At 52.5% G+C, this 56,397-nt stretch carries 53 protein-coding genes and 4 pseudogenes (2 of these 57 running past the window's edge); 26 read left to right on the forward strand and 31 right to left on the reverse strand.

All coding sequences use genetic code 11. The features are described from left to right. Together ACXUPB_RS04350 and ACXUPB_RS04355 are read left to right on the forward strand one after the other, a co-directional pair. Positions 1-2,172, forward strand: partial view of a TonB-dependent siderophore receptor gene (locus ACXUPB_RS04350; RefSeq protein ID WP_472955567.1) — the 3' portion only. It extends 237 nt beyond the left edge of the window; the window shows 2,172 of its 2,409 coding nt (coding positions 238-2,409); its start codon lies beyond the left edge, outside the window; the stop codon is at positions 2,170-2,172. A gap of 121 nt (positions 2,173-2,293) precedes the next feature. Further along, positions 2,294-3,076: an alpha/beta hydrolase gene (locus ACXUPB_RS04355; RefSeq protein ID WP_472955568.1), complete on the forward strand. Its 783-nt coding sequence runs from the start codon at positions 2,294-2,296 to the stop codon at positions 3,074-3,076. A 9-nt stretch (positions 3,077-3,085) separates the two neighbouring features. Here ACXUPB_RS04355 and ACXUPB_RS04360 read toward each other — a convergent pair whose 3' ends face one another. Continuing rightward, on the reverse strand, positions 3,086-3,988 hold the full coding sequence (locus tag ACXUPB_RS04360; RefSeq protein ID WP_472955569.1) for a LysR substrate-binding domain-containing protein: 903 nt from the start codon (positions 3,986-3,988) through the stop codon (positions 3,086-3,088). A 186-nt stretch (positions 3,989-4,174) separates the two neighbouring features. On the opposite strand from ACXUPB_RS04360, the gene ACXUPB_RS04365 reads away from it, so the two are divergent. Next, positions 4,175-4,753 (forward strand): NAD(P)H-dependent oxidoreductase, encoded by a 579-nt coding sequence (locus ACXUPB_RS04365; protein WP_472955571.1) that lies wholly within the window; start codon positions 4,175-4,177, stop codon positions 4,751-4,753. A 73-nt stretch (positions 4,754-4,826) separates the two neighbouring features. Here the strand turns inward: ACXUPB_RS04365 and ACXUPB_RS04370 are convergent, their stop codons facing one another. The 6 genes from ACXUPB_RS04370 to ACXUPB_RS04395 all read right to left on the reverse strand — a co-directional run bounded on the left by ACXUPB_RS04370 (position 4,827) and on the right by ACXUPB_RS04395 (position 10,968). Next, the gene (locus ACXUPB_RS04370) at positions 4,827-6,602 is read right to left on the reverse strand and encodes a S8/S53 family peptidase (protein ID WP_472955572.1); all 1,776 of its coding nucleotides are present in this window, start codon (positions 6,600-6,602) and stop codon (positions 4,827-4,829) included. A gap of 101 nt (positions 6,603-6,703) precedes the next feature. Further along, complete coding sequence (gene msrQ / locus ACXUPB_RS04375; protein ID WP_472955573.1) at positions 6,704-7,321, reverse strand: protein-methionine-sulfoxide reductase heme-binding subunit MsrQ; 618 nt, start codon at positions 7,319-7,321, stop codon at positions 6,704-6,706. After that, entirely contained in the window at positions 7,321-8,337 is a 1,017-nt protein-coding gene (msrP, locus tag ACXUPB_RS04380; protein ID WP_472955576.1) for a protein-methionine-sulfoxide reductase catalytic subunit MsrP, read from the reverse strand. Before msrP ends, msrQ begins: the two co-directional genes overlap by 1 nt. Positions 8,338-8,441: 104 nt before the next feature. Continuing rightward, positions 8,442-9,938 (reverse strand): HAMP domain-containing sensor histidine kinase, encoded by a 1,497-nt coding sequence (locus ACXUPB_RS04385; protein ID WP_472955578.1) that lies wholly within the window; start codon positions 9,936-9,938, stop codon positions 8,442-8,444. Positions 9,939-9,955: 17 nt separating this feature from the next. Then, entirely contained in the window at positions 9,956-10,657 is a 702-nt protein-coding gene (locus ACXUPB_RS04390; RefSeq protein ID WP_472955580.1) for a winged helix-turn-helix domain-containing protein, read from the reverse strand. A 47-nt stretch (positions 10,658-10,704) separates the two neighbouring features. Continuing rightward, positions 10,705-10,968 (reverse strand): hypothetical protein, encoded by a 264-nt coding sequence (locus tag ACXUPB_RS04395; protein WP_472955582.1) that lies wholly within the window; start codon positions 10,966-10,968, stop codon positions 10,705-10,707. Positions 10,969-11,198: 230 nt separating this feature from the next. On the opposite strand from ACXUPB_RS04395, the gene ACXUPB_RS04400 reads away from it, so the two are divergent. The 7 genes from ACXUPB_RS04400 to ACXUPB_RS04430 all read left to right on the forward strand — a co-directional run bounded on the left by ACXUPB_RS04400 (position 11,199) and on the right by ACXUPB_RS04430 (position 17,843). Beyond that, positions 11,199-12,170: a DUF2157 domain-containing protein gene (locus ACXUPB_RS04400; RefSeq protein WP_472955584.1), complete on the forward strand. Its 972-nt coding sequence runs from the start codon at positions 11,199-11,201 to the stop codon at positions 12,168-12,170. Beyond that, complete coding sequence (locus ACXUPB_RS04405) at positions 12,167-13,252, forward strand: DUF4401 domain-containing protein (protein WP_336274792.1); 1,086 nt, start codon at positions 12,167-12,169, stop codon at positions 13,250-13,252. The genes ACXUPB_RS04400 and ACXUPB_RS04405 overlap by 4 nt, the downstream gene beginning before the upstream one ends. Then, positions 13,242-13,775 carry a GDYXXLXY domain-containing protein gene (locus ACXUPB_RS04410; protein WP_472955586.1) on the forward strand — a complete coding sequence of 178 codons (534 nt, stop codon included), beginning with the start codon at positions 13,242-13,244 and terminating at the stop codon, positions 13,773-13,775. The genes ACXUPB_RS04405 and ACXUPB_RS04410 overlap by 11 nt, the downstream gene beginning before the upstream one ends. 189 nt (positions 13,776-13,964) lie before the next feature. After that, the gene (locus ACXUPB_RS04415; RefSeq protein ID WP_472955587.1) at positions 13,965-15,692 is read left to right on the forward strand and encodes a mechanosensitive ion channel family protein; all 1,728 of its coding nucleotides are present in this window, start codon (positions 13,965-13,967) and stop codon (positions 15,690-15,692) included. A 190-nt stretch (positions 15,693-15,882) separates the two neighbouring features. Continuing rightward, a complete protein-coding gene (locus tag ACXUPB_RS04420) occupies positions 15,883-16,254 on the forward strand; it encodes an antitoxin Xre-like helix-turn-helix domain-containing protein (protein WP_022519610.1) in 372 nt (123 codons plus the stop codon). After that, entirely contained in the window at positions 16,251-17,000 is a 750-nt protein-coding gene (locus ACXUPB_RS04425) for an RES family NAD+ phosphorylase (protein WP_472955591.1), read from the forward strand. Before ACXUPB_RS04420 ends, ACXUPB_RS04425 begins: the two co-directional genes overlap by 4 nt. A gap of 78 nt (positions 17,001-17,078) precedes the next feature. Further along, on the forward strand, positions 17,079-17,843 hold the full coding sequence (locus ACXUPB_RS04430; protein WP_472955593.1) for an alpha/beta hydrolase family protein: 765 nt from the start codon (positions 17,079-17,081) through the stop codon (positions 17,841-17,843). Positions 17,844-17,899: 56 nt separating this feature from the next. Here ACXUPB_RS04430 and ACXUPB_RS04435 read toward each other — a convergent pair whose 3' ends face one another. The 4 genes from ACXUPB_RS04435 to ACXUPB_RS04450 form a co-directional block, all read right to left on the reverse strand. Then, positions 17,900-18,391 (reverse strand): RidA family protein, encoded by a 492-nt coding sequence (locus ACXUPB_RS04435; protein WP_290841760.1) that lies wholly within the window; start codon positions 18,389-18,391, stop codon positions 17,900-17,902. A gap of 100 nt (positions 18,392-18,491) precedes the next feature. Then, positions 18,492-18,893, reverse strand: coding sequence for a c-type cytochrome (locus ACXUPB_RS04440; RefSeq protein ID WP_290841761.1), 402 nt, complete (start codon positions 18,891-18,893; stop codon positions 18,492-18,494). Between the two features lie 12 nt (positions 18,894-18,905). Beyond that, entirely contained in the window at positions 18,906-20,492 is a 1,587-nt protein-coding gene (locus ACXUPB_RS04445) for a flavin monoamine oxidase family protein (protein ID WP_290841762.1), read from the reverse strand. 343 nt (positions 20,493-20,835) lie between these two features. Beyond that, entirely contained in the window at positions 20,836-21,216 is a 381-nt protein-coding gene (locus ACXUPB_RS04450) for a DUF952 domain-containing protein (protein WP_472955595.1), read from the reverse strand. Between the two features lie 283 nt (positions 21,217-21,499). On the opposite strand from ACXUPB_RS04450, the gene ACXUPB_RS04455 reads away from it, so the two are divergent. The 7 genes from ACXUPB_RS04455 to ACXUPB_RS04485 all read left to right on the forward strand — a co-directional run bounded on the left by ACXUPB_RS04455 (position 21,500) and on the right by ACXUPB_RS04485 (position 27,140). Beyond that, on the forward strand, positions 21,500-23,002 hold the full coding sequence (locus ACXUPB_RS04455) for an amino acid adenylation domain-containing protein (RefSeq protein ID WP_290841764.1): 1,503 nt from the start codon (positions 21,500-21,502) through the stop codon (positions 23,000-23,002). Continuing rightward, on the forward strand, positions 22,999-23,232 hold the full coding sequence (locus ACXUPB_RS04460; RefSeq protein WP_472955596.1) for a phosphopantetheine-binding protein: 234 nt from the start codon (positions 22,999-23,001) through the stop codon (positions 23,230-23,232). Before ACXUPB_RS04455 ends, ACXUPB_RS04460 begins: the two co-directional genes overlap by 4 nt. Before the next feature lie 15 nt (positions 23,233-23,247). Further along, a complete protein-coding gene (locus tag ACXUPB_RS04465; RefSeq protein ID WP_290841766.1) occupies positions 23,248-24,201 on the forward strand; it encodes a chlorinating enzyme in 954 nt (317 codons plus the stop codon). 65 nt (positions 24,202-24,266) lie between these two features. After that, positions 24,267-24,920, forward strand: a complete 654-nt coding sequence (locus ACXUPB_RS04470) for an alanyl-tRNA editing protein (RefSeq protein WP_290841767.1) — start codon at positions 24,267-24,269, stop codon at positions 24,918-24,920. Positions 24,921-24,935: 15 nt separating this feature from the next. Continuing rightward, the gene (locus ACXUPB_RS04475; RefSeq protein ID WP_290841768.1) at positions 24,936-25,841 is read left to right on the forward strand and encodes a DMT family transporter; all 906 of its coding nucleotides are present in this window, start codon (positions 24,936-24,938) and stop codon (positions 25,839-25,841) included. Between the two features lies 1 nt (position 25,842). Continuing rightward, positions 25,843-26,556 (forward strand): thioesterase II family protein, encoded by a 714-nt coding sequence (locus ACXUPB_RS04480; RefSeq protein ID WP_290834890.1) that lies wholly within the window; start codon positions 25,843-25,845, stop codon positions 26,554-26,556. Between the two features lie 32 nt (positions 26,557-26,588). Further along, entirely contained in the window at positions 26,589-27,140 is a 552-nt protein-coding gene (locus tag ACXUPB_RS04485; RefSeq protein WP_290834888.1) for a helix-turn-helix domain-containing protein, read from the forward strand. Positions 27,141-27,382: 242 nt separating this feature from the next. Here ACXUPB_RS04485 and ACXUPB_RS04490 read toward each other — a convergent pair whose 3' ends face one another. From ACXUPB_RS04490 to ACXUPB_RS04505, 4 genes are all read right to left on the reverse strand, one after another. Then, positions 27,383-28,063: a 4'-phosphopantetheinyl transferase family protein gene (locus ACXUPB_RS04490; protein WP_290834886.1), complete on the reverse strand. Its 681-nt coding sequence runs from the start codon at positions 28,061-28,063 to the stop codon at positions 27,383-27,385. A gap of 603 nt (positions 28,064-28,666) precedes the next feature. Beyond that, positions 28,667-29,434, reverse strand: a complete 768-nt coding sequence (locus ACXUPB_RS04495; RefSeq protein ID WP_472955600.1) for an AMP-binding protein — start codon at positions 29,432-29,434, stop codon at positions 28,667-28,669. A gap of 76 nt (positions 29,435-29,510) precedes the next feature. After that, a complete protein-coding gene (locus ACXUPB_RS04500; RefSeq protein WP_035565815.1) occupies positions 29,511-30,716 on the reverse strand; it encodes an IS256 family transposase in 1,206 nt (401 codons plus the stop codon). A gap of 23 nt (positions 30,717-30,739) precedes the next feature. Then, complete coding sequence (locus ACXUPB_RS04505; RefSeq protein WP_472955602.1) at positions 30,740-33,442, reverse strand: MFS transporter; 2,703 nt, start codon at positions 33,440-33,442, stop codon at positions 30,740-30,742. A gap of 160 nt (positions 33,443-33,602) precedes the next feature. Between ACXUPB_RS04505 and ACXUPB_RS04510 the strand changes: the two genes are divergently transcribed. Further along, on the forward strand, positions 33,603-34,340 hold the full coding sequence (locus ACXUPB_RS04510; protein WP_179917062.1) for a helix-turn-helix transcriptional regulator: 738 nt from the start codon (positions 33,603-33,605) through the stop codon (positions 34,338-34,340). A 39-nt stretch (positions 34,341-34,379) separates the two neighbouring features. Here ACXUPB_RS04510 and ACXUPB_RS04515 read toward each other — a convergent pair whose 3' ends face one another. Beyond that, a complete protein-coding gene (locus ACXUPB_RS04515) occupies positions 34,380-35,315 on the reverse strand; it encodes a LysR substrate-binding domain-containing protein (protein WP_179917073.1) in 936 nt (311 codons plus the stop codon). A gap of 97 nt (positions 35,316-35,412) precedes the next feature. Between ACXUPB_RS04515 and ACXUPB_RS04520 the strand changes: the two genes are divergently transcribed. Together ACXUPB_RS04520 and ACXUPB_RS04525 are read left to right on the forward strand one after the other, a co-directional pair. After that, positions 35,413-36,342 carry a DMT family transporter gene (locus ACXUPB_RS04520; protein WP_052475520.1) on the forward strand — a complete coding sequence of 310 codons (930 nt, stop codon included), beginning with the start codon at positions 35,413-35,415 and terminating at the stop codon, positions 36,340-36,342. A gap of 36 nt (positions 36,343-36,378) precedes the next feature. Next, complete coding sequence (locus ACXUPB_RS04525) at positions 36,379-37,245, forward strand: putative RNA methyltransferase (protein WP_179917061.1); 867 nt, start codon at positions 36,379-36,381, stop codon at positions 37,243-37,245. Between the two features lie 806 nt (positions 37,246-38,051). Here ACXUPB_RS04525 and ACXUPB_RS04530 read toward each other — a convergent pair. From ACXUPB_RS04530 to ACXUPB_RS04555, 6 genes and pseudogenes are all read right to left on the reverse strand, one after another. Continuing rightward, the gene (locus ACXUPB_RS04530; RefSeq protein WP_472955090.1) at positions 38,052-39,044 is read right to left on the reverse strand and encodes an IS30 family transposase; all 993 of its coding nucleotides are present in this window, start codon (positions 39,042-39,044) and stop codon (positions 38,052-38,054) included. Positions 39,045-39,133: 89 nt separating this feature from the next. Next, positions 39,134-39,286 (reverse strand): hypothetical protein, encoded by a 153-nt coding sequence (locus tag ACXUPB_RS04535; protein ID WP_472955606.1) that lies wholly within the window; start codon positions 39,284-39,286, stop codon positions 39,134-39,136. A 73-nt stretch (positions 39,287-39,359) separates the two neighbouring features. Next, positions 39,360-39,680: a hypothetical protein gene (locus tag ACXUPB_RS04540; RefSeq protein WP_472955608.1), complete on the reverse strand. Its 321-nt coding sequence runs from the start codon at positions 39,678-39,680 to the stop codon at positions 39,360-39,362. A gap of 96 nt (positions 39,681-39,776) precedes the next feature. After that, on the reverse strand, positions 39,777-40,712 hold the full coding sequence (locus ACXUPB_RS04545) for a DEAD/DEAH box helicase (RefSeq protein WP_472955610.1): 936 nt from the start codon (positions 40,710-40,712) through the stop codon (positions 39,777-39,779). Between the two features lie 29 nt (positions 40,713-40,741). Next, positions 40,742-41,002, reverse strand: coding sequence for a hypothetical protein (locus tag ACXUPB_RS04550; RefSeq protein WP_179917059.1), 261 nt, complete (start codon positions 41,000-41,002; stop codon positions 40,742-40,744). Between the two features lie 12 nt (positions 41,003-41,014). Continuing rightward, positions 41,015-41,709 (reverse strand): annotated as a pseudogene (locus ACXUPB_RS04555) (IS1595 family transposase). 117 nt (positions 41,710-41,826) lie between these two features. Here ACXUPB_RS04555 and ACXUPB_RS04560 point away from each other — a divergent pair. Beyond that, a complete protein-coding gene (locus ACXUPB_RS04560) occupies positions 41,827-42,024 on the forward strand; it encodes a CsbD family protein (RefSeq protein ID WP_472955613.1) in 198 nt (65 codons plus the stop codon). A 432-nt stretch (positions 42,025-42,456) separates the two neighbouring features. Here ACXUPB_RS04560 and ACXUPB_RS04565 read toward each other — a convergent pair whose 3' ends face one another. Both ACXUPB_RS04565 and ACXUPB_RS04570 read right to left on the reverse strand, forming a co-directional pair. Continuing rightward, positions 42,457-44,490 (reverse strand): CocE/NonD family hydrolase, encoded by a 2,034-nt coding sequence (locus tag ACXUPB_RS04565; protein WP_179917057.1) that lies wholly within the window; start codon positions 44,488-44,490, stop codon positions 42,457-42,459. Between the two features lie 2 nt (positions 44,491-44,492). Then, the gene (locus ACXUPB_RS04570; protein ID WP_179917056.1) at positions 44,493-45,812 is read right to left on the reverse strand and encodes an ATP-grasp domain-containing protein; all 1,320 of its coding nucleotides are present in this window, start codon (positions 45,810-45,812) and stop codon (positions 44,493-44,495) included. Between the two features lie 269 nt (positions 45,813-46,081). On the opposite strand from ACXUPB_RS04570, the pseudogene ACXUPB_RS04575 reads away from it, so the two are divergent. After that, positions 46,082-46,306: pseudogene (locus ACXUPB_RS04575) on the forward strand (transposase); the annotation flags it as partial. A gap of 32 nt (positions 46,307-46,338) precedes the next feature. Here the strand turns inward: ACXUPB_RS04575 and ACXUPB_RS04580 are convergent. The 3 genes and pseudogenes from ACXUPB_RS04580 to ACXUPB_RS04590 all read right to left on the reverse strand — a co-directional run. Then, positions 46,339-49,038 (reverse strand): cation-translocating P-type ATPase, encoded by a 2,700-nt coding sequence (locus tag ACXUPB_RS04580; protein ID WP_179917055.1) that lies wholly within the window; start codon positions 49,036-49,038, stop codon positions 46,339-46,341. Further along, on the reverse strand, positions 48,927-49,691 hold the full coding sequence (gene pgk, locus ACXUPB_RS04585) for a phosphoglycerate kinase (protein ID WP_374730589.1): 765 nt from the start codon (positions 49,689-49,691) through the stop codon (positions 48,927-48,929). The genes ACXUPB_RS04580 and pgk overlap by 112 nt, the downstream gene beginning before the upstream one ends. After that, a pseudogene (locus ACXUPB_RS04590) lies at positions 49,678-49,986 on the reverse strand (IS66 family transposase); the annotation flags it as partial. The pseudogene ACXUPB_RS04590 and the gene pgk, both read right to left, overlap by 14 nt. Before the next feature lie 111 nt (positions 49,987-50,097). On the opposite strand from ACXUPB_RS04590, the pseudogene ACXUPB_RS04595 reads away from it, so the two are divergent. Beyond that, positions 50,098-51,214: pseudogene (locus ACXUPB_RS04595) on the forward strand (IS3 family transposase). 125 nt (positions 51,215-51,339) lie between these two features. On the opposite strand, the gene ACXUPB_RS04600 reads toward ACXUPB_RS04595, so the two are convergent. The 3 genes from ACXUPB_RS04600 to ACXUPB_RS04610 all read right to left on the reverse strand — a co-directional run bounded on the left by ACXUPB_RS04600 (position 51,340) and on the right by ACXUPB_RS04610 (position 52,571). After that, positions 51,340-51,546 (reverse strand): cold-shock protein, encoded by a 207-nt coding sequence (locus ACXUPB_RS04600; RefSeq protein WP_007111402.1) that lies wholly within the window; start codon positions 51,544-51,546, stop codon positions 51,340-51,342. Positions 51,547-51,801: 255 nt separating this feature from the next. Beyond that, entirely contained in the window at positions 51,802-52,017 is a 216-nt protein-coding gene (locus ACXUPB_RS04605; RefSeq protein WP_035563866.1) for a TIGR02450 family Trp-rich protein, read from the reverse strand. A 65-nt stretch (positions 52,018-52,082) separates the two neighbouring features. Further along, positions 52,083-52,571 (reverse strand): DUF6438 domain-containing protein, encoded by a 489-nt coding sequence (locus ACXUPB_RS04610; protein ID WP_472955617.1) that lies wholly within the window; start codon positions 52,569-52,571, stop codon positions 52,083-52,085. Between the two features lie 340 nt (positions 52,572-52,911). Between ACXUPB_RS04610 and ACXUPB_RS04615 the strand changes: the two genes are divergently transcribed. Together ACXUPB_RS04615 and ACXUPB_RS04620 are read left to right on the forward strand one after the other, a co-directional pair. Further along, entirely contained in the window at positions 52,912-54,174 is a 1,263-nt protein-coding gene (locus tag ACXUPB_RS04615) for a dicarboxylate/amino acid:cation symporter (protein ID WP_472955620.1), read from the forward strand. A 49-nt stretch (positions 54,175-54,223) separates the two neighbouring features. Beyond that, complete coding sequence (locus ACXUPB_RS04620) at positions 54,224-54,727, forward strand: nucleoside deaminase (RefSeq protein ID WP_179917051.1); 504 nt, start codon at positions 54,224-54,226, stop codon at positions 54,725-54,727. 40 nt (positions 54,728-54,767) lie between these two features. Here ACXUPB_RS04620 and ACXUPB_RS04625 read toward each other — a convergent pair whose 3' ends face one another. Further along, positions 54,768-54,941 carry a YqaE/Pmp3 family membrane protein gene (locus ACXUPB_RS04625; RefSeq protein WP_035538925.1) on the reverse strand — a complete coding sequence of 58 codons (174 nt, stop codon included), beginning with the start codon at positions 54,939-54,941 and terminating at the stop codon, positions 54,768-54,770. A gap of 153 nt (positions 54,942-55,094) precedes the next feature. On the opposite strand from ACXUPB_RS04625, the gene ACXUPB_RS04630 reads away from it, so the two are divergent. Next, positions 55,095-56,397: the 5' portion of a TonB-dependent receptor family protein gene (locus tag ACXUPB_RS04630; protein WP_472955622.1), read on the forward strand. It continues 764 nt past the right edge of the window; only the first 1,303 of its 2,067 coding nucleotides appear in the window; its start codon is at positions 55,095-55,097; the stop codon falls past the right edge of the window.

A 56,397-nucleotide genomic window follows, 5' to 3' on the forward strand; every position in this document is an offset into this window, starting at 1 on the left:
AGCCATGCGGGCATTGTGTTGTCCTTCCCCGCCAATCTCACTGATGACCTGCAAAGCGCTGGATTGAATGGGCGTTATAGCGTGGAAGAGGGGTTTGCCCAGTTGCTTCAGGGCAGCGGTTTGAAAGTGGTCAAGCGGGGGCCTGCGGACTATGTAATGGAAAAAGCAGGTACTGCAGAAAACATGGTGTTGGATACCGTAGCAGTGGTGGGCAGCCGAATCAGTAGTGATGGCTATTTGGCCTTTAGCACCTCGGCGGGTAGCAAAACCGATACACCGCTGATAGAGCTTGCGCAAAGTATCAGCGTGGTCACCGAAGAGCAGCTTCGTGACCGCCAGTCGTCATCAGTAGAGCAGGCAGTGGCTTATACGGCTGGGGTTCGAGTTGAAGCAGCGGGGATGGACCCGCGCTTTGACTTGATCTCGGTGAGGGGTTATCCGACGGTATATCATGGCGATTTCCTGGATAGTTTGCGCCAACCCAATAGTGGCTGGCTCTCCTACTACTCCACCGTGCCCTATAACCTGGAACGCATTGAGGTAGTCAAAGGCCCCGATTCGATGCGCTATGGTCAGCTTTCCCCTGGTGGGCTGGTGAACCGCGTCAGCAAACGCCCTCGGGCAGATGCGCCCCAGGAAGTGCAACTGCAAGTGGGCAGCCATAACCATCTGCAAGGCCAGTTCGATGTCGGCGGGGAAATGGGCAGTGATGTGCAGTACCGTTTGGTGGGCGTTATGCGCGATGCGCAAACGGATATTGAACAGGTCGATAATGACGTCACCCTGCTGGCGCCAACCCTTCATTGGCAGATGAGCGAGCGTACTGACATTACCTTTATTACGCAGTATCAGGAGCGCCAGACCTCTGCATCACCGCGCCCTTATCAGGACGGTGATAACCTGACCCATTTTTGGTCTGGCGATGAAGACTTCGATAAGCTGGATCAAGAGCAGTGGGCACTGGGCTATGAATTTAATCACCGTTGGAGTGACCAGCTACAGCTGCAGCAAAATGTACGCTACGGCCAGGTGGATACCACCAACCAGTACCTCTCAGCAGGCACCTTATCCGGTACAACGCTGAGCCGGAGCAGTGTCGGTCTTTACGAAGAGATGGAGTCTCTTAGTACTGATACTAGGCTGATGGCGACTTTTGATCAGGGCAAGGTGGAACACCAAGTAATGTTAGGCGCTGACTACGCTTATCTTGAGAACGATGTTATTTATGCGGGTGGTAGCGCACCGTCGATCGATATCGACAATCCGGATTACAGTCAGCCTGTAGCCCAGCCGAATAACGTTTGGACAAACGACAGTGGGGAAACCCACCGCAGAGGCCTTTACTTACAGGATCAGGTCAAACTCGATAACTGGCGTTTGACCGCAGGCATACGTCGCGACTGGGCGCGCGACGAGACTCGCAACAACCTCACCGGTACTGTCAGCGAAAGCCGGGATGAGAAAAATACTTGGCGCTTGGGCGCACTCTACGCATTTGATTCGGGGCTGTCGCCGTACTTCAGCTATGCGCAATCGTTCCTGCCTGAGAGCGGTACCGATGTGAGCGGTAATGACTTCGATCCTACCGAAGGTGAGCAGTTTGAGCTGGGGCTGAAATACCAGCCAGCGGGCAGTGAGACGATGCTGACGGCGTCGATCTATCAGATCGATGAAACCAATCGTAAAACCACCGATATCGAGAACCCGCTATTTCAAGTACAAACCGGAGAAGTGCGCACCCGTGGGCTGGAGCTTGAGGCCGTTGGAAATGTCACCGACGACCTACGCATGACCGCAAGCTACAACTACAACCGCAGCGAAATCACCGCGGATAATGATGGCAACGAAGGGAGCGACCTGGCGAATACCCCGCGCCATCTGGCGTCTCTTTGGGTGGATTATCGCGTTCCTGCGTTGGAACAACTGCATCTTGCCGGTGGAGTGCGCTATATCGGTAGTGAGTACATTGATAATGCCAACAGCAATAAAAACAGTGCATACAGCCTGATTGATATGGCGGCTCACTATGATTTCGCGGGCTCTTTGCAGGGGGTTCGTGCCAGCCTCAATGCCACTAACGTGACGGACGAAGAGCATATCTCCTGTGAGGGCATCTATTGCTATCGTGGTGCCGGCCGCAGCCTGATTGGCAGTATCGCTTACCAGTGGTGATGAGATGCCAGTATCGTGGAGGCAACGATTTTTGAGACTGTTCGTTAATAATTTAGTGTTTGTTGGGCTGGTCTTGTTGGCTGTATCAGTATCCAAATCGCAGGCTCAGGCGTTGCCAGTCATGGACGAGCGTCAAGTGACGCTGGATCAGACGCTGGAGTGGAAGATGCAAAACGAGCAAGGCGCCACCTATCGTATCCTGATCAGCAAACCGGAAGGCGAGGTGCCCGACAGCGGCGGGTACCCGGTGATCTATGTGTTGGATGGCAACGCTTATTTTGCTTCCTTACATGAGGCCAAGCGGGCACAGGAACAGTTCCGCCAAGCCATTATCGTTGGTATTGCTTATCCGGGTGAAGCGCCGCATAACTTCTTGCGCCGCTCTTACGACTTATCACCGCCGGTGGCGGAGGAACAAAACGAACCCCCTCAGGGTGGGCAGGATGAGTTGCTGGATTTTATCGAGCACAGCGTGATGCCTGCTATTGCCGAGCGCTTTCCTGTAGATGCTAATCACCAGAGTCTTTATGGTCACTCTTTTGGCGGTATGTTTGCGATTTATGCCTTATTTACCCGGCCCGATCTGTTTAACCACATTGTCGCCGCCAGCCCCAGCCTTTGGTGGAACAATAGCTACCTGTTGAAGCATGAACGCGACTTCAGGCAGCAGGTCGAGGCCGAAGAGGTCAATGTCATCCATCACAGCTTGTCACTGGCCGTGGCCGACAACGACTCACTCCAGAACCAGCAGGATGCCAGCCAGCTTTATCAGCGGCTTGAGGATCTGTCGACATATGGTTTGCGTAGCAGTTTTCACAAAGTGAAGGGCGAAGATCATATGTCCGTTCCCTTTGTGCTGGAGTCACGTGTTCTCAAACAGCTTCTGGGCACTCGGGGCGGCTGACTTCATGATTTAAGCGATCAAATACTTACCTGGTAGTCGTTCTGCCAGAAACTCCATAAATAGCCGGGTACGTTGAGAAAGCGTGGCTTGTCGGTAGTAAACGGCGTTGACGGCTTGGGTTTGTAGCGTGGTGCAGTCGGGTAATACATCTACCAGCACGCCATTCTGGCGGGGTGCGATGGTCATGAAGTCGGCCAGGCAAACAATTCCTTCCCCCGCTATAGCGAGCTCTATTAAGGTGCTGCCGCTGGAGGCGGATAGCGTGGGCGTGATGTGTAAACGTTTGCCGTCTGCGAGGATGAGCGGCCATTGATTAAGGTGATCGAGCTGGCTGAAACCCAGCAGGCTGTGAGCTTGGAGGTCTTCAATGCTTTGCGGTACGCCAGCGCGTTCGAGATACGCGGGGCTGGCCAGAAGGCGCAAGGGGCTGTAGCCAAGTAGCCGGGCGTGTAGTGATGAATCCTCCAGTTCGCCGATGCGAATGGCTAGATCGACCCGCTGTTCTAAAAGGTCGACAAAGCGGTCATGGGTATCTAATTCTAGTGTGACGCCTGGATAGCTGGCGCGGAACTCGCCAATCAATGGCACAATCACGAACTGCATAAAGCTGGGGGCGGCGTTAATACGCAGCCGACCTTGAGGCTGATTGTGGCGATCTAGCATCGCCTCTTCGGCTTCTTCCACGGCGGCCAGGATACGGCGGCAGTGCTCAAGGAGTGTTTTGCCCTCTTCGGTAAGCTCCAAGCGGCGTGTGGTTCTGCGCAGCAGGGTGGCGCCCAGTTTTTGCTCTAGCCGGTTCAGCGCGCGGCTTACGCCAGAAACGCTAATGCCCAGCCGTTCAGCGGCACTGGTGATCGAGCCACTATCCACGACGGTGACAAAGGCTTGTTGCTCTTCAAGGGTACTTTTCATTGAAGGCTTTCCATAAAGAAGCGAATATTGACGTACTCTACGCTGAGTATTGTTGATTTTAAATCAAAAGTGTCTTGCCTCAGCATCGCTTCTTTTTTCTCATCGTAACTCCCACAATATGCGCCAAGAACGTCACGTCTACTTCTGTTAGCGCTGATGATCAACCTCTTGGGGAGAAAGTGTTAGATGAAGATTCTGCTAATTAACGGTGGTAAGGCCTTTGCGCACTCTGGCGGTGAACTCAATAATACGCTACACGGCGTGGCGGTGAGTACGCTCAAGGAGATGGGCTACGAGATTCGTGAGACGGTCATTGATCAAGGCTACGATCTTGAAACCGAGGTGCAAAACTACCTATGGGCAGACACGATTGTGTACCAGATGCCTGGCTGGTGGATGGGTGCGCCCTGGATCGTGAAGCGCTACATCGATGAAGTGTTCACCGAAGGCCACGGTTCTCTGTATGCCAGTGATGGCCGTAGCCGCCAAGACCCAACCAAACAGTACGGCAGCGGTGGTTTGCTGCAAGGCCGTCGCTATATGCTGTCGCTGACCTGGAATGCACCTTTGGAAGCCTTCGATGAGCCGGGTAACTTCTTTGAAGGGCGTGGGGTGGAGGGTGTTTATTTCCCGTTCCATAAGTCGCAGGAGTTTATTGGCCTTGAGGCACTGCCAACGTTCATCGCCAACGATGTGATGAAAGTGCCACAGGTCGATCGTAACAAAGCCGATTACCGTGACCATTTGCGTAAAGTCTTAGGCTAATGTCATTAGCTTAAGTCTCTGTTCGAAAAGCGCCCACCTGGCAGGTGGGCGTTTTCGTTTGCTGGTGGTGAGCTTAGCGTTCCCGGTTTAGGCTTTGTACGGTTAGGTCCAGTGCCTTGTACATGTTGAGCCGGGCTGAGAGGCCGATATCCGGGTGGTTAAGCTCATTGGCGCGTTCGGAGGGCAGTATCGGGGCTGTCAGGTCATCAGCGTCCGTTGGTTCGAAATCGTACTCTTCACCGATGGTCATGGCGCTACGGCGCAGCAGCATGCGTAGCTGCGCGGGAGTAAGCTCGGGCTCGATCGACATCATGGCTGCTAACAGGCCAGCTACCAGCGGCGTCGCGTAGGAAGTGCCGCAGTGCGCCTCGCCTTGCTCACCTTCTAGTAGTGAAGAGCCTCGCACACAGGCGGCGGCGGTGATATCCACACGCATATCGATATTCGAAGCGTTGCGTTTGATCACGTAGCGGGGATCCTCGACCTGGACATCCTCATCGCTGCGCTGATGGCCACCCACCACGAACAGCTGATCGGTCACGAAAGAGGAGGGCAGACGATACTCGTCTCTTCCCGAATAGGAGGACGCGTTGCCCGCTGAATTGACGACCACGACATCGGGGTGCGCCTCGCGTAGCCACAGGAAGAACTCTTCAAGCAGCTCTTCATAACCGCTCATGGCGATGCCCGAACGCACCAGTGAATCGATTTCCTTGCCGTTGATGTCGATGGCCCCAACGCGATGAATACCCCAGCTCCAGTTGAGCACGCGTGCCCCGTCCTCGACCAGATTGACCGAGGCGGCGACATTGGCGGTGATGCCCGCATCCGAGTTGCGGTCCACAATCACATCGAAGCCAGGGCCTACCTCATCCAGCCCACGCAGAAAGCCGCTGTTGCCGCCTTCATTCCAGGCCGCGGCCAATACGCCGGTGACGGTCGTACCATGCCCGTCGGGTTTGGCGGCATCGCGGGCATAAACGCAGGTTCTTGTCGCTTCGGCGCGGCACTCCCCCAGGTAATCCGCAAAATCGGGAGCGTCGAAATCGACCTCGCGTTCGATAACGCCAATGCGGATTGGCTGTGTCTCAATATCACCGTCCAGCCCCTCAAGCGATAGTCGGCGCTGGTAAAAGTTAACGGCGTCCAGAAAACGATTCGACGCCCACTCCTGGTCATCCGCATCGGGCGGGCTGCTTGTCTCGCTCTCGATGCTTTCCTCTGCCCCTGACTCCTCGGTCACTACGGCATCCACACTGACTTCGTTACCCAGCCTGAGTACCAGTGCGTCGCGTTCATCCAGATCGCTGACAGGCAAGCGCAACTGATAGGTGTTGAGGGGTGGAATCATGCCGACCACTTCGGCACCGTACTTGTCTGCTAAACGCTGGGCTTCTTGGGCACCATCGTGGCTCTCTTCAATAATCAGGCTGACCAAGTCCACATAGGTAGTGATGCCATCCATGTTCTTCGCCACCTCTTGCTCGGTGGCTGCTACCACATTGCTGCCCTTGAGGCTGACCCAGACTGGATTGCTGGCCTGCTCGTGCTGTGAAAGCCACAGCGGGCCGCTTTGCGCATCAGCGCTATTGAGGCGGATACGAAGCCGGTCGCTATCATGGTCGATCGCCTCTGCTGGGAGGGGCGTGCCGTTCAGCGTTACCTGAAATTCGCCCTCATCAAGCCCACTGGCCTGAAGGCAAAATTCTTGAATATCCATCTGCAGCAGGCCGCCGCAGCGCTGCAGTTGTTCGATGCGCAAAGGTTGTTCGGCCACTGCGCCTGTGGTTATCCACATCAATGCCAGCGCTGTTGCCAAGCGACCGACGCCCCCATAGGTGACCGCCATGCGTTTACTCCAAACGGTAGTTGGTTAATGGTGCGTAGCATAACCGCATTGGCTGAACGGAACATGAACCCGATTTTGATGAGTAGGAAAGTTTTCCTTCCTTAACGGCTAAACCGATAGCGCAGTTTAGGCAGCGTGCGAGCGACTGGCGGTAGGCGAGTGCTCATGATCAGCGCCGCAATAGCGGCATACATGGCCCATTCCTGCATATCCGCGCGCACCACCCAAAAGAAGTGCAGCAGCACCAAACCCAAAATAGCGTAGGAAAATTTGTGCAGCGGCTTCCAGCGTTTGCCTAAGCGTTTCATCGCCCAGCGGTTGGACGTGGCGCCCAGTACGGCAAGGCCGATCAGTGCGATCATGCCAACGATGATGTAGGGCCGCTTGACGATCTCGCTACCCAGCAGGGCCCAGTTAAGCCCCAGGATAAACAGCGCATAACAGAGCATATGCAGGGTGGCGTAAGCGAGCGTCCAGAGACCCAGCTGCCGCCGGATCAGGGCAAAGCCCTTCCAGCGGGTAAGCTTGGTGAGTGGGGTAAGGCTTAGGGTAAGTAACAGCATCCACAGCGCGCCAATGCCGATGTTCAGCAGCAGGTAATTTCCTGGCTCGGGGCCAGCGGCATTAATCGCCACCTGCCAGCTCCAGAACAGCAGCGGGGCTAGCGCGGCCAGAAACACGCCCACGCGCCATGCTAACCATATACGTGGGCTGGCCATTAGTAATTTTCCTTCAAATCCATACCCGCATAGAGATCGGCGACTTCATCGGCGTAGCCGTTGAACATCAGAGTGTCGATGGTGTTGGGGTTAAAAAGCGTATTGGGTAGACGCCGCTCGGTGGCTTGGCTCCAGCGCGGGTGATCGACCTCTGGGTTGACGTTGGCATAGAAGCCGTACTCGTTGGCAGCAATTTCCTGCCAGGAGTTAACCGGCTGCTCTTCCACCAGCGAGATACGCACAATCGATTTGATGCTCTTAAAACCGTACTTCCAGGGCACCACTAGCCGGAGGGGGGCGCCGTTTTGGTTGGGCAGCTCGCGGCCGTACATGCCCATGGCCAATATCGTCAGCGGGTGCATGGCTTCGTCTAAGCGCAGGCCTTCCACGTAGGGCCAGTCAATGACCGAGAACGAGGAGCGCTGACCGCGCATTTGCTCTGGGTCGACCAGGGTTTCAAAACGTACATACTTGGCTTTGCTGGTGGGGTCGGCGCGTTTGATGATGTCCGCCAGCGGAATACCCAGCCAGGGAATCACCATTGACCAAGCCTCTACACAGCGCAGGCGGTAAATGCGCTCTTCAAACTGCGATGGCTTGGCGAAGTCCTCCAGGGCAAATCGCCCGCCGTTATTGACTTCGCCATCGACCACCACGCTCCAGGGCTCGGTTTGCAGACTGCCAGCATGGCGGGCGGGGTCGCGCTTATCGGTGCCAAACTCGAAAAAGTTGTTGTAGCCACTGGCGTCGTCAAAGGGGGCGATTTTGTCCTTATCAGGGTTACTAGGAGTGATGGCGCGCCACTCGGTCTCGCTGATTTTCTCCTTTAGCCACGCTGGCGCATCGCCTTCCGGTACATCAGAGTAGTCTTCACTGGCGCGGACGTGGCCGGATAGCGCGAGCCCTGCGCCTAGACCTGCCATGCCGCCCATAAAGCGCCGCCGGGAGAGGTAGATGGATTCTGGCGTGACATCGGATTCGTGTAAGTCACTGGGTTTGGCAATCTTAATGAGCATTGGGTGCCTCCATTCGCGATGGATAAGGTGTTATAGCTGTGACCATCTTGTACAAGATTTATCACAGAAAATTCGCAAAGTTATTACGTTTTTTAAACGTCGCTTTAGAAGGACGTGTATATCGGCAAGCGTATACAGAAGGACGCTCCCCCAGCGGCGCGGTTTTCTACACGGATATCGCCCCCCTGAAGGGTCATGATTCTGCGTGCAATGGCCAGCCCTAGCCCTGCATGGCCAGCGCCGTCAGTCGCTTCACCACGATAGAAGGGATCAAAAATATGCGGTAGATCCTGTTCGGCTATGCCGGGGCCGCTATCCTGCACGTAAACCTCGGGTTTACCCTCCGCCTGGCCGACAATAACGTCAATACGACTGCCCGGAGGGCTGTAGGCAATAGCGTTGCTGATCAGGTTGTCCAACACCCGTTCGGTCATGGCCAGGTCGGCGTAGGCGGTGGGCAATGCCGGATCGCCGCTTAGGCTGAGCGTTAGCTGGCTTTCCTGTGCGGATTGGCTGTGTTTCTGCACTACATCGTGAACCAGCTCGGCCAGCGGGAAGGGCTCCGGCACCGGCTGTTTTTCCTGCGCCTCAAGGGCGGCTAGCTCGAAGAGCTCATCCACCAAGCGACTTAGGCGGCGGCCCTCTTTGAGGGCGATATCGAGAAAGCGATCCTGCTCCTGGGGGCTGAGGCGGTCACGTCTTAATTTCAGACTTTCGATATAGCCCTGTATGGAAGCCAGCGGCGTGCGCAGATCATGGGATACCTGGGCCACCAAGCGGCGACGCTGGGCGTCCTTTTCCTTCAATTGTTCAATTTGAGAGACAATCCGGCTGGCCATGTCGTCGAAGGAAGCCCCTAGATAGTCGATCTCGTCGCGCACCACGGGCCGTCTGTCGCGCCATTTTGTCGTGTGAAAACCAGCGCTGGGCGAACTCTGGCTCATATCGCTGTTTTCAAACTCTGCTACCAGTCGCGTTAATGACCTCAATCGGCGGGTCAGTAGGTGGAAAATAGTCAGCCCCGCGACCATCGCCACTGCCAAGCTAACCAGCAACGCCCAGGCGCTCATCTCCAGAATACGGCCACCACGGGCCATGGTCTCCGCCGCGTCATACTCTTCCCCCCGCAGCACCACATAAAGATACCCTTCCGGGGTGTCTGCGGAGGGCACCGGGGTAACGGAAAAGACTTTCTGCCGGTCATGGCTGCGGGGGTCATCGCCGAGCAGCGGGTAAAGGCTCATGTCATCCATTAGCTTGCGTATGGGCCCCAGAGAAACCTGGTTGCGTTTGATCTTTGCTGGGTCTGCCGAATAGGAGAGGATAGTGCCATCGAGATCCAGCAGGTAGATCTCGATACTGGGGTTAATGGCCATGTAGAGGGCGAAAAGTTCTTCCATGGCGCTACGGTCAAGTTCACCGTCGCGGACTAGGTTCCTGTCAGATACTAAGTTCTGGGCCAGATCCTGATGCAGTGCCTGATTGACTGACGCACTGTATTCACGCAGCGAATATAGGCTAATAAAGGTGTACAGCAGGCCGACGGCCAGCAACAGCAAAAACAGGCCGAGGGCGAGCCGGGTGTAGAGTGTTTTCAGCATGGTGTTTTCAGCATGGTTTATTCGCGGAAGCGATAGCCCACCCCCCAAACCGTCTGGATAAAGGCCGGGTGAGCGGGATCCGTTTCGATCTTGCCGCGCAGCCGGTTGATATGGGTGTTGACGGTATGTTCGTAGCCTTCGTGGCTGTAGCCCCATACAGCGTCGAGTAGTTGAACACGGCTAAATACCCGCCCTGGGTGGCTGGCAAAGTGCCAGAGCAGGTCAAACTCTCGGGCGGTGAGTTCGACGGCTTGTTCGTGGATAAAAACACGCCGGCGAGCGGGGTCAATACGCAACCCATCGGCGGTTAACGCTTCATTGTTGGTTTCTACGGCAGGCGCCGACGCCATGGCATCCACGCGTCGAAATAAAGCCTTCACCCGGGCAGAGAGTTCGGCCACGCTGAAGGGTTTGGTGAGGTAATCATCCGCTCCGATTTCCAGGCCTAGCACTCGATCCAGTTCGGTACTTTTCGCCGTGAGCATCAGCACCGGAACGTAGCCCGAACCAGCGCGGATTTCCCGGCATACGGAAAGACCATCCATGCCAGGCAACATCAGGTCGAGAATCACCAAATCGATTCCCCCTTCACGAAAACGCGCAAGCCCGGTATCCCCCCGCTCACAAAGAACGGGGGTCATGCCGAGTTCGGCCACGTGTATACGGACGAGCTCACCAATACCCGGGTTGTCCTCAATAATCAGTACGTTTCGTGTCATAGCTGCCTGGCTTTTCAATGCTCGCGATAAGTTTGTGTGTCTAAGACTTACATGCCCTCGCTTTCCATGTCCTCTTCCATTTCCATATCGCCTTCGGACATGCTGTCATCTTGCATACCACTGTCCATTGAATCGTCCATGGTGTCATCCATAGAGTCGGACATATCGTCCATCTTCATGTCATCATTCTCCATGGACTCATGCATGTCGTCTTCCATCATGCCCTCTTCGGACATTTTCTCATCGGCATGGCTGGCCGCCGCCATCAGGCTGAGCAGACAGATGGCAGTGAAGGTAGTGAACTTTTTCATAGTGATTTCCCCTGGATGTTAAGTCTGCCGGGTTGACAGGCTTAACAACATCCTAGGTACTCACAATCACAGTAGCATCACGCGGTGTTAAAGAGTGTATCGCGCAAATCTCACAAAAGTGTCACAGGTGGACGAATGACAGTGCGATGTCAACGGTATCAACTCCCATATTTTAAAAAGTTAGTTTTAAAAATTTAGATTCAACAAGTTAGTTTCAACAAGGAACCCCCATGGCATCTACCCGCCGTGAACTGATATCACTGATTGAGCAGGGCGTGATACCGCCTGAACAGGTGACGCGCGCAGTGCAAGCTTCTGGCCTGCACCCTTCGCCTCGCGCTTGGGCGCTGTTTATTGATCGCCTGCTACTGTGGCTGGGCGGGCTGGCGCTGGCCTTCGCGGTGCTGTTTTTCGTCGCTTATAACTGGGCCGAGATGGGCCGCTGGCTACGCTTTGGCGTGGTGCAGGTAGCGACGGTGCTGGCGGTGGGTATCGCCGTTTGGTCCAAGGCCAGCCCGATGGTTCAGCGTGTGGCGCTAACCTCGGCCACTTTATTGGTGGGCGTGCTGTTGGCGCTGTTCGGGCAGGTGTACCAGACGGGGGCCGACCCGTGGCAGCTGTTTTTTAGCTGGGCGCTGCTGACGCTGCCCTGGGTCTGGGTGGCGCGCTATGAGCTGCTCTGGGTACTGTGGCTGGGGTTACTTAACCTGGCCGTCGGGCTCTATTTTCGTACCTGGGGCGGGCCGTTTGGCGTTTTGACCAGTAGCGATGCTGCGCTTTGGGGGCTCTTTGGGCTAAACACCCTGGCATTAATAACCTGGGAGTGGGGGGCGCGTTTCCGGGGCTGGCCACGGCAGTGGGCGGTACGCTTGCTGGCGGTGGGCAGCGGGGTGCCGATAACGCTGTTAATGATGATGTTGATCGTCGATGGAGGCCTCGTATGGTCTCCTGTGCTGGCGATTTATCCTCTTTGGCTGATGGCGCTGTACGGCATTTACCGCTATTGGCGGCCTGATCTGTTTATGATCGCGGGCGGCTGTGTCTCGGCGTTAACGGTGACCACGCTGCTGCTTGCCAGGCGGTTGCTCTGGGAGGGTGATTGGCAGCCGGGTAGCTTACTGCTGCTGGCGATTATGGTGGTAATTATGGGCGCTGGAGCGGTGGTCTGGCTGAAGCGGCTACATCGGGAGATTGGCCAGTGATCAATAATACCAATGATTTAACCACCAGGCTGATACGAGCAGGTATTACGCTCAATGAGCCTACTTATACTGCACAGCTGGAGACGCCTTGGTTTGTGCGCTTGCTACAGGCGTTTTCAGGCTGGCTGGCGGCGCTGTTTCTGCTCGGTTTTATCGCCATGGGGGCGGTGTTTGTAATGGAAAACCCCATTGTCTCAATGGGGGTCGGGCTTGCCATGGTGGGTGCTGCTTTTGCGCTACTCCGTTCGGCTTCCAACGATGTAGTTGAGCACTTGGCGCTGGCGATTAGTTTGGCAGGGCAACTGCTCATCGCTTGGGCGATGGTCGAACTGTGGGAAACACCCGTGTATCCATCTTGGACACTGCTGGGGTGGTCAATGCTGGTCTTGCAGAGCGTGCTGGCGCTGATAATGCCAAGCTTGGTGCACCGCACGTTCTCAGCCTTTGCTGCCTGCTTGGCACTCTATGTGGCCTTGGCAGAGAGCGCTATAGCGGCTGTCGTGGGTGGCGTGGTGCTGCTGGCATTAACAATGCTATGGCTCAATGAGTTTCGTTGGTCTGGGCGTATTCGGGATGCGCAAGCGTGGGGCTATGGCCTATTGATAGGCCTGTTAGTCATACAGGGATTAACGCATAGCGATCAGCCGCTCTGGTTTGATAATCATGGCGCCGAGGTTGCCGGGCTGGCCCGCTGGTTTAATTCCGCCTTAGTGGCGCTCTCTTTAGCGTTACTGGGCTATGTGTTGCAGGGCTATGTATTTACCCGATCCAAGGTGCATTGGTCTCTTTATCTAAGCCCTGTGGCACTACTTTTGGTTGAACTCTATGTGCCGGGAGTAGGCCAGGGCGCGGTGGTTTTGCTGTTAGGGGTTGCGATTGGCCACCGTGTGTTGGTGGGGCTTGGGGGATTCTCGCTGCTGATGGGAATTAGCAGTTACTACTACTGGCTGGATGCAACGCTGTTAACCAAGGCGCTAATACTATTGATCATGGGTGGGCTGCTGTTGGCACTGCGCTGGTTATTGCGGCGATGGCTGATAGCGCTTAAACCAAGCGCAAAAGGAGCTGCCCATGAGGAATAACCGCAAGAGAAATCGCTGGATCATAGTGTTAACCACCGTCGTCGTGCTGGTGGTGGTGAACTGGGCAATTTGGCAGAAAGAGCGTCATTTAGCCGAGGGTGAAGTTGTTTACCTGGAGCTGGCGCCTGTCGACCCACGCTCATTGATGCAGGGCGACTATATGGCGCTAAATTTTGCACTGAGTAATCAAATTCACAGCGCGCTTCATCAGAGTGAGCGTGATGAAGACTCGCTGCAAGCTCGTAACGGTTACGTGGTGGTGCGTTTGGATGAACAGCGTATTGCCCACTTCCAGAGGCTGGATGATGGTTCCTCCTTACGCGACGACGAACGGCGCCTTCGCTACCGTTTGCGCAATGGTCAAGTACGCTTTACCACGGATGCGTTCTTCTTTCAGGAGGGCCACGGCGAACGCTATGAGCCAGCGCGTTATGGTCAGTTGAGGGTGAATACCAAGGGCGAGCCCTTGCTGGTGGCTTTATACAATGCGGAATTAACTAAGCTAGGAGAAAGCGTTAAGTAAAATTTACTTTATATGACGAGCTGTTCTCATCCCACTTTTCACTAGTGCATTCTGTCTTGCTTCATTCAGTAAGGTAGGCTGTACTTTGTTTCTCCACTGACATGGATAGTCCAGTAATGACGCTGGGCTGGCTCGACAGGGCCGGTCGGGGGGTAGTCAAACTGACCCACTTCAATGAATAAGGCATTTATGAAAGCAAACAGCTCGTGGCTCGCATGGGGTTTGTTGGTGATGGCACTGACATTTTCCAGCCTATGCGCGGCACAAACTCAGGGAGGAGAGAGCGAGGATAGCCAGTGGTTCAGCGTCGATACGTTGAATGCTGGGCTGGGTGAAGTTCCGGATGAAGTGAATCGCAGAACGCCGCGGGAGTCGGTGCGTAGTTTTGTCGAACTGACGGAAGAGGAGGAGTATGCCGCGGCGGCGCATTTGCTCAACCTTTCTGACCTATCTACTGATGAGCAAGCCGAGCAGGGCAGTGAGCTTGCCATGCAGCTGGCCGAGATATTTAAGCGTGGCGAATGGTTGAATGTTTCTAATCTCTCGGGACGCCAGGATGCTGCCATAGAAGATACGACGGGCCAGAACCCGCAGGCGGGGATGCCGCGCCGAGACATTGAAATTACCTCTCTTCGGGCCGACGGCGAGGCGTATGATATTCGCCTTGGCAGATACCAGGTAGAAGGTGAAGACCCCGTCTGGCTGATCATGCCGGAGAGTGTCTCGTCGATCCCGGTGCTGTATGTAGAGTATGGCCCTTCAATGCTGGAAGAGTATATCCCGAGCCGCTTCAAGTCCTCGTTTGGGATGCTGATGGTGTGGGAGTGGATCGCCATCCCCGTTTTTCTGTTATTTATCGGTTTAGTGGGTTGGGGGGTTTACGGTTTTGTGGGATTAACGGCCAAGTTATTACCTTCTGGTGCACAAAGTATCTTCGCCGCCCGTATTAAAGTCCCTATGGCGCTGGTCGTTATCTCGCTGATTACGCAGATGCTATTGGACTATGTGGTGTCCTTTTCTGCGGTGGCGACTACCACGTTTCGCGTGCTGTTGATCGCTGTTCTGGCGTGGGGAATTGGTACCATTGCGCTGCGATTTGTAGATACGATTATGCTGCGCTTAACGCGGCGACTGGTGGGGGAAATTGATGACACCAAGCCTAAAGACCAGCGTCGGCTGCTGACGTCGCTCTACGCGCTACGCCGGATCATTATTCTTATTACGGTTATCGCTGTATCGGTGTACGTGTTGGGGCAAATCCAGTTATTTGAGACGCTGGGATTATCTATTCTTGCCTCAGCCAGTGTTCTGGCGGTTCTGGTGGGCATTGCGGGTCAAGCAATGCTTGGCAATATTCTTTCCTCATTTCAGCTCTCCTTTGCAAAGCCTATCCGTATTGGCGATCTGGTGATTTTTGAAGACCAGTGGTGCTATGTAGAAGGCATCTTTTATACCTTTATTCGACTAAGGACGTGGGACGAACGACGTTTAATTGTTCCTGTTACCTATTTTACGGCCAAGCCCTTCCAGAACCTTTCAGTGAAAAGTACCAAAATGTATCGCTACGTGGAGCTTACCCTGCACTTAAGCGCTGATATCGGGTTGATAAGGGATAAGTTTTTGGAATTTGCCAAAGAGGAAGACAGCGTTATCGAACACCACAAGCTGCTCTGTTACGTGACGGCACAAACAGGAACGGCGCAAATCGTCACCTGTTACCTCATGACCTCAGACCCTATGGCCGGGTGGACAGCAGAAATGAACGTGCGTGAGAAGCTGCTGACCTTTATCCGTGATAATCATCCCGAGTGGTGGCCACGAGAAATTGTGGTGATCAGCCACAATGATATCGCCCGCGGGGCGCAAGGCAAGCGTTCTCCAGGAATGAAGAGTGCTGAGGTGGATCCATCTGAGTAGGCGAGGCTTAGACAGCGGTAAGCGCCTTTGCGTGGGAAGTCAATCGTTAGATTTAGCCTTGATAAAATAAGGATAAAGGAAACATGTGTGGCTATGCACACTCTCGTTGAACAAGTGAAGACAACACGGATATGTGAATAAACAGCTTTTTTGCTATTATTGATGAAAATGCATCTTTATGAGGCGCGCCATGCCAGCCCTTACTCAAACAAAGCCCACCCCGGAGATGGTGCTAGCTAAAGCAGTTCTGCGTGCTGCTGAGCAATTGGGGTTATCGCAGTCTGATTTAGCAGAGGTGCTAGGCGTACACCGCACGACTATTACCCAACTTAAAAAAAGCCTGAAGCTTGACCCGAACTCTAAGCAGGGTGAACTAGCTCTGCTGCTTATCCGCTTAGCCCGAGCATTATTCGCTCTTACCGGAGGCGACCAAACATGGATTCAGCATTTTATGCGAACATCCAACCGTGTTACTGGTGGCATCCCGGCCGAGCAGGTAACACGGTTGGAGGGGCTGTTTGCGGTACTGAGATTCGTGGATGGTATGCGGGGTAAAGTGTGAGTGTGTGGGAAGCCTGTGGCGGCGCGCGAAATATTGAACCTATTTCCGGAACCCTTTATCGACTGGTGGAAAGTCAGGAGCAAGTCGCAACGCTTAGCTATGTTGACACGTTAGAAGAGCAGGAGATGCTTGAAGCACTGCTTGAAACTGCTAAACCGCCTTACCCTGAACAGGAGCGAGACCTGCACTATCTTCTAAAAACCCCTTTTCGGTATCCCCCTCTCAAATGGGGGTCACGCTTTGGCCGTGTGTTTGAGCCAAGCATTTTCTATGGCGGTAAGGAAATTGCTACCACGCTCGCTGAATCGGCCTATTACCGACTGGTTTTCTGGTACTCCATGGAAGGTGATCCCGTTACCGCCTCACTGCGCTCAGAGCACACACTCTTTTCTGTAGACTATGCCGCTAAACGGGGAGTGAGGCTATGCGCAGGCTTCTTTGCCGACCACCTTGCGGTACTGAAACATCCAGTTGATTACGCCCCGTGTCAGCAATTGGGTAGCGCAATGCGTGGGGCAGGCGTTGAGGCGTTTGAGTATGCCTCCGCCAGAGATATTCAGGGTGGTGCGTGCGTGGGTTTGTTTACCCCTGAGGCGCTTGCCCAGCATGAGCCAGCCGATATGCGGCCTTGGCTTTGCGTTACAAATGCCGCTCAAGTGTCATTTAAACGCAAAGACGCATCAGGCGTTTATACCTACCACCTGAATGATTTTCTCCACCAAGGCGTGCTGCCTTTTCCTGCTTAGTGAATGGCTTCCCGAGCAGGGTTTGACAAAAATTTTAGTTTGGATGAATCAGAAAACAAGGAAGGAGTAGTTGTCTAAATGCGTTTAAATATCGTGCAGCGCTTACTACCCGGCTGGGGCGTGACCTACGGCCCGCCGGGTGATGGCCCTTTCCCGGCTATTATGCTGCTGCATGGTTCTGAAGGGGCATGGGCGGGGTGGAGCCATCGTGACGCGATGCTATTCGCCGCCCATGGCTTCTTGGCGTTCCCTTATGGCTACTCAAGTGGCGGTAATGCATGGAACGCGGGGCATATTATTGATTACCCACTGGATCGCAGTGTAGAGGCATTTAAAGCCCTACGGGAATTCCAGTTCGCTGATGAGCGAGTAGGGCTCTATGGCATCTCCCGCGGCGCCGAACATGCGTTATTGCTCGGCTTACTGATGGCAGTAGATAATATCGAAGGTATGCCTGATGCCATTGCCGCGCATAGCCCGCCAGATGTTGTGTGCGGTGCCTTTGATGCCCGTAGTTTTCGTGATGCGGGGGATCCAGGCTGGCAAGCCTGGGATGTCAGCAAACGCGCTTGGACGTGGCAGGGTAGCCATGAAGGTTTATTGCCGACCACGCCGATCGAAATCGAACGCTACCCTGGGCCTCTACTGCTTTCCCATGGCACCAAAGACCGCATGTGGTCGGTGGAAATGACCAAGCGCCTGGAACAACGCCTGCGCAAGCATGGCCGCAGCCCGGAAGTGCATTACTACGAAGGCGAAGATCATATACCCAGTAGCGCTGGGCAGAATATTCACTATCAGTTGCTGCTCGATTTCTTTTCAAATCATTTGATAAAGCCATAAAAAAAACAGCCGACTACTTTGACGTAGTCGGCTGTTTTGCTTTGCTGGTCTTAAATTTATGGCCTAACAGCGGTGACTTCTAGTTCGACCAGCCAGCCTGGGTTTACGAGAGCATCAACGACCATGGCGGAACGCACTGGCAGGTTAGGCTGCTCTTCCGTGCCAAAAAATTGCGTATAGCCCGCCATAAATCCTTGGAAGTCGACGGCCTCACCCTCTGGCGCTACCAGGAACGCCTGCATTTTGATGATATCGCCCACGCCTAAGCCCAGACCTTCCAGCTGCCCTTTAATGCGATTCATCACCGTCACGGTTTGTTCTTCAGTGGTGCCAAACGCTTCGGCACTATTGGGGGCGGCATCTTCATTAATCACGCTTGGAACCGTGCCGCTAAGGTAGACCATTGTCTTGTCTGCAGGCACTTCAACCGCTTGGAGGATAGGAAAGTCAGAGTTTGGAATAGGGTGGCGAATGATATCTTCCGCAAGTGCGGAGCCCGCATAGGCGGTCAGAAGTGTTAGGCCGATAATGGTGCTTTTGAAATTCATTATGTATTTCCTTTTGGGTGGGTAATGAATGTGTTTTACGTTATTTAAAACATTACTTAAAACGTTACTTAAAACACTGCTTAAAAATTAGTGAACACCCTTAGCGCATGCTATTCACCAATTCTGCGCTCGCTGGGTTGTCAGGGTAGTTATTGCCAAAGTTGCTGCGGATAAAGTTCACCACCGAGGCAACTTGCTCGTCATCCAGTAAGCCACCCAAAGCGGGCATGGCTTTATGGCCGTTTACAATAAGGCTGACCGGATAAGCGGTCGCTACTAAGCTTGAATTGTTCGTCAGCGCTGGATAGTCTCCAGCCCCCTTTGCACCTTGCCCATTGGGCATATGGCAACCGGCACAAACGCCCGCATAGATGGAAGCCCCATCGGTTTGAGTCAACGTGGAGGGGTCGTCGAACCAGGTGCTGGTATCAATGGAGGTCTCCTGGGCGATGGCTGACATGGAGAGGGTAAGTGCTGCCGCTGATGTGATGAGTGTTTTCATATCGCGAACTCCTCAAGCCTCAGTAATGGTGGTGTGTAGGCGTTCGACGGCATCCAATGCGGAGAGAACAGCCCCTTCCATCCAGGCGGGTAGATAGGAGATATGTTCGCCTGCCATTAGCGTTCGGCCATCCATCGCGGTGGCATCCTGGTAGTCCGCTTCGCGGTCTTGCCATAGGCCATAGCAACCTAATGTCCATGGAACACGATGCCATGCGACTGAAGCACCGGTTTTGAACTCATCGTAATATTGAGGGTGAATCTGCGAACCGTACTCCATCACTTTGTCGAGACGTTCATCGGGGGAGAGGGCGTTAAATTGATAGGCATAGGCGCCCCAGGGGTAAGCCGCTAAAAGGACGCCTGGGCCATCGCTAAACATGTTGTAAGGTGGGTAAGAAATTAATGTAATGGGCAGATTGGTATAGCTAATGCCGCCATAGATATGTTCGTCCTCTTCCCAAAAGCGCCGCTTAAACTCAATGCCAGCCTTGAAGGCTGATGCATAGGGCATCGAATCAATAATCTTGCTCATGCGCGGTGAGAAGTCATGGTCAATCTGGCTAAGCACGGAAAACGGAATGGTGCAGATACAGTAATCGGCCGTTTCTGTCTGCTCATTGCTACCACTATCGGCAGATATCCAAGAAGCGGTTACTTGGTCGTCTTCGTGGCGTATGCGAGTCACTTTCGCGTTGTAGGTAATCAGCTCGCCAACCTGTTCTTCAAACCCTTTTGCAATCATGTCCATTCCACCCACTGGCTGGAAAATGGTGGACTGCATATGTAGGTTGTCGCCCGCGGTAAGGTTGCGCCACAGCGTTGAGTTAAGTATCTCTGATAGCGAATTGACCTGAGAAGGCTCCGGCTTTCCATCCACGCCGCCGCCTTCCGGGTGACTCCAGCCACGGAAGGTAGAAGACTCACTGCCCGTTACATAGTCTAGGCTGTCATTTAGTGCGCCATAGCGTTTAAGCGCAGCCACCAGTTTTTCTGCATCTTCCGCACTCACCGCCTGGTCTAGCCCGGTTTGATCTACGACTTTGGCTAGTAACTCTGCGACGTGCCCTCTGAAATCGGTGGCCACTTCCTTAAAGCGTTGAGGCTGGCCATTGAAGGCCTCTGAGTCGTGTAGGTAAGCGTTGTAGTTGACTTGGATAAAGGGCTCAAGCTTTACCCCAAAGCGTTTGCAGTAATCCAATACGGCGAAGTGATCCGAGGGGATTCTCCATGGGCCTGGATTGAGGTAGTTGCCTTCGGCAAAATCGATTTGCTGAGTAAAGCCGCCCAGCTCGGTGTAGCTGTCTCCGCCGCGTAACGTCCAGCAGCGGCCACCCGCTTTGTCGCGATACTCAAGAACCTTGACGTTATAGCCAGCGTTGCGCAGCTCGAAGGCGGCCGTCATACCTGCTAAACCAGCCCCTAAGATTAAGATATTGGTATTATCAGGAGCTCCCTGTAGGTTTAAGCGCCCTCGCCAATTAGACTGAGATGCAAAGCCCATTGTGCTCATTGCGGAATACATGGCCGCAGCCCCCGCCACCGCGCCCACCATGCCTAAAAAAGACCGACGCGTTACCCCTTCTGGATTGAATGACATTGCTACCTCTCTATGAAGTCATAGGCAGGCAAGTAGAGTCCTTTCAGTAACGCGATGTCGTCCTACTGCAGCAGGCGCTGCGTTGAATTAATCTTCAGGGCTCTAATTATCCGGCCAATAAGCGTAGTATTTGAACATATGCAGGTGATGTGCCAAATTAAATTAACCCTTTGTTTTAGTTATATAAGTAAAAGTTGATACATTATTTGAAGACAGCACACATCGATAAAAACGTCCAACTTAGTGCGCGTTTCTAGGGGGTATCTCATTTTTGGTGCGAAACGGGGATTGTATTGGAAAGTGGATATCTGCTTTTGATTTCCCTTATATTCCGCATGATCTTCTAGCGATTTTCTCCCAACCCAAAAAGCCCATCTCGGTAGCTAAGAGGTGTGGCGGTGATGATGGCTGCTTGGGGTAGGTTGTCGATATGCGCTCTCGGTTGCAGCCAGGGCTGCTCATCGCTGGGAGGCAACCACTCAATGCGGTCGTTAAATAGCGCATCATCAATCTCTAACACTAACGGTGCTTCTGCATAGACGAAGTACTTGTTGGCGATAAAAAGAACAGCTTCTTCAACATTCAAATGAACGCAGTCGAGCTTATGATCGTTTCCGCAGCGGGGCACATAGCCAAGTTGCTGAGTTTGATCCCAAATAGTTTTACTGATGACTCTGAATAAGCGCATGGCGTTTTTTGTGCTGGCTAGGGATACATAAAGCATAAAGCTAACTTTAGGTTGAGTGGCGTGCTGAAGCCGTGCTGCAGTGTGAATAATTGATTCATGAGAAGGCATATGAGGTTTTTATGTAGCTAATATTTCTAGTTAAATCAATTTTTTATGCCACTTTAAGGTTTTTTTTTCTATTTTTCCTTGGATGTCTTTCGTTCTGTATGCTATACCATATGTACGGTATACGGAACAGTTGTCATGCAGAACAGCAAGTCTATTGATCCACCTTGTATGGAATATTTAGATAGCACAGCGGAAAAAATAAGGGGGTATAATGATTAAGGGGAGCCCAGAAGGCTATCTACAATTAGAATGTCGAAGTGATAAAGAATTAGTAAAAAAATTTGAATACAATGCATTGTTGTATGGAGAAAAAATAGCAATTAGCGATAGTGAAAAACAATACACGTATCAAGAGCTTAATTCGTTAGCAAATAAGAGGTGTGCTGAGATTATAGCTATGGGTGTCAATGAAGGAGAGGGAGTTGCTATAATGCTTTCCCACTCTGTGGAGTTGATTGTATATATAGTCGCAGTATTGAAGGCAGGGGGTTTTTATATTCCAATCGATTTAAAAAACCCACCTGAAAGACAAAATTATATTTTAAAAAACTCAAACCCAAAAGCAAAAATATCATACAGTTGTGGGGAAATAGTAATAACATTACTTGATGACTATAGAGATGTTCATTCTTTAATACAAGAGAACTTAGCCTATGTTATTTATACTTCAGGCACTACTGGTGAGCCTAAAGGAGTAGGTGTAAGTCATAAGAATGTTGAGCAGTTACTATTGAATACAGAGAGCTTGTTCGATTTCAATGAGGAGGATGTTTGGGTTTTATGTCACTCGTATGCTTTTGATTTCTCCGTATGGGAAATATGGGGCGCTCTGTGGTATGGAGCAAAGCTAATTATTCCAGATGAATTGATGATAATCGAAATAAGTAAATTTGCAGAATATTTAGTTAAAAATAGAGTTACAGTTTTAAATCAAACACCAACAGCATATAGAAATTTGCAATTTAAATTAATCGATAACACACAGCTTAGCTTGAGATATTTAATATTTGGAGGGGAAAGGCTAAATACAATAATTTATGAAAACTCTTTTCATAAATTAAGGGGTAAAGGAGTGATGCTAATCAATATGTATGGAATAACAGAAACAACTGTTCATGCTACATATCATGAAATTACTGAAAAAGAAATAGGTACAAGTGATTCTATTATTGGAAAAGTGTTACCTGGGTTTTCTTACGTAATATTAGATAAAAGTGGCAATTATAGTAATGAGGGAGAGCTTTTTTTAAGCGGGCCGCAGATGTCCTTGGGATATATATTTGACGAGGAGAAGACAAATAATAATTTTGTTAAGCTCAATAATGGGAAAAATGTTTTTTATAAAAGCGGTGATATCGTAAAGGAAAATAAAGATGGCGTGCTTGAGTATTTGGGACGCGATGATAATCAAGTAAAAATAAGAGGATATAGGGTAGAGATTGGAGAGGTTGAAGCTAGGTTGGCGACATTGCCAGGTATTAATATTTTAGCTGTACTTAAAGCCGATAACGACATTAGTGGTGAGGAGCTTGTTTGCTTTTATGAAAATACTTCAGGAAACCAATTTAAAACTAAGGAGGTAAAGCTTATGTCTAGAAAGTTGTTAGTAAGTTATATGATGCCTACCTACTTTGTAGAAGTAAGAGAAATAGAGAGAACATTAAATGGGAAAATAGATAAAAGGCAATTAATGAAAAAATGGAGAAATGAATGAAAAGTATTAGTGATATTAAACAGAGAGAAGTATTTGTCGAGTGGGTTCGAGAAATGTTGGATGATCAAACAATAAATGGAGATGATAATTTTCTTGATATTGGTGGTAACTCTCTTTTAGCTATCGAGTTGATAGCAAGGTATGAGCATGAGTATGGAGTTAAAATTTCAATGCTGAATTTGCTTCAATCTAGTATAGATGAAGCTTTGATAAACTCACAAACTGTATGAAAAAGAGGAACGAAAATGAGTAATTCAAATAAACTTTTTTGCCTTAGCCCTGAAGAGTTAAATTCTTTTGAAAAGAATGGTTTTATAGGCCCTTTTTCAATCTATTCGCCTGAAGAGATGGACTCACTTTGGGATAAAATTAGAAGAAAAATACCGGATAGGAGTTATGCAGCATACCCAGTCGACTCTCATGGTGGAGTCACCAATATTTCAAATTATGATCGCCACCTGGATATAGATGAACTTGCATCTCATATTTGTAATAGACACATTGTTGATCGGGTAGTATCTATATTGGGGGATAATGTTTTATGTTGGAGAACAGAGTTTTTCCCAAAATACCCAGGCGATGAAGGAACTGATTGGCATCAGGCCGATACATTTGCGAATGCGAGTGGAAAACCTCAAATTCTTTGGCCTGGGGAAAGTGAAGATAATTTTAATGGGGGGACATTAACAGTTTGGACTGCATTTACAGACTCAACTAAAGAAAATGGGTGCCTACAGCTGATTCCCGGCTCCCATAAAAAAATGAATTATGATGAACAAAAAACAATGGAATTCAAACCTGAGAGGATCAATGCTCTTCAAAAGGATGGTCTTAGCAGAGGATTTTTTGGTTATGATTATAGAGACTTAAAGATTGACCCTGAGTGGAGTCCCGATGAAAGTAAAGCATTTCCGGTAGTTATGAAACGCGGTCAGTGCTTAATTTTTTGGTCTACTTTAATGCATGCTTCGCTTCCTAATATTAATACCGATAGGAAGAAATACCGGATGGGTTTTGCAACTCGCTATGTACCTTCAAGTGTCACTGTGTACCCAAATACAAAAGTAGTAGATGAATATGGAGGGAAAATACCACTTGATAATTTTGGAAATGTACTAGTAAGTGGTGAAGATAAAAGTGGAGGGGCCAATAAGTATAGAGAAACTACTCTTAAAGGAACTCCTTTTGTTGTTAAATGATTTAAAATTGGGTCTGGTATTTTTGTTGCCAGACCTTATTTTCATTGTAGTTGGGAAGAGCCGTTATGCAAGAACAAATATATTTATCTAATACTTACTGTTTTTATAAAAAAAGCAATATCTTAGATGTGGTTCAGTATCGCGGAGAGAGCTGGATTGCCCTTGAGAAAAATATTTTTCATCCCAAAGGAGGGGGGCAACCGAGTGATATTGGTTTTATAGATGGAATAAAAGTTATAGAGGTAAAAAAAAATAAAGAAGGAATTGTATTTCTTAAATTGCAGGATGGTTATAAACCGTTAGGTTCGGTTGAAGCCGAAATTGATAAAGAAAATCGTAAGAAACTAGCAGCACTGCATACCGCTGGCCATTTGATAAATGCGGTTATGAAGTGCCAAGGTTTTAGTTACTATAGTTGTAATCATGAACCAAGGAAGTCAAGAGTAGTTATGCAGCTTTGCAGTTATGTCGATAAATGTATTATAGGAGATATGATTGAGGAAAACGTTAATAATATCGTAAAAAAAGGTTTTCCAGTCACGGCGACTTATTCTGAAGAAGGTTTAAGGGTAATAACTATAGGGCATGAGATAATAGATCATTGCGCTGGAACCCATGTGAAAAAAACAAGCATGATAGAAGAATTCAAAATTAGGTCTATAAAGGTGAAAAAAGAAACTCTTTCAGTTGGATATGATTGCTCTCACACACTACACTAAATTATAAGGTTATTTATGACTCAATTAGAAAATTCATCTCTCAGCAACCAACGATTAATTTTTACAGACCTAACTGTTGTTGGTGTTGCAGTAGTGTGGGGATCAAGTTATGTAGCTATGCAAGAGGTGGGCAAGTACCTTGAAGTTCAACCTTTTTTAGCCGTAAGATTTCTAGTTGCTCTACCTATATTGGTTTATTTGTTTAACTCACAACTTAAAAAAATAAATAGAAAGGAAGTAGGTGTTGGTCTTTTTTTGGGGGTATTGCTTTTTTTTATACTTTCTTTAGAAACGACTGGTGTTAAATACACTTCAGCCGCTAATGCTGGTTTTATTATTGCAGTTTCAGTTGTTTTAGTACCATTGTTTGAAAGGATAATTGGAGGAGTGAAGAAGAAACTATCGGTATATATATTCTCTTTTATAGCCCTCTTTGGCTGCTTTTTACTCAGTCGGCCAACTTCTTCTGGGTTGGGTTTTATGCTTGGGGATTATATTATCCTTGGAGCCGCTTTTATAAGAGGCTTGCAGATTTTTTATTTTGGCCATTTTACTAAAAAAAGCAATGTTTCAACTACAAATATTACTTTAGTAGAGTTGTCACTTGTTGCTTTCTTAGCATGCACATGGTCTTTTGTGTTTAGTGATTTAGAGGATTTTGGTGTTACTAGTATCCCATTTTACATTTGGTTGATTGTCTTGTATCTAGGTATTATTGGAACATCATTTGCTTTTTTAGCACAAATTAATGCTGCACAGAAAACCAGCTCAACTAGAGTGGCATTAATTTTATCAAGTGAACCTGTCTTTGCAGCTTTTTTTGCTTGGGCAATTGCTAATGAAACACTATCTCTAATACAGCTCCTAGGTGGCTTGTTAATTTTTGTGGCTGCTTTTTTCGGAAGAATGAAGGAAGTCTAATATGACAATAAAGGAAAAGGGTATTTGTATCTATCTACTTCCTTTCGCTGGAGGAGGTGCCTCGGATATGAATCCATTAAGATCAAAGCTAGAGAAATACTATAATACAAATTGTATTGAGTTACCTGGTCGAGGTAGACGTTGGAGAGAATCATTTATTATAAGTATAGAAGAAGCTGTTGACGATATATGCCTTCAAATAAAAGATGATAATCATATTGTTATTGTTGGTCATAGTCTTGGTGCATACCTTGGCTTTATGGTTGCCTGTCGTCTCTCTCTTTTAAGCAGTGTTAGCTATATAGCGTTATCAAATTTTGCACCTTTAGCGAGGAACAAGCTTTTAGATAATATCTCTCTACTTAGTAGTCCTACCTATATTAGAGAAATTGTAGGAGATCGCGGGGTTCTAGACCAACTAAAAAGCTATGGAGATGAAGTTTATTTTTTGGCCTTAAATGTTTTAAAGAATGATTTGTTGTTATCTGATTCTTTCTTACGTTACAAGCAGAAGCCTAAGATGATATATGATATACATTTCATATATGGTCGCGATGAGGAGTATACAAAAGAAGATATAAGCAAATGGCAGCTTTCTACAAATAGTTTGTTGTTCGTTTATTCAGTTCAAGGTGGGCATTTTTTTCCTCAGGAATATCCAGAACAAGTAGCCTCTATTATATGTTCCATCTTGGAAGCTGCTGAGGTATATTAGTATTAATAATCAGTGTTTTTTTGGAATAAATAATGACTTACATTAAGACGCAGGCTACTTCCTCCGCCGATATAGGTGCTAAAATAAAAAATCTTCGTGTACAACGAGGTATAGGTTTAGGAGAACTGGCTAGATTGGCTGGAATTGGTAAGGCTACGCTCTCATCCTTGGAAGCAGGAAACGGAAACCCAAGGCTAGAAACGCTTGATGCAATTGCAATTGCACTTCGGCTTCCTCTCGGCGACTTGATCTCTCCTAATATAAACGAACAAGAAGTGGTTGTTCGAGCCACACCTCCTCCAGTAAAATTTAGTCAAGAACTTCTGTTTAGATTACCAAGGGGCCTATCAACTGAAATATGGCACCTAAGAATGAAAACAGATGAAGTTATTGAGAGTCCTGCGCATGCTACTGGTACTGCGGAGCATATATTTGTTTTTTCAGGTATGCTGAAAGTTATATCAAAGTCGAAAGAAGTGATTATAGAGCCTGGCGATTTCATTAGACTTATTACTGATGTTAAACACTCTTATATTGCAATAGGCGATGTTGATGGGTTAGTTGTTATGTCTTATTCTTTATAATACGATACATATTCAAGTATTAAATTGAACAGTTGTGTTTCTAATTTTTATTCGTTATAAGAGAAGCTTTTTTAATGGTTCTTAAGATGATTTATTCTTAACAATATGTAATTTATATTTCAGTGATTTTCGTTTTTTTTATGATTCCTCTTTGTGAGTAATAAAAATTATCTGGCTATATTTTTTTGAATTTTATAGCTAATCATTTCAGCAAAATAACTGTTTTAGTCATGGTTATAAAGCTACCATGGAGTGCGGCACTTATTCTGCCCTTGAGGTGAGATAACACACAAAGATAAACAAAGACCATAGTTAGCCCACTGACGTATAGGTAGTAAAAAATTTTGAGGAAACGGTGGTACTGCATGCTTGAATAGCAGCCCCCCTGTAGTGACTTTTAATTCGTCAAATTCTAAGTTTCTTTTACTTAAATAATATTGTGCTTTAAACCCTGCTTCTTTCATGGAAAATATACGAAGCGCTGCTAAACTAGGTGCTCCACCGACAAAATCAATCTCTTCTGGTTTGGCAACTTTTGAAATGTAAGAGTTGGCGATAGGAGTGAGGTTCTCGACATCGACACCGATACTTTGGGCATGGTGGGAAGAAGCGGCTACTGCTAAGCAAACGTTGTCCGTATGAGTGATACTTCCCACTTTGTCCTTAGGCCAGATCGGTGCGTGATCTTTTCCCATTGGTACAGATATAGGTCTACATCCGGTTAGTGTGAGTGCCGCATGAGCAGCATCGCGACCTGCTGAAAATTCAGCACGCCGTTTCTCCAAAGCATATCTCACCGCTTCTTCTTCCACGTCGAATAGCGGCTGTATTTCGTTTTTTGGGTCTCGGGTTGAGTAGGCAAGCCACCAGGGCCAATCTGTTTGGTTATCTCTAAGTAGACGGTCAAGTGATTCTTTGCTCATTCTTAGAGTCCTTAAGTAATGATCTATCGATGGTTGTTCTAAAGCAATTAGTATAGTAACACTGGCTGTATTATAAAAAGTGTTGACGATTTAATAGCTTTAAAGAGCGATCCTGGAAAAGGTGGGAATGAAAAATAACAGGCATGAACAGACTTGTTGACAAAAATATTGAAGAACCTCCTATTGTTCTTCTTTATCGATCCAGCTTAAAGAGCTGAATATAAAGAGCTTTAGAAATTGTCATGATTGAATTACAGATTTTCCAGCAATTATTGCCTAGTTGTAGCGTCACTTACTGTACCGCCAGTGGCGTCTCTTTTCTAGCCGTAATGCTGCATGGGCAGGCTGGAGTCTTCATTGCGTGACGCTACTCTATCTCGGCGTTTCTTTATGACGCTCAAGATCGCATGTGGGCGGGTGAGATGACCAAACGTCTAGAAAAACGCTTGCGAGAGCATGATCGCCACCTTGAAGTGCATTATTATGAGGGCGAGGATCATATCTCCAGCAGGGCCAGGCAGAATAGTCACTACCAGTTGCTGTTCGATTTTTTTCTAAACACCTTTAAATCATCATGACTGGGGGATTGTTGTAAACCAGATTTTAATCCGTTTGCTTTCCCAGATGCGCTTGAGCCAAACGTTTCGCCCCGGCAAAGTCTGCCTTACCAGAGCCAAGATGCGGAATGCTCTCTACCGTCAACCAGTGGCTGGGGATCATCATGGATGGCGTACCGTTGGCGAGCATGACGGCTTTTACGGTGTTGGCATCCAGCGCTGTTTCTGAGAGCAGCACAATGCGCTCGCCCTTGCGGCTATCGGGAATATTCACCGCTATCAGTGCGGTGTCTGTATCTTCAAGAGCCGCTTTAACTGCCGCCTCAACGGCGCTGAGGCTGATCATTTCACCGCCAATTTTGGCGAACCGGGCATAGCGGTCGATTAGAGTTAAGAAGCCGTCTTCATCGATAAAGCCTTTATCCCCCGTTATGTACCAGCGGTGACCATCGATCACGTGGAGCGCCTTGGCCGTGCGGTGGGGGTCGTTGAGATAGCCCTGCATAATTTGTGGGCCGCTAATCAATATCATGCCCGCCTCTCCGGTAGGCAGCTCTTCAAAGCTATCAGGGTCAACGATTTTGAAGCTGGTACCGGGTAACGGCATACCGACGGTGCCTGTTTTGCTGCCCCGCTGCACCTGCTGATAGTGAACGCCCATGGCGTCGGGAAGATTCACTGAGGCGACTGGGGCGATTTCCGTGGCACCGTAGCCTTCATACACAGGCTTGTGGAATTTCAACGCAAAGCTTTCGCGCACGTTTTCGTCGAGCTTCTCGGCCCCGGCAACCACTACCCTCAAGCTCTCCAGCATTAACGGATGCACCTTTGAACTGCGCACAAACAGCCTTAAAAGAGGGTGTTCAAAACTCTGTGTCAGCCAACCAGCCTTATAGGCTGATGTGATGTTCCAAGCGCCCTGGGAAGTGGATGGCCATCTGTGACAGCGTCAAGTTCCAGTTCTGCACGGGGTGCGTCCAGCGCTCAGAGGCCTTGAGTATACCGGCATAGAGCAGCTTGAGTAAGCTGTTCTCATTGGCGAAGCCGCCCTTGGTCTTGGTGAGCTTGCGGAACTGGCGGTGTACGGCTTCCACCGCGTTGGTGGTGTAAATCGCCTTGCGCACGTAATCGGGGTATTTGAAGTAGGCTGAGAGCGTGGGCCACTTGTCCCGCCAGGACTTGATAACCATGGGATATTTATCACCCCACTTGGCTTCCAGGTCATCAAGCGCAAGTTCGGCGGCATTGAGCGTGGCAGCCTTGTAGACGGCTTTCAGGTCGGCCATAAAGGCCTTCTGGTTTTTCGAGGCAATGTACTTCATCGAGTTCCGGATCTGGTGAATGATACAGTGCTGGATCTCGGTGTCGGGGTAAATCGACTCAATGGCTTCGGGGAAGCCCTTCAGTCCATCGATACAGGCAATCAGGATGTCTTTGACGCCCCGGTTGTAGAGGTCCGTGAGTACACTGAGCCAGTGGTGAGCACCTTCCTGGTCCGAGAGGTAGAGGCCGAGCAGTTCTTTCTTGCCCTCGATGTTCAGGCCAAGGAGCGTGTAGATCGCTTTGCTGACGTAGCGACCATTCTCTTTGATTTTGTAGTGAATGGCGTCGAGCCAGACAATGGGGTAAATAGCTTCCAGGTCACGCTCACGCCAGGCTTGCAGCTCCGGTAGCAGTTTGTCGGTGACGGCGTTGATGGTGCCGTTGGAGAGCGAAACACCATACAGCTCGGCGATGTGCGTACGGATGTCCTGATAGCTGTTACCGAGTGCGAACAGGGCAATGATTTTACGTTCCAGTTCGTCAGTAAGGTGGGTCTGGTGCTTCTTGACGATCTGGGGCTCGAAGGAGCCGGTCCGGTCTCTCGGTGCGTCCAGCTCAAAGCTGCCAGTCGGCCCCTTCATGGTCTTGCGACTGGAACCGTTCTTGCGGTTGGCTGTGTCCTCCGAGGCTAGATGGGCCTCCAGCTCACCTTGCATGGCGGCTTCGGTGAGTTGCTTGATCAACGGGGTCAGGATACCGTCTTTGCCGGTGAGGTCTTTGCCCTCACGCAGAGCTTGAAGTGCGGCATCCATATCGAACATAGGTTTGGTCATAAGTCATCTCTTTTCGGTTCAGTCTAAAGAAATGACACAGAATTCTGAACACTACCCCTTAAAAAGCTGGAGGTGCCGAACATGATAGTGGCTTTGTGCTTGGCAATAGCGCCCGCAATGCCGGGGGCATCGGTGGGGTCGGCGTGGCATACCAGCGGCAGCCCTTCAATCAGTGGCAGCAGCTGGGTGACCGTGAGGCCAAAGGCGTGGAACAGCGGTAGTGAGCCCATTACAACGTCGTTGCTCTGGGTGTTGAGCACGTCGGAGGTCTGTTTGATATTGGCCATCAGGTTGCGGTGACTGAGCATCACGCCCTTGGGTTCGCCTTCACTTCCGCTGGAGAACAGGATGGCGGCGGTGGCGTCGGCATCGTGGCCGTGGCAGAAGCAGCGCTGTAGTAGCCATGTTGGCAATAATCTCACCGCAAGCCAGGTGCTCAAGCGCTCAGCGCGGCCAATCGTGGTTTGCAGGTCTTCTAAAAAGACCACCTGCTTCTCGCGAAATAATTGGCTAACGTCGAGCCCGCGCTGCTCGAGCTTCTTCACAAAGTGCTGTGAGGTGAAGACGGTAGCGATTTCTGCCTGGGAAAGGGCAGAGGTCAGCGCTTCATGGTCGGCAGTGTAATTAAGGTTAACCACCGTTTTACCCGCCAGCAGCGTGGCCATATTAGTGATAACCCCGGCGCTGCTGGTCGGGAGCAGGAGGCCAACGTTCTGCCCTGGGTTGAGCTTACGTATACGTTTTGCCATCAGCAGGCTGGCGGTGAGCGCTTGGCTTGCGTTGAGTGGGCGGCCCAGGGTATCGGCCAGGGCCAAATCGCTAGGGCGGCGCTTAACGCTCTGGATCCAGGCGTTAGGCAAGGTGGGTAGCTCGCCCATGGCCCGCTGCCAAGAGCGGGTAGCCTGCTCAAAAATACGCCGTTTAAGCACATCGGCAGAGGTGTCTTTGGGCAGAGGCTTGCCAAAAGCGACCACTACCGAGCGGTGGAATGGCGAATTGCGCAGCTCTTTAAGCTTGCTGGATGAGCGTGAGAACTGGCTGCCCCACAGGCCACGTAGATAGAAAGGCACAATTTTGACATCTGGATTCGCCATTTCACAGGCGCGTTCATAGCCACGGCGGAACTCGCCTAGCTGGCCATTGCGGCTAATCGCCCCTTCAGGAAACAGGCATACCACCTCGCCTGCATTGAGCTGTTCAGCGACATCGGCCAAGGCCTTTTCGGCACCGCTGCCGCGCTCGATGGGAATACACCCCAAGGCTTTGAAGAACCAGCGTAGATACCAACGCTGATAAACCGATCTGAGCATTACAAAGCGCACTGGTCGAGGGCTGGCGATCTGAACCATGGCCCAATCCACCCAGCTGATATGGTTGCCCAATAGCAGCACGCCGCCCTGGGCGGGCAGGTTCTGCAAGCCATGGACGTCTACACGGTAGCGGCGTGTCAGCAGGAAGCTCAACAGAAAGCGCACCAAGCTTTGGGGCAGCTTAACAATGGTGTAACCACCGCCCACCATGGCCACGGTAGCGATCAGTAGCAGCAGGTAGTGGCTATTCACTCCCGCCAACGCGAACAGCGCCGTGAGCACCAAAAAGCCCATCATGGCGATGTTTTGAATCCAGTTATTAGCGGCCAGCACGGTGCCTAGTTCGTTGTCGGCGGCGTGAAACTGAATCAGTGCGTTAAGCGGCACAATGAACAGCCCGCCCATGATGCCGATAAACACAAAGTTCAGTGCTTGGCTAACGGGCGTGGTTAACAGCGGCAGGCACCATAAACCCACAGCCACCCCAACGGCGCCAACGGGAATCAAGCCGGTTTCAATACGGTTGTGGGAAAATTTGCTGGCGAATAGGGAACCCAGCGCAATCCCGATGCCGCTAGCGGCGAGAATACCCTGGAGCACTAAGGTGTTATCGATACTCAGGGCATCTTTGGCATAAGCGGGAAAAGCCGCCAGTAGCACTTGGCCCACTGACCAGAAGGTGGCAAGGCCGATAATGGAGAGCCTAATGACTGGCTGGCGAGCGATAATCCGCAGATTGTCTTTTAGGGCAGTGCCCTTGATGTAGCGCTGCCAGGTCAGCGGTGTGTCTGACCGAGTGGTGTGATCAAGCGGAAGGCGGTAAAGCGCCACCACCTGGAGGGCACTATTGAGCACCAGTAGCCAGCCCAGAGGGGCTATTTGGCGCAACAGCTGCGCTGGGGTTTGATCTTCAGGTGACACCCAGGTCTCAAATAGCGCGGTAAACGCCACGGTGCCCGCGAGAATGGCGCCAATGGTTACTGCCTGAATTAACCCGTTGGCTTCCGCCAAACGCGGCTTGCCGAACAACCCTTTTACTAAGCCGTATTTGGCCGGGGAGTAAAAGGCCGATTGAATCGCCAGCAATAGCGTCATGGCAAACGCCAGCCAAAACCAGCCTTGGTAGTAGGCGGCGGTGATGCCCAGTGAAACGGCCACGGCGGCCCAGGCCGATATGCGCAGAACGCGCACCTTGGGGTAGCTGTCAGCCACATGGCCCGCCGGGCTAAACAGTAAAATAAACGGCAGCAGGATAAGCCCGTTGACCAGTGCGGTGAGCACGACCTGTGCTTCGCCATCGTAACTTTTGAAGATCGTGTTCTGAATGACGATCTTGTGGCTTAGATCCACAAAGGCATTGAGAAAAATAGCGATCAGGTAGGGCCAGGCGCCCTTCAAGTGCAGCAGTCGATGCATGGTGGTGTTGCCTTATCAATTCCTGGAAGTCGTAGCACTTTCTACATGAGGCTCGCTGGATGCAACTCTGATGCGCGAAGTTGTGTCATGGGTGCTGATTGGTAGTAGTATTTGCTGCTTTTATGCGTCGTGCCCTTTCACGTTGCCTAATGAGGTTTTTATGTCCCAAGCCGATTCGCTGATTGAAATGCTAAAACGCCAGCTTCGCGCTCAGGGTAAAACCTATGTCGATGTTGCTCAGTGGTTGGCGCTGAGCGAGGCCTCGGTGAAGCGCCTGTTCGCTGAAAAGCACTTTACCTTGGCGCGGCTAGAGTGCATCTGTGATCAGCTTAATCTTGAGTTTGCTGAACTGGTGCAGGCCATGCAGGCAGAGGAGCAGCGTCTGCAGGAGCTGACCCAGGCCCAGGAGCAAAGCATTGTCGATGACCGAGAGCTGTTTCTGGTAGCTGTGTGCGTTATCAATGGCTATAGCTTCGACGAAATTCATCACCAATACCAGCTAAGTGAACCGGAGTGTACCCGGCAGCTACTCAAGCTTGAGCGGCTTAAGCTTATTGAGCTACTTCCCGGCAACCGCATCAGGCGGCGGGTAGCCGCCAATTTCCGCTGGCGGGCGGACGGGCCGATCCAACGCTTCTTTCAACAACATATTGCCAATGAGTTTTTCCGTTCCCGTTTTGATAGTGACCGTGAAAAGCTCGTAGTGCTCAATGGCCTGCTATCCCCAGCGGGTAATGCCGAATGGCAGCAGACCATGCAGCGCTTGGCGAAAGAGTTTCATGCGCTATGCGAACGGGAGAGCGGGCTACCCATCCATCAGCGGTTTGGCACGACCTCGGTGCTGGCGGTACGGCAGTGGCAGTACGGACTGTTCCAAGGCTATAAGCGCGAGAGTTAAACAAGAAGGTAGATGAAATAAAGGTTGAGACTGCCACCGCTATAGTGATGTATCACGAAAGCTGGCTGCTTCGTATTCAAGCCACTCCGTGAATCTAGCTACCGCCGGTGGCGCTTCTCCATTACTAGGTAGAATCAGTTCATAGGCGAATGGAGAAGAGAGTGGGTATTGCTCCGCAAAAGGGCGTACCAGAACACCGCTCGCTAGCCGGTCAGCCACCAATGGGTAGCTGGCGAGTACCACGCCTTGCCCGGCAATGGCCTGATCGAGAGCCAAGCTGTAAAGCGAGTATTGCCGCTGGTTGGGCATCTTGTTTAGCTCTACCCCGGCGCTTTTAAACCAATCGCTCCAGCTTGGAATGGGGTGGCCTGCGTGGCTGCACCAATCCACGGTGAGCAGTGTCTGTGTCAGCAAATCGTCGGGGGTTTGTATGCTTGCCTGCGCTAATAGCGAAGGCGAACAAACCGGAAATAACGTGTCTTCAAACAGGCGCAGGCTGGTGACACCGGGCCAAGGGCCCTGGCCGTAGCGCAATGATAAACGTGCTCTGTTGGGCAACCATAGCGGTGGCGTTAAGCGCGCCTCGGCATCCAGAGAGATTTCTATTTGCCGTTCATTAGCTTCAAAGCGGGGTAAGCGGGGGAGTAGCCAGAGTTGTAGAAAGGAGGGCGGTGCACTCAGTAACAATCGAAAGGCCTCTTCTGAGCGCTCGGTGACGTTTTGTACGCCGCTGGCGATGCGCAAAAGGCCTGCCTGCACATCTTCAGCCAGTACCCGGCCTGCTTCGGTAACGCATACCCCATTGGCATGACGCTCAAACAGCACCACGCCTAAGTGGCCTTCCAACTGTTTGACCTGTCGGCTAACGGCGCCAGGCGTCACCCCGAGGCGATAAGCGGCGGCTTTGAAGCTATTTTCTCGCACGGCCTCGGCAAACGCGCGCAATGCATTCAGCGGTAGCCTTTCTATTCTCATAGAGTGAGTTTTCATAAGCCTAGGGTCGATAAGTAATCGTTTGTATGCAATGACGCTTACTGCTGCAATGGGCACCTATATGTTATAGGAGCCCGCAATGAGTAATCAAAGAATAGCCTCCAACAACCACACTGTCTGCATGGTTGGTCGATCGCAGCGAAAGTCAGTGGACGCAACGGCAGCATCGTTGATGCTGCTATTTTGCCTGGTGTTGGGTTTTCAGCAGGTGGCGATCAAGGGTGTGGCTGAGGATATCTCACCCGTGGTGCAGATGGCCCTGCGCTCAGCTTTGGCGGTGTGTCTGGTCGGCGGGCTGGCTTCTTGGCGCGGTATTCGCTGGGCGGATGTGGGTCATCATTGGGGCCCTGGGTTGCTGGTGGGCCTGGGGTTTGCGGCTGAGTTCGCTTTTATCGCCTGGGGATTAACCTATACCTTGGCGTCCCACATGTCGGTGTTTCTGTATACTGCGCCCATCTTCGCTGCCCTGGGTTTGCATCTTTGGGTACCTGGCGAGCAGCTCTCCATTCGCCAGTGGTGGGGCGTTGGCTTGGCATTTCTGGGAATGGTGGTTGCCATGGCGCCAAGCGGTGCTTACAGCACCGAGATTCTTATTGGGGATACGCTGGGCTTGCTCGCTGGCCTCTCATGGGCGGCCACGACCGTCGTGATCCGCAAGACTTCGCTTTCTGAGGCGCCAGCAGAGCTCACTCTGAGCTATCAACTGAGCGTGACGGCGTTGTTGCTCCTGCCGGTGGCGGCTATATCCGGGCAGCTAATGAGCGCGCAGTTTACCCCAATGGCGTTAGCCAGCCTTGGCTTTCAGACGCTGATCATTTCGTTTGCTGCGCTGCTGTTATGGTTTACCTTGCTGCGCCGCTACCGCGCTTCGCAGTTAGGCGTGTTTTCTTTCTTGGCGCCGCTTTTCGGTATTCTGTTTGGTACACTGCTGCTCAATGAGCCGCTGAGTATTAATTTTATAATCGGCGGTGGCGTTATTTTAGTTGGCATCATTCTGGTGACTCGCTAAACGCATGCACCCATCTACCTTTGCGAAGACACCGATATGAGCATCACCCCTTTTCAAGCACTGGCGTGCCCGCTAGACGGAAAACCACTCAGTTGGTCGGATAACGTTTGGCGATGCTCTGATGGTCACAGCTTTGATATTGCTAAGCAGGGCTACGTTAATTTACTGCCAGTGCAGCAAAAGCGTTCTCACGATCCGGGGGATAGTAAGGCGATGGTGGCCGCTCGCCAGCGCTTTCTTGACGCTGGGCATTACCAACCCATTGCGGAGGCAGTCAGTCATGCTGTGTTGGGCCATGCCGAGGTTCAAAAGGCAGCCAGCCAGCCTTTTAGCTGCCTGGATGCGGGCTGCGGTGAAGGTTACTACCTTCGCCAATTAGCTGATGCGGTGACTAACACACAGCCACTTTCGCTGATGGGGCTGGATATCTCTAAATGGGCGGTATTGGCCGCAGCCAAACAGGATAATAAACAGGCACCGCTAAGCAGCTGGGTCGTGGGTAGTAATGCGCACATACCGGTGCAGACGGAAACGCTGGATAGCGTGCTGTGTATGTTTGGCTTTCCGGTATTAATCGAGTTTGCTCGTGTGTTGAAAACCGGTGGCGTACTACTGCAGGTTGAAGCGGGGCCTAATCACTTGAGGGAGCTGCGGGAGATTATCTACCCCACGTTAAAAGCTGAACGTGCGAGTAAGACGGTAGTGCCCGATGGCTTTATTCACCATGGCAGCGAGAGGGTAAGCTACTCAATTGCACTAAACGGAAGTGAGGAAACTGCCGATCTGTTGGCGATGACGCCGCATCTTTACCGAGCCAGCCCTGAGGGGCGTGATCGCGCAGCGGCACTTGAGGTGCTGGTGGTGACGGTGGATGTGCGAATAGTGATGTACATGCGAATATAGAAGGGTAGTGCAAACGCAGCTTTCCTTGCATGTCACACTACGATTGAGCAATGTTGACAAGCCATATTGTCCTGCATTTTCAAATGCTTGTGAGTCTCTGGTTATGGGGGTGCATGACATCCAAAAAAATGCAAATGTTGACAGTGGCTGTGGACGTTGATGCAAAATCTGTCAAACAAAAAGGGCGGGCTCTAGTGAGTCCTATACAAAGACGACAAGAACTTGTCGATAATGGTGGGAAAAGCTTAATTGGTAACTTGGTGTAGGAAAGAGGTCACATTCAGATCTGCTAGACCAATGTTCACTTCCAATGCGACTGTTATACGAATACGGAATATGCGATATATGTTGCTGAGCGAGTTAGCCTGAGCAAAAAGACTGTTGAGTGGACAAACTGGCAACAATTTTCTAAAGATCGCAACTCAGGGATTCGTACCAGTGGACAACATTTTCTCGACCCACCATCTCAGATGATTCCTGCCTCCAGGCTTGCGGCCATCGACAACCCTAGCTTCTCACACTGGTCGATGAATTCTGCCTGGAAGTCTCCTCTGCAGATCAGAGGGGCTTGCACTAATCTCCAACTCAACCCCTTGGTCATACTCTCAATCGCTCGGCAGGTGCCTGTGCCATCGTTACCAGCTCGAACATAAAAGGTGAAAGGTAGCCCTTCATTTTTATCGAGGCACGCGTAGTAGCATCTATCTAACATGTCCTTAACTAAACCTGCTTTGTACCCCAAGTTTTCAGTCGTGCCTAGAATAATGGCGTTGGCTGAATTAATGTCTTCGGGTTGAGTCCTGAATTCAAACATTAAGCGCAGCACCCGCGGTTTTCAGTGCCCCTGAATACTCTCCCAGGAACACTTGTGCCGGTGTCCGATACCCCAAGCGTTTTCTGGGGCGGTTGTTCAACTTGGCAACGACTCTCCTCAGTGCTGAGTCGCTCACCTTCCGGAAGTCCGTCCCTTTCGGGAAATATTGGCGAATCAGGCCATTGGTATTTTCATTGGTACCACGCTGGCATGAGCGGTACGGGTCACAAAAATAGGTCTTGGCCGAGACGGCCTTAGCAACCTGTCGGTGCTCGGCGAATTCCGAACCGTTATCTAGGGTGATGGTCTGCACTGCTCCTCGACGTGGTTCTAATAACCGGGTCATCGCCTTGGCCGTTCCAGTGGCCGTGATCGCCGGCAGGCGCGCCGCCAAGAGGTAACCGCTGCGTCTCTCGACCAGGGTTACCAGGCCAGATTCTTTGTGGCCCTTGAGTACCGTATCGCCTTCCCAATGGCCGATATGGCGCCTTTCATTCACGTCATCGGGGCGCTGTTCAATGCCTACCCGGTGTGGGATCTTGCCCAATCCCGCATGCTTGGCCAATTGGCGCTGATAGCGCCGCTGGCGTGGTAACCGGAGTCGTTTCCATAATTCACCGCCGTGTTGCTTGTCGTCCCAGATTAGCGCATAGATCCACTGATGGCTTACGCAAACCCCATTGGCATTCGCCATGAAGCCACTTATTTGCTGGGGGCTCCATTCGTCCATCAATTGACCAGTGACCCAGCGAATCAGGCTTGGCAGGCGCTTTGTCACTTTCCAGGCGCTGCGTCGGCGCTGATCACTTCTCGATTGTGCCTGCTCAGGCGCATAGCCAGTCGTAAGCCCATTTCGCTTTATCTCCCGGCTAATGGTGCTGCTGTGCACCCCAATAGCCTTGGCTATTTGGCGCTGGCTGAGGCCGGTCTCAAGATAAGCAAAAATTTGGTATCGTTGGGCTTGGGTCAGCTGTCGGTATCCCATGCTCTGCTTCACTTTGGTCGGTAAAGTCGAGAGGGTACCGGCGCTGGCTCTCCTTCCTCTACTGTGTGATCCAAAGTGCTGCGGTTATTCTATGAATCCAGGGTTTCAAGCAGGGAAAGAGACTGCACTTCTACATTCTCTATTTCGGAATCAGAGGCGCCATTGATTACAGCCTCGAACATTTTTTTGGTGCTCTCGGAAGGCGCGTGGGCAATAATTACCAGTTTCTTTTTTTTAGGCATGGCGGTCTCCGAGCTGATTGGGCATAAAGTGTCATTCTTACTTTTAATGATCCTTTTGCCATGCGGCCGCCTTTCATAAGCAAATCAGCAAAAGCTGCCGGTAGTGCTGCGAAAAGCTGACGTGATAGCTCGGTTCAGCGGTAAACTCGCCCAGCGAGTAGGTGCTCGGCGAAGCAGCCTCCAGGTTCTGTTCAGACTCACCCTCATTGCTGCCATCCGCATCGTTGTCAGCCCCGTTGCCGCTCGACACCGAATCAGAGGCAGCAGCAGGCAGCGGTACCTGGCTCAGCACCGCCAGATCCTCCGGCAGGTCGTCGGCAATGCGTTCGGCGAATCGCCGTAGCGTCGCCTCCGCGAGCATGAACAGCTTGGCTTGATCATCGGCTCCTCCCATGCGCCGCAGTATCCTCCCCAGTACCTGCCGGTAGTGTAGCTTGGTACGGATGCGGCTGAGAAAGCAGCACACCTGCAGGCGGGGGATGTCGGTTCCCTAGCTGATCATCCCAACCGCGATGATCCAGCGGCAATCGCTGTGTCGGAACGCATTGATGACCTGCTGGGCATTCGGGGTTCGGTTGGTCACGACGCACCAACCTTCCCCTCTGGCATCTAGCGCCCGGGCAATCTGCTGGGCATGCTCGATATCGGTGGCGACCACTAGGCCTGCCGTCTCTGGCTGGGTCAGATTAAGCTCATCCAGCTTGTCGCTTCCTCGCGCGAGCAGTTGTTCGATCACCTCGTCATGACGCAGCAAATCTTCGTAAGTCACAGGTGACTCCCCCAGTAGCTTGACGATACTGGGGAACAACCTAACGGTGTTCTCGGTTTCGACGGCTTCCGTGAGCGCTACTTGCTGGTTGTCCAGGAGCAGGATGCGTGGCGAGCGGCACACCCCGTCCGCGATGGCTTCCTTGAGACCATAGCGATAGTCACAGATCAGCTGCCCCTCGGGGGAGAGGTAGCGCGCCAGGGCAATGGCGCGGTCGTCAGAGCGCCACGGCGTGCCGGATAGCGCCAAGGTGAACACGGCCCGATCCTGGATTCTCTGCAGGATCTGTTGCCCCCAAGCGTTGCTCAGCAAGGGATCATGACCGGCGCAGTGATGGATTTCGTCGAAGACGACTAACACGCGATAGTCGTCTAGTAGTCGCCAGAAGACCTCATCGCGGTACTCCATGACTTGATAGGTGTAAGGCCCCCCCCACCGCGCCGAACAAGCCGTCCAGCCGCTTGCCCGCGATGTGATTGCCGAGGCGATAACCATTTTCGGTGATAGAAAAGCCGCTATTGCCGCTATTAGCTGGTTTCGCTCTACGATTCTCGCGCTCTCGGCCTGTACCGTCGATTTGATTGAGACAGAATCGGGACGAAAAAGGTTAGGCAAGTGCTGCAGAAAATTCGTCACGGCGAGTTCAGCTAGGACCATGCAAAGCGCGCCGTCGAATCCATAGAACCTCACCTGCGTTGTGCGGCCTCGCGGTCTGGACGGCGATGGTGGAGCCAATCGAGCCAATCTGTCTTGAACACTACCGGCCCCGCCTCGCCGTCGACTACGGGCATGGTCGCACCGCGTAGATAGCGCATAAAGTCATCCTGGAGCGCTTCCGGGATGTCTCGAATCCGCACATAGGGCGTCCCCGCCGGTGTATGGTGCAGCTGGACGATCGGTTCGTCTTGGCATGGCGCCTGGCGCAGAGTGCGCCGACTGCCACCCAAAGTCTTTCCTGATTACGCATAAGGCTCAGCCAACTTCAGGAACCGGTATGGCATCGGCGGCGTTCTCGCCGCCACCGTCAGAAAGCGCGGGATCATGGCCTTGAGGTCATAGCGTCGATTGAACCGATACTCGAACTCGGCCAGGTAGCGTGGGGCATGCTGCCCGCGGATGGCTTGGTAAGTGCCGGTGATCGCGTTCTTGACGGGTGTTGACCCAGTTGAACTCGGGGTTCCCCCCCACTGGCCCGCCCCCTGTGATGTGTCGGTAATGGACGTAGAGCGGAGTGTCGAAGGCTCGGAAACCCCCCAGGCCACCACTGATGACCTGGCTGCCAGGCGCCAAAGCCTGCTGCGCATAGCGACCGCGACGCAGCTGGACACGCTGTGGATGGCTGTCGTCATCGGTCTGCACGGCGGCACGAACGGAAACTTGTGCTCAGTGCTACGCCCGCGCTTTCCCGGCCGTTCCCCATCCAGGTAGGTAACATCCAGCTCGATGCGTCCGGCGAGCCTCTCTTTCTGGTTGCGTTTGTGCATGACCTGCAGCCGCTTGTGCTTGAGCTTCCAGGCGGCGTTGTCGCTGACGCCGAGCTCCCGGGACAGCGATGCTGGAAGAGGGCTGCTTGGCATTGCGCTTCCGTGCCGAACTGCTCGAGAAATGCCGGCAAGGACAGGCCGGACTGGAACTGGATAGGGTTGCGTGCCATGACGTCACCTCCTCTACTGGAGATAACATCAGTCTAGGAGAGACTGACGCGACGGGATAGTGGCTGATCAACATGAGTAATCAGGTATTTTTTCTACTTGATCGAAGGAGTAATGTCATGAAATGGGATCAGATCGAAGGTAAGTGGAAAGAGCTGAGCGGAAAGGATCGCGCTAGCTGGGGCGAATTCACGGACAATGAGTTGGTCCAGATCGCTGGCAAACGTGAGCAACTGATCGGGATGTTACAGCAGAAATATGGCTTGGCGCGTGAGGAAGCCGAGCGTCAGGCGGACAAATGGGCCAAAAAACTGTGAACAGTGTTCGATGGACCTCGTGCATCCCAGCAGGGAGCTGTCCAGTGAAGAAGATGAGTAAGGGCAGTTGCCAATTCAATCGGCTCTTTGCCGACACAGCCAAGCCGTCTTGCGAGGTGTCATGCCTGAATTCATCGAATAACCGCGAAGCCCCCGCTATCCGCGAAGCCATGCGAGACGATGTAGATGATATCTGGCCGATCTTCAACGAGATCGCCGCCGCCGGTGACGCCCCGGGAGCAGGCTGTGGCGACATGGCTCGAGGCGCGAAGGAAGACCTGCGTGCTCGAGGACGCCGGGCGCCCTCCCAGCACCTACTACATCAAGTACATCAAGACCAAGCAGCCGAGCCCGGGGGAGCCTATCTGCGACTGCGGCTACATGGTGGAATCGGCGGCGAGGGGGTGACGACGGCCGCGAGAGCCTGCACCTTCACAGGAAATCGCGAGGGATTTGCAGATCCCAATTCCGGGAAAACACGCGTTTTTCCCCTTCCCAGGCATCAAGTTCCGCCCAGATGTAGAAGTTCTCGACGTCAGCGGTCATGGTCGTGTGCGTACTTGTACGTACCGACCAGTCACCGCGTCGGAAGTTGCGCTCCGTCTTCGTCTCGCCTTTGGGGGAGGTAAAGTCATCGTCACGGTAGGTATACCAATTGCGCGTGCAATTACTGACTACCAGGTCGATCTCATCGATGCGGTACACTCCCTGGTTCTGGATGACTTCCAGGATGGAGGTGTCCTCTGCCAGGTCACGATGGACCAGCCAGTTGTGATGCGGTGGCTCCAGTTGGGTCATGGTCAGCGGCGGTGCACCTTCCGGTGACTGGAAGTGAATGGTGACATCCTCCTCCCGTCCTGGACGTACCGGCAGTCCTAGTGCCGACCCGGTCGTCCGGAGAGTCAACTTCACTGGCTCCGGAGACGGCCAAGCAAGCGGCCAATAGGAGGTGGAGAGACTCACGCGCAGGCGATGCCCCTTGGGGAAGACTTGTGCCACGTGGTTCAGCGGTACCTGCGCGCGGAAGAACTCTCCTGGCGTCAGTGCCTCGGGGCGGTCGTTTCCGTTACGGTGGGTGAGATTGAAGATCCCGTAGGTGACGCGGGTCGCCTTATTATCGGCTGCCACGTCAGAGAGTCGCACTGCCACCATGGCCACTGGCTGGTTGCTGGCAATTTCAAGGTCCATTGTCGGCGCACCGAGGATCTCGACATCGGTGGCGAGCGGGTCGCTCTCGAAAACCAGAGCGCCGCCGTCCTCTTCGCGTTGATCGTGAGGCAGGTCGGGCGCCGCAGTGTAGGAACACCATTTGCCGGCGAACAAGCCGACACTCAGAGGCGACTGAATGATCATGTCACGTAGCGGCGGGGAGACATCCTGTCCAGTATCCTTCTCGAGCCGATAAGCTCCCAGTCGAAACCGCTGCGTCTGGATCCGCGACGATGGCCATTCGGCTTCTCCCACCCACCGACCGGGACGTTCGTGATAATAGGTCGTTGGAGGCACGCTGTCTTGCATCCAGGCCCGCAGCATTGGCTCGTCCATGATGCCGGTATCCCGTTGCTTCAGCCAGTGATCCCACCAGCGTAGCGCCTCCTGAAGGAAACCGATCGCGGGTCCGGGAATCCCCTGGTGGGGGTATTTGTGCCCCCAGGGACCGATCATCCCCAGGCGAGGAACCCGAAGATACTCAAGCAGCCCGAAAATGGCGTTGGTGTAGCCGTCCGCCCAGCCACCAACCGCCATCACGGGACACTGGATGGCCGCGTAGTCCTCGCCTACTGATCCGTGGCGCCAGTAGGCGTCGCGGCGCTGGTGGCGCAGCCAGGTATCCAGCCAGAGCCCGCTGCCGGAGAGCCGCGCGAGCCACATCTCGCGCCAGCGTTTGCCAACGAGCGCCGGATCGGGCGGACAGCTATTGGCGGAAAACATAGTGGTCGATTCCGACAGGTTATCGGTGAGCAGGCAGCCGCCCATGTAGTGCATGTTGTCGGCATAGAGATCATCGGTCGAACAGGCTGTGATGATGGCTTTCAGCGCTGCTGGACGGCGAGAAGCAATCTGAAGGGCGTTGAAGCCGCCCCAGGAAATCCCCATCATCCCCACATTGCCATCACACCAAGGCTGCTCGGCCAGCCAGCGGATGACATGTACGCCGTCATCTAGCTCTTGCTCGCGGTATTGATCTACCATGACCCCGTCAGACTCGCCGCTACCACGAAGATCCACCCGGATGCAGGCATAACCATGTGCCGCCAGATAGGGGTGGGTAATGGCATCACGTGCCCGTGTCATGTCACGCTTGCGATAGGGAATGTATTCGAGAATGGCCGGCACAGGAGACTGCCCGGCCGCTTTCGGGCGCCAAATCCGAGCGGCGAGCCGCTCGCCGTCGGCAAGCGGTATCCATTCATTCTCGATGACCTCGATCTCGCAGGGTAGCGATTCCAGGGTGCTATGACGCATGTCTATGCCTGTTTCTCCCCGGCCAATGGCCTGTATTCAAAGGGCAGCATCTCGACCACTTGGTGATACTTGTCCAGCATCTCGTGGACTGTGTTGCCTGCCACGTACACTTCTGCCAGGAGATAGCTGTAGGCATCCTGATCTAACAACTCTGATAGACAGCCACCTTTTTTCAGCGTTATCACCACGTCAGTGTCGGGCTGTGCGGACTTGATCTTGAGGAGGTCACGCTCGGTGGGCACTCGAGTTGCCACGGCATCGTCCTGTGAATAATGGCGCAGCAAGCACTTGGCAGCGTGTTTATAAGGACCTTGGCCGTGTTCGAAATGGGGCTGGTCGCCGAGAGCGACATGGATGGCAATCTCGTGGTTCGACATGCCATCAACCATCTCGAACTGATAGGAATGCGATTGTGAAATGCGTGGATTGATCTCAATGATCCAGAGGTCATCGGTATCCTGATTCCAGAAGAACTCCATATTGAAACAGCCGTTGTCGAAGCCGATCTTCTTGAGTATTTTCTCTGCTAGGTCGATAGCTCGCTGCTGGATATTTCGGGGAGATTTCGAAGGGTATTCGTAGCGAAGAAAACTCTTGTGGTTATGATCTCGCACCATATCGATCATCCCATGTGCACGATAGACACCGTGCTGGACGCTGCCTTCCGGTGCGATCTCTAGGCCGCTTATGCATTCTTCCGCTATTAGGTGGTTGCCGGTGATGCCCCTCACCTCTTCGGGCAGGGTGATCCAGCTCAATATCGTGTTGAACGAATCTCCAATACGGCTGATCTTCTCGCGGATGATGCCGATGGCATGCTCGAAATCGTGGGCATTGTTGATGCGGAACCCCAGCATGGATCCGTAGCCTTTTATGGGCTTGATCCAAAAAGGATAGTCGAGCGATACCTTTTCCAATGGGTCGTCGTCGAAGGGGTCAACAGCGCAGAAGCGAGGGGTGTGTTCGGGTGCCGTCTTTTGTTGTTCGAGCCGGCTCCAGTACTTGTGCGAACACTTGAGCACGGCCTCTAACGACGGTCCTGGCAACCCCAATTCCTCGCACAGTACGGCCGCTATTGGAGTCGCCGGGAAATCCCAGTGGCATACGATGGCATCAATGGAACCATCGAAGTCACGCAGAATGCCGCGTGCCTTTGCCAGCATTTCTTCGATTGCATAGTGTTTTTGATGAACCAGCTCTTCCGATCGCAACAGCGGGTAGAAGGTAAACTGGTCTGAATCGGGAATCTTCTGCACATCAGCGCCGTGCCGTTCGTCGAATCCCAGTACAAAGACATTCCTGCGCTCGCTCTGAATAGCCATTGCATGCCCACCCCTTTGCCAAAAAAATGACAGCCGGTCCGGCGCAAGTTCCTTTACATCAAAAAGGCAGCAGGGAGTCAGCCGCTTGATGCATGCCGCGACGCAGCGGTACCCGGAAAATCTCTTGATCAGTATGGTTCAGCAAGGCCGAGATTATGTTGATCATAGTCAACTTTCTGGCGATCTACCTGTTCACTCAGCGCAAGACTGGCATCTCGGCGCTGCAGATGTCGCGCGAGCTCGGCGTCAGCGACATGTTGAGAACTCGGCAATTCAACTGGGTTAACACCCTGCTGGGTAACGTCAAGAACGCCATCACTGGCACTTACCATGCCATCCGCGGGCAGCATGCCCCACGCTACCTAGCCGAGTTCGAGTACCGCTTCAATCGGCGCTATGACCTCAAGGCCACGATCCCGCGCTTCCTCACGGTGGCGGTGAGAACGCTGCCGATGCCGTACCGGCTCCCGAAGATGGCTGAGCCTTATGCGTAATCAGGAATCCATATGAAGTGACGAAGAACCTTTTATCCAGACATCCGGCGCCGCTGTATCTCCCGAACTGTTTGTCCCACCAGCAGGGGAATGACACTCATTGCCAGAATCAGAAGCCAGGGCTGCCAGCCTAGGGGCTGGGTTCGGAGCAGGCCAGATAGCAACGGTAGGTATACCGCGGCCGCCAGCAACACGACGCACATTGCCAGCGCTCCCCATACCCAAGGATTGCGCGTTATCTCATTGCGCAGAATAGGGGATTTCGGGCTCCGCAGAACGAATGTAAACCAGAGCTTGCCGAAGGCCAGAGTCAGAAAAGAAACCGTTACCGCTTCCAGTTCCGTCAACCCCAGCCAGTGGTCTGCCAGCAGCAGAGCGACCAGCACACACGCTGCCATCAAGGCAGCAAATCCCGTGATTTCAGTCCAGTGGGCCCGGGTCAGCACGGATTCCCGGGGGCTGCGGGGTGGGTCTTCCATCTCATTTCCGCTGGCCGGCCCCAGCCCCAGAGCGAGAGCCGGAAACACATCGGTGAGCACATTGAGATAAAGAATCTGCAGAGGAAGCAGCGGCAGAGGCCACCCGGCGCCGATGGCTATGGCAACCGCCAGCACTTCGGCCACATTGGTGGTGAGCATGAATATGACGGATTTGCGGATGTTGCCGAAAATGACCCTTCCCTGTCGCACCGCCGCCACGATAGTTTCAAAGGCGTCATCTTTCAGCACCATGTCAGCGACCTGCCTGGCCGCCTCAGTGCCCCGTTTGCCCATGGCAATGCCGATGTCCGCCTTTTTCAGAGCGGGGGCGTCATTGACGCCGTCACCGGTCATTGCCACGATCTCGCCCCGATTCTGATAAATAGTCACCAGATCGAGCTTCTGCTCAGGGCTCACCCTCGCAAAGATGTTGGCACGGTAGATCTTCTCCTGCTGGTCCTCGTCGATATCGTCGGGGGAACCGATATCGCGTCCCAGCATGCCGATGGTCTCCGGGTCATCCTTGCCCCCGACAATCCCCACGGCCCGGGCGATCGCTGTGGCGGTCTCTATTTGATCGCCGGTCACCATCTCCACCCGGATACCCGCCGCTTGACAGGTGTCTATCGCCTTTTTGACGTTTTCGCGGGGTGGGTCAAGCAACCCGGTAAGGCCGAGGAAGCACAGATCTTCATAGGGATCGGAATCCTTGGTTTCCGCCCTTTTCTCGGCCATTGCCAGAAGTCGCATACCCTCGCTTGCCAGTTGGCTGGCGCGTTCTACCCATTGGCTGCGTGTCTCGTCATCCAATGGCTTGGTGCCGTCATCTGTCATGATGTCGGTGCAGACATCCAGCACCGCCTCGGGAGCGCCTTTCACCGCCACGTAATACTGGCCCTCATCGCGGTGAAAGGTGGCCATCTTCTTGAGCCGGGGCTCGAATTGTTCCACCCGGGCCTCGGGTCGCTCTTCCAGCAACGATTCCCGTTCCAGCCCCAGGTCTTTTCCTCCCGCCAGCAGCGCGACTTCAGTGGGATCGCCGCGGGGATTGTCCTCTCCCTGTTGCTGATCGAGGGAGGCACCATTACAGAGCAGGCCCACCTCCAGGACACGGCGAATCCCCTCCTTGTCTTCCAGCGCCTCGCCAGTGCCGGTTTCCTCCAGCACGAGATCGCCATTGGGGGTGACGATTTTGTGTAGCCACATCCGGTTTTCCGTCAGCGTGCCGGTCTTGTCCGAAAAGATCACCCGGGTTGCCCCCAGCGTTTCCACCGCAGTGAGTTGGTTTACCAGCGCGTTGCGGGCCGCCATCAGGTACATGCCGCGGGCGAGGGCAATGGTGGCGACGATAGGAAGGCCTTCAGGAATGGCAGCCACACCAAGGGCCAACGCCGTCTCGATCACCAGCGCGGCCTGTTGCTCCCGCACCAGAAAACCTATCGCGGCGACCACGATGGCAATAAGAACGGTTAATATGGCGAGGCGGCGCCCCAGTTGATCCAGCCGCTGCTGCAATGGTGTAACGGTTCCCTCAGCCGATTCCGCAAGCGCCGACACCCGGCCCAGTTCCGTCTCCGAGCCAGTTGCCGCTGCAACACCCACTGCAGTACCGTCGGCGATGCTGGTGCCCTTGTAGAGCATGTTGTTGCGATCGGCGAGGTCAGTATCCGAGGCCAGGGTATCGGTCAGTTTGCTCACCGCAACTGACTCACCGGTAAGCGGTGCTTCGTTGACTCTCAGGTGTTCCGCTTCCAGCAACCGCAGATCGGCGGGGACCAGGTCGCCGGCCTCCAGCAGTACAATATCGCCTGGCACGATTTCCGATGCGGCAGTCTCCCGCTCGCTGCCTTCCCGGCGCACCCGGGTCATGTGTTCTCCCAATCGGCGCAGGGCGGCCATGGATCGTACCGCCTTCCATTCGCTTACAAAGCCAATAGTGGTATTGACCAGCAGCACCGCCAGGACGGCAAATCCTTCCGGCAGGCGGCCGGTGGCAAACGCCAGAACGGCGGCGCCGCCCAGCAGGTAGATAACGATACTCTGAAACTGTCCCAGAAGAATCCGCCACCAGGGCTGGCTTTGGGCCACCCGTAGCTGATTCGGGCCGTAGCGCTTCAATCGCTCCTGGGCCTCATCCTCCGTCAATCCATTTTTCTTCCGGACGCCGAATTCCGCCAGAGCGTCTTCGACGTCGACGGCGTGCCACGAGTTTTTTTCGGGAGAGTCCCTTCTCTTTCCGCTTTTCGAACCCACTGGAAACTTCCTCTAAAGACCGGTCTAGTTCGGTGCTGGCCTTCAGGCCCCGTATTTTTGTAGTGGCCGGCGTGGGCCAGCGCCAGGGTAATAAGATGTTTTACCGGCAGGTGACCAAGCCCGCCGCCAGCACAGGCAGTTTCGTCGAAGACCTCGACGCTGTCCACCCGGCAGGTGTTCGCGCGGATCAGAACCGGTACCGGATGCCAGCTGTGGCATGCCATGGCGCTGGGAGTGCTGTGATCTCCCGTTACCACAATGACATCCAGTTGCAGTTCCATCATCCGGGGAATTGCGCGGTCCAGTTTCTCGATGGCGGCCACCTTGCCGTCGAAGTCGCCATCCGGCCCGATGTCCATCCTCATCCAGTTGCCGATGATTTCTCTGCCTGTACGTGTCTCTTTCTCCATACCCATGACATGGTCTGTGGGCAGAAGCAGTTTGTCACCGGCCTTCTCGAGAATCTCACAGGCCCGCAGGAACGTATAGGCCATCGCACCGCCAATCAAAACCTGCTCGGCGCGGCCGATGAGGGCATTGATAGCTTCGAGCTTGTCCGCTATTTTGGCGCCGCCGAAAACTGCCACCAACGGGCGCTGTGGGTTATTGATAACGTTGTCCAGGGCGTAACTATTCAGCTCACGCAGCCTGATTCAGGGTGTCCTGTCGCATGAAGTCCGGCACTTCACCAGCAAATAGCTGCTCCAGTGCGGTATGCGCCGCCACCCCTTGCTTGACCGCAGTCGAGAGGACGCTGCGCATCCGGCATAAAATCTCGGCGGCCTCCCGGGCGCGAAAACAGCACGAGATTTTATGCTGAACCTTGGTCATTCGCAGATCACGCTCCCCCAGGTTGTTGGTGAAGGGAGCTACAGGGGCGTCGAGGAAGCGCAACACGTCATCCTCATAAGCCTGGAGGCGTTCCAGCAGGTTGCGCGACGTGGTGCGAATTACACAGCGCGTGCCGGCATTCCGAGTAACGGTAGTAGGGCCGACGTCACCCCCAGATTGAGTAGCGCTACACTTTAGAGTCTGATCCTATGCGTAAGGAGATTGGATATGAAGAAGCGTTTCAGCGAAGAGCAGACCATTGGTTTCCTGGGCGAAGCAGAAGCGGGACTGCCCATTAAGGATCTATCCCGTCGACACGGCTTCTCAGAAGCCAGTTACTATTTATGGCGCAGCAAGTTTGGCGGCATGAGAGTCCCTGAGGCCAAGCGACTTAAAGAACTCGAAACTGAAAATACGCGATTAAAAAAGCTGCTCGCCGAATTACTACTGGAAATGGAGGTCACACGCGAGGCGCTGAGAAAAAAGTGGTGAGCGCCCCTGCACGCCGAGATGAGGTGCGTTTCATGGTGACACGTGGTCTGAGTGAGCGCCGAGCGCTCCGTGTCCTTCGTATGAGTGCCAGTGCATTGCGCTATCAATCGGCGCCTGACCGCAATGGGCCATTGCGTGAACGCATTGTTGCCTTGGCAAATCGACATCGTCGCTACGGCGCTGGCATGATCTATCTGAAGCTGCGTCAAGCCGGTGAACAGGTCAGTTATAAGCGCGTCGAGCGCCTCTACGCAGCTACTCGGTTGCAGGTAAAACGCCGCAAGCGTAAGACGGTTCCCACGTCTGAGCGTAAGCCACTAGGCCGCCCTGGTGCCGCCAATCAAGTCTGGTCAATGGATTTTGTGTTTGACCGTACGGCGGAAGGGCGCGTTATCAAGAACCTCACCGTTATCGACGACGCTACCCATGAAGCTGTGGCTATCGTGCCTGACCGTGCCATTGGCGGACTGTCGTTAACACGGATACTGGATCATCTGGCTATACAACGTGGCCTACCTAGCGCCATTCGTACTATGGCAAGGAATTCTGCGGGCGTGCCATGCTGACATGGGCACATCTACGTGGCGTTGTCCTGTTTTTAATCGAACCTGGAAAACCCAACCAAAACGCCTACATCGAATCGTTCAATGGGCGCTTTCGGGATGAATGTCTAAATAAGCATTGGTTCACCAACCTTCATCACGCGAGGGTCATCATCGAGGCGTGGCGACGGGAATACAACGAGGAAGGACCGAAGAAGGGACTGGGAGGGTTAACGCCTTCCGCCCATGCTGCGCAACTTGCGTTAAAAAACGATAGAGTAACTTCAGACTCTAAACCCGGATGCATCTGAAGATGGGGTGACGTCGTCTGCTCTAAACGCTCAGTTTTAATATGCCCAAACGCAACAAGGCCCGCATAAGCGGGCCTTGTTATCCGAACCTTAGAAGGTTCGAGCAAATTCTTAAGCGCTAGGGCTTAGGAAATTTGCTTGATGTTTGAAGCTTGAAGGCCTTTCTTACCCTGGGTAACGTCAAAAGAAACGTTAGCGCCTTCTTGCAGGGTTTTGAAGCCGTCTGCTTGAATTTCAGAGAAATGGGCAAACAGGTCATCGCCGCCGTCAGAAGGAGCAATAAAACCGAAGCCTTTAGTATCGTTGAACCACTTAACTGTGCCAGTAGACATAGTAAAAATCCTTTCGCGCAATGCGCTTTGTAAAGTTCCTGGTATCACCCAGATTAATAGCGGATAAAACAAGGAATACAATTACAGTCTTGCCGAAAGATTTTGTACACGTCTATCTCGTACATTTCTAAATCTTTTTCGTACACTTCTGAAACCATGCTTGCTTGCTAACCAACTGGCGCTACATTGTCATGAATTGTAGCGCGTGTCAAAGCCTTTGTTGATTATCTTACCTTTGCGCTTACTATAATGCCTCTATTGCCAGCCCACTTTCCACACGCTGTCATCTTTTAAGCTTTGCCACGGCACAATGAGCTCGCGATGAGTATAAATAGCCTCAAGCACGACCTCTACTACGTTCTCTTCTTCATCGCGCAGCAACTGGGTAACCATAAAGTGCTTCTCTTTATTGCTTGGCTGTGCAGCCGTCCATTTGCTGTGATGTAGCTTACTCGGATTGATCGTATGCATTGGCGTTCCTTGACAAAGATATCGCGTGTTAGCTGCCATCAGTGATTATGCACTGACTATTACACTTACTGTTGTACCCAATTTTCAATGCCAAGCTCTGCATTGAGGCTTTTTAGGATCTCAGTTCGTTCGCGACCGTTTTCAGAGTGACAGCCCGTATCGTGTTCAAGCACCGCTTGGGAGCCATCCTGGTTAATCCAGGTCACTGTGTAGTGTGGCAGGTCGGAGGCGCGGGGTTCGCAATCAAGAGTTTGCTGCGTTGTGCCCATGTCGGGTTGCATGGCAGCTAGTCGCTCTTGTAGCGAACGAAAAACAGTCATATTGCTTGCCTGAGTGCGCTCACCTTCCACGGCCGTGTGGCGTTCACCTGTGTAGCGGGTTGTACCATCCGCCTCAACTGCAACGCTATAGACAGGGCAGGTGCCGTAGCAAGGGCCTACTTCATAACGGATTTCAGCTAGGCTATTTTCGCTGGTCGTGGCGGAATGTTGCGCGCAGCCCGCTGTCATTAGCGCCAATGTGGATACCGTTAAACAGGTGATAGAAAATCGCATGCGAAAACTCCTTTTCTTGTAAAGATAATCTGACTTGATACGTTAGTTGCAAAGGGCTTCATTAGTGCCAGCAATACCTCAATGCTTGAATGAGGGTATTTAACGCCATCGGTTTCCATAAAGTAATCGCTAAATTAACAAACATGCACAAGGCTGTGCGTGTTTGAGGAGGCTGCACTCTATAAAAAGCCAACGGGCCTTCGACAGTGATGGGGGCTGTTTCTCCCGCCTTCCTCTCTTGTCGATATCGCTGTGCCACACTAATAGAATGAGATGTATAAGTGAGGTACATGCTTCTCAAATTAGACCTGCTCACACATGCAAACCTATAGGGACTTAAATGACTCGTATATGGAAGGCCTATGCTCAGGCATCGTTGATTTTACGCGTCACTGTTGCGCTTGTTCTGGGCGTTGTCGTTGGGCTTATTGGTGGTGAGACAGTGGCTGCCTGGCTAGCGCCGCTGGGTGACCTGCTGCTACGGCTGCTTACTTTTCTGATTGTCCCCATTGTACTGTTTACGCTGATGGTGGGGGTGAATCAGTCCCGGGAGGGAAGAGCTGGCCGCGTGGGCGGCAAGGTGTTTGGTTATTACCTTACCTCTTCAGCGCTGGCGATCATGGTGGGCTTAGCGGTTGCCACGTTGTTTAGTCCCGGCAGCGGTATGACGTTGGATGAGAGTGCCAGTTTCTCGGTGCCCGAGAATCCAGGCGTTGTCGATACGCTGCTGAATATAGTGCCGGATAGCATCATTGGTGCATTCGCCGAGCTCAATATGCTGGGTATTATTTTTACGGCGCTGGTGTTCGGCATCGCCTTGTTAAAAATGCGTCAATCGGAACACCAGCAGGCGATGGGCGAACGTTTGTATGAGGTGATTGAAGCGCTCAATGAGGTCACCTTAAAAGTGATGTCTGGCGTCTTGCACTACGTGCCCATCGGCGTGTTTGCGATTGTCGCCGAAACGGTAAGCCAGCAGGGGTTGGAAACGTTGCTATCGTTGGGTGATATGGTGGTGGTGCTGTATATCGCACTCGCCGCTCATTTGCTGATTTATTGCGGCATCATGCGGCTGTTTGGTGTGAAGTTACGCACTTTCTTTCGCGAGGCCCGCACGCCGATGGCGACAGCATTTGCGACCCAAAGTAGTTCGGGAACATTACCACTCACCATTAATGCGGCCCACCGTTTAGGGATTTCCAAAAGTATCTACGGCTTCAGTCTGCCATTAGGCGCTACGTTAAATATGGATGGCGCGGCGATTCGTATCGCCATTTCGGCGGTCTTTGCGGCCAATGTGATTGGCGCACCGCTGGATTTCATTAGCATGGTGCAGATAGTGCTGATTGGCACGTTGGTGTCGGTGGGTACCGCAGGCGTGCCAGGCGCGGGAATCATTATGATCGCCACGGTGTTTGCTCAAGTGGGGCTGCCAATAGAGACGGTTGCGCTGCTTACCGCTATCGATGCACTGGTGGGAATGGGGGCTACGGCGCTTAACGTGACGGGCGATTTAGTGGGTACCTCCGTTATCGCTCAAAGCGAAGGCGAAGCGTTGAAAGAGACGCCTCTGGAAGATACGCCTGCAACGGCAAAGGTGTAGTAAGAAAGGGGTAGTAAGTCAGCGCTGTTGATTTAAAGGAGAACTCGCGATGAATGATCGAGAACTCATCTATCTGAGACGTGCCATTGAACTGGCTGAAGAGGCCCTTGAGGCGGGCGATGAGCCCTTTGGGAGTGTGCTAGTAAGTGCTGACGGTGACGTGTTGGCAGAGGACCGTAACCGCATTGCCGGTGGTGACTCCACCCAACACCCGGAGTTTGCTCTGGCACGCTGGGCAGCACAGCATATGACGCCAGAAGCGCGAGCAGCGGCGTCTGTCTATACTTCAGGCGAACATTGCCCCATGTGTGCTGCTGCTCATGGCTGGGTAGGGCTGGGGCGCATTGTTTATGCGAGCTCATCAGAGCAGCTAAGTGAATGGCTAGCGGATTTAGGGGTTGGGCCGCCACCTGTTGCCACTTTGCCTATTCAAAAGGTGGTACCCGGGCTGAAGGTAGAAGGCCCTATTCCAGAGCTTGATGAGAGCGTGCATGCATTGCATCAGCGTCGACACGCCTTAGTTAATGTCACAAAAAAGCCGCCTAAGCGTTAGCTTAGGCGGCGTCATACTCAACAAACAGCTTCATTAAATGCTAGTGCTTCAATATCACATAAAACGCATGAATGATGCCCGGAATGAAGCCAAATAGCGTTAGGATAATGTTCAGCCAGAAATGCCCTTTAAAACCGACCTCAAAAAATACGCCGAGTGGGGGAAGTATAACGGCAAAAATCATCTTAATTGGATCAGTCGCTGTAAACGCCATGAAGCCTCCTTTGCTTTCAGGGGTATAACTTGTACAAGTGTAGGCACTGTCGGAAGTTTTATCCAGGCCTTGGTGAATAAGCTGAGACTAACCCAATAGAAAATCGTTCATTTACACTTTTAATTTCCACTAACACTATCTGGGAGGGACCCCATGCCCAACATAATATTAAAATTCACCACCGCGTCTTTAGGGATGTTGAGCTGCTTTGTAGCAAGTCAAAGCTGGGCTCAAGAGAGCCCAGCGAATAACGCTAACCTGTCCACCATGGAGGTGACCGCGCCTCGTTTGGCGCGTGAGCTATATGATACGCCCGCGGCGGTTTCCACCATTGACCGCGAAGCCATTGCGCAAGGTCAGCAGCGCGCGCGATTGGATGAGTCGCTGGTGCGAGTACCGGGTGTTTTTCTGCAGAACCGCGATAACTTCGCCCAGGGCCAGCGCATTTCCATCCGCGGTTTTGGTGCTCGCGCGCCGTTTGGCGTGCGCGGTATTACCGTGATGGTCGATGGTATTCCCTACACGCTGCCGGACGGTCAGGCGCAGTTAGATGCCATTGATCTGGACAGCGCTGAGCGTATTGAAGTCATCCGTGGGCCTTCTTCGGTGCTTTATGGCAATGCGGCGGGCGGGGTGATTGATATCACCACCGCAAATGGGCGCGATAACCCTGGCTCGAGCGTGCGTACCGAGGTGGGAAGCGATGGCTACCGTAAGGCGGTCGTGCAAACCGGTGGCGCCCAAGGGGATTGGTCGCACCATGTGAGCTTTTCAGCGCTTAATGTCGATGGCTATCGAGAGCAGAGCTCCACGGAAAAGTACCTGTTGAATGCCAAACTACGCCGCGAGTTAGGCAGCGACCGTGCGTTAACCGCGATTATCAATCTGCTCGATAACCCCCGCTCTGAAGATCCCGGTGCGCTGAATGCAAGTGAGGTGGCGAGTGGCCGCGATCAGGCAGCGCCGAACTCCCTGGCGCTGGATGCCGGTCAGAACGTTGATCAACAGCTCCTCGGCTTACAGTACGAAGATTTGTCCGCAGGCCCTGGCGAGTTCTACTTAAAAGGCTTTATCTCCCAACGCGATTTTGAGCAGCAGTTGCCCTACGTGGGTGACAGCCGCATCGGCTACCAGCGTGATTACCTGGGCGCGAGCGCCGAGTATCACCATGAGGTCAGCCTGGGCAGCCTACCGCTGAGCTATATCACCGGTGTGGATGTGGCTCGCCAAGACGACGAGCGCTTTAGGAACGATGTCAATCCGCAGGGTGTTGTTGGTGAGCAGCTGGCGGAAGAGACCCAAACGGCAACCTCGGCTGGGGTGTTTGCTCAAGGTGATTTGGCTTTAACCGAGCAGGTCACGCTTTCGCTTGGCGCTCGCTTTGATCGGGTGGAGTTGGAAGTAGATGATCGCTATCAGAGCGATGGTGATCAAAGCGGCGAGCAAACCTTTAATG

Source organism: Vreelandella sp. DA03-1M (genome assembly GCF_055725665.1).

What these genes read in the sequence shown, in the direction of transcription:
- ACXUPB_RS04570 (WP_179917056.1), bottom strand. Translation starts at nt 45,812, where the DNA reads ATGGCTATTCAGAGCGAGCGCAGGAATGTCTTTGTACTGGGATTCGAC.
- ACXUPB_RS04480 (WP_290834890.1), top strand. Translation starts at nt 25,843, where the DNA reads ATGACAATAAAGGAAAAGGGTATTTGTATCTATCTACTTCCTTTCGCT.
- ACXUPB_RS04385 (WP_472955578.1), bottom strand. Translation starts at nt 9,938, where the DNA reads ATGCTGAAAACACTCTACACCCGGCTCGCCCTCGGCCTGTTTTTGCTG.
- ACXUPB_RS04465 (WP_290841766.1), top strand. Translation starts at nt 23,248, where the DNA reads ATGAGTAATTCAAATAAACTTTTTTGCCTTAGCCCTGAAGAGTTAAAT.
- ACXUPB_RS04440 (WP_290841761.1), bottom strand. Translation starts at nt 18,893, where the DNA reads ATGAAAACACTCATCACATCAGCGGCAGCACTTACCCTCTCCATGTCA.
- ACXUPB_RS04610 (WP_472955617.1), bottom strand. Translation starts at nt 52,571, where the DNA reads ATGCGATTTTCTATCACCTGTTTAACGGTATCCACATTGGCGCTAATG.
- ACXUPB_RS04460 (WP_472955596.1), top strand. Translation starts at nt 22,999, where the DNA reads ATGAAAAGTATTAGTGATATTAAACAGAGAGAAGTATTTGTCGAGTGG.
- ACXUPB_RS04485 (WP_290834888.1), top strand. Translation starts at nt 26,589, where the DNA reads ATGACTTACATTAAGACGCAGGCTACTTCCTCCGCCGATATAGGTGCT.
- ACXUPB_RS04495 (WP_472955600.1), bottom strand. Translation starts at nt 29,434, where the DNA reads ATGCTGGAGAGCTTGAGGGTAGTGGTTGCCGGGGCCGAGAAGCTCGAC.
- ACXUPB_RS04515 (WP_179917073.1), bottom strand. Translation starts at nt 35,315, where the DNA reads ATGAGAATAGAAAGGCTACCGCTGAATGCATTGCGCGCGTTTGCCGAG.
- ACXUPB_RS04435 (WP_290841760.1), bottom strand. Translation starts at nt 18,391, where the DNA reads ATGAATTTCAAAAGCACCATTATCGGCCTAACACTTCTGACCGCCTAT.
- ACXUPB_RS04445 (WP_290841762.1), bottom strand. Translation starts at nt 20,492, where the DNA reads ATGTCATTCAATCCAGAAGGGGTAACGCGTCGGTCTTTTTTAGGCATG.
- ACXUPB_RS04600 (WP_007111402.1), bottom strand. Translation starts at nt 51,546, where the DNA reads ATGTCTACTGGCACAGTTAAGTGGTTCAACGATACTAAAGGCTTCGGT.
- ACXUPB_RS04360 (WP_472955569.1), bottom strand. Translation starts at nt 3,988, where the DNA reads ATGAAAAGTACCCTTGAAGAGCAACAAGCCTTTGTCACCGTCGTGGAT.
- ACXUPB_RS04395 (WP_472955582.1), bottom strand. Translation starts at nt 10,968, where the DNA reads ATGAAAAAGTTCACTACCTTCACTGCCATCTGTCTGCTCAGCCTGATG.
- ACXUPB_RS04455 (WP_290841764.1), top strand. Translation starts at nt 21,500, where the DNA reads ATGATTAAGGGGAGCCCAGAAGGCTATCTACAATTAGAATGTCGAAGT.
- ACXUPB_RS04505 (WP_472955602.1), bottom strand. Translation starts at nt 33,442, where the DNA reads ATGCATCGACTGCTGCACTTGAAGGGCGCCTGGCCCTACCTGATCGCT.
- ACXUPB_RS04510 (WP_179917062.1), top strand. Translation starts at nt 33,603, where the DNA reads ATGTCCCAAGCCGATTCGCTGATTGAAATGCTAAAACGCCAGCTTCGC.
- ACXUPB_RS04400 (WP_472955584.1), top strand. Translation starts at nt 11,199, where the DNA reads ATGGCATCTACCCGCCGTGAACTGATATCACTGATTGAGCAGGGCGTG.
- ACXUPB_RS04560 (WP_472955613.1), top strand. Translation starts at nt 41,827, where the DNA reads ATGAAATGGGATCAGATCGAAGGTAAGTGGAAAGAGCTGAGCGGAAAG.
- ACXUPB_RS04370 (WP_472955572.1), bottom strand. Translation starts at nt 6,602, where the DNA reads ATGGCGGTCACCTATGGGGGCGTCGGTCGCTTGGCAACAGCGCTGGCA.
- ACXUPB_RS04430 (WP_472955593.1), top strand. Translation starts at nt 17,079, where the DNA reads ATGCGTTTAAATATCGTGCAGCGCTTACTACCCGGCTGGGGCGTGACC.
- ACXUPB_RS04420 (WP_022519610.1), top strand. Translation starts at nt 15,883, where the DNA reads ATGCCAGCCCTTACTCAAACAAAGCCCACCCCGGAGATGGTGCTAGCT.
- ACXUPB_RS04450 (WP_472955595.1), bottom strand. Translation starts at nt 21,216, where the DNA reads ATGCTTTATGTATCCCTAGCCAGCACAAAAAACGCCATGCGCTTATTC.
- ACXUPB_RS04530 (WP_472955090.1), bottom strand. Translation starts at nt 39,044, where the DNA reads ATGGGATACCGACAGCTGACCCAAGCCCAACGATACCAAATTTTTGCT.
- ACXUPB_RS04410 (WP_472955586.1), top strand. Translation starts at nt 13,242, where the DNA reads ATGAGGAATAACCGCAAGAGAAATCGCTGGATCATAGTGTTAACCACC.
- ACXUPB_RS04620 (WP_179917051.1), top strand. Translation starts at nt 54,224, where the DNA reads ATGAATGATCGAGAACTCATCTATCTGAGACGTGCCATTGAACTGGCT.
- msrQ (WP_472955573.1), bottom strand. Translation starts at nt 7,321, where the DNA reads ATGGCCAGCCCACGTATATGGTTAGCATGGCGCGTGGGCGTGTTTCTG.
- ACXUPB_RS04520 (WP_052475520.1), top strand. Translation starts at nt 35,413, where the DNA reads ATGAGTAATCAAAGAATAGCCTCCAACAACCACACTGTCTGCATGGTT.
- ACXUPB_RS04605 (WP_035563866.1), bottom strand. Translation starts at nt 52,017, where the DNA reads ATGCATACGATCAATCCGAGTAAGCTACATCACAGCAAATGGACGGCT.
- ACXUPB_RS04415 (WP_472955587.1), top strand. Translation starts at nt 13,965, where the DNA reads ATGAAAGCAAACAGCTCGTGGCTCGCATGGGGTTTGTTGGTGATGGCA.
- ACXUPB_RS04500 (WP_035565815.1), bottom strand. Translation starts at nt 30,716, where the DNA reads ATGACCAAACCTATGTTCGATATGGATGCCGCACTTCAAGCTCTGCGT.
- ACXUPB_RS04355 (WP_472955568.1), top strand. Translation starts at nt 2,294, where the DNA reads ATGGACGAGCGTCAAGTGACGCTGGATCAGACGCTGGAGTGGAAGATG.
- ACXUPB_RS04540 (WP_472955608.1), bottom strand. Translation starts at nt 39,680, where the DNA reads ATGGGAGGAGCCGATGATCAAGCCAAGCTGTTCATGCTCGCGGAGGCG.
- ACXUPB_RS04490 (WP_290834886.1), bottom strand. Translation starts at nt 28,063, where the DNA reads ATGAGCAAAGAATCACTTGACCGTCTACTTAGAGATAACCAAACAGAT.
- ACXUPB_RS04535 (WP_472955606.1), bottom strand. Translation starts at nt 39,286, where the DNA reads ATGCCTAAAAAAAAGAAACTGGTAATTATTGCCCACGCGCCTTCCGAG.
- ACXUPB_RS04525 (WP_179917061.1), top strand. Translation starts at nt 36,379, where the DNA reads ATGAGCATCACCCCTTTTCAAGCACTGGCGTGCCCGCTAGACGGAAAA.
- ACXUPB_RS04365 (WP_472955571.1), top strand. Translation starts at nt 4,175, where the DNA reads ATGAAGATTCTGCTAATTAACGGTGGTAAGGCCTTTGCGCACTCTGGC.
- ACXUPB_RS04470 (WP_290841767.1), top strand. Translation starts at nt 24,267, where the DNA reads ATGCAAGAACAAATATATTTATCTAATACTTACTGTTTTTATAAAAAA.
- ACXUPB_RS04475 (WP_290841768.1), top strand. Translation starts at nt 24,936, where the DNA reads ATGACTCAATTAGAAAATTCATCTCTCAGCAACCAACGATTAATTTTT.
- ACXUPB_RS04565 (WP_179917057.1), bottom strand. Translation starts at nt 44,490, where the DNA reads ATGCGTCATAGCACCCTGGAATCGCTACCCTGCGAGATCGAGGTCATC.
- ACXUPB_RS04545 (WP_472955610.1), bottom strand. Translation starts at nt 40,712, where the DNA reads ATGGTCCTAGCTGAACTCGCCGTGACGAATTTTCTGCAGCACTTGCCT.
- ACXUPB_RS04390 (WP_472955580.1), bottom strand. Translation starts at nt 10,657, where the DNA reads ATGACACGAAACGTACTGATTATTGAGGACAACCCGGGTATTGGTGAG.
- msrP (WP_472955576.1), bottom strand. Translation starts at nt 8,337, where the DNA reads ATGCTCATTAAGATTGCCAAACCCAGTGACTTACACGAATCCGATGTC.
- ACXUPB_RS04625 (WP_035538925.1), bottom strand. Translation starts at nt 54,941, where the DNA reads ATGGCGTTTACAGCGACTGATCCAATTAAGATGATTTTTGCCGTTATA.
- ACXUPB_RS04615 (WP_472955620.1), top strand. Translation starts at nt 52,912, where the DNA reads ATGACTCGTATATGGAAGGCCTATGCTCAGGCATCGTTGATTTTACGC.